The following is a 57,671-nucleotide window of genomic DNA, read 5'->3' on the forward strand; positions in this document are numbered from 1 at the left end:
AGAAGTTCCACAAGCTGTCACTGTAGATATACACGCCAATAACGAAGTACTTGATATACCGCTGATCCCTTTTAAAACTGTTTTTCAAAATCTTATTAGTAATGCAATAAAACATAACAATAAAGAGCACCCGGTTATCGACATTTCACTTATCCCCTCTAATCAATATTACATTATTGAGATAACAGATAATGGCCCTGGAATTGACCCTAAATATTTTTCACTCATATTTAAGTTATTTCAGACATTGCAATCTCGAGATGATGTTGAAGGGAGCGGCATTGGACTCTGTATTGCTAATAAGCTCATTATTAATTATGGGGGAAAAATTGAAGTAGCCTCCGATGGAAAGCTTGGCAGTACATTTACTATTTTTTGGCCTAAAGCTTAGCTATGGAATTATCAATTATAAACGAGCATCACCTAGATATAGCTCTTATAAGGAACGTATGAATATCTTAATTGTTGATGATGACTTAGTTGATCGCAAATTAATTAAAAAAATGCTTATTTCTGATGGCTCTCACCATCATGATATAACCGAGGTAACGTGCGTTTGTGAAGGATTAAAAGCAATTGAAAACAACCACTTTGACATAATTTTACTCGATTATAATATGCCCAAAGAAGACGGCATTGAAATGCTAATTGAAATGCGCAAAAAACCTAAACTCGGTAATACCGCAATTATTATGATTAGCTCCTCAGAAAACTCAACCTTAGCTATTGAGTGTATAGAATCAGGCGCTCAAGACTTTTTACCTAAAGGTGATATAACAGGAAGCAGTTTAAATAAAGCCCTTATATATGCCAAAAAACGTTTTGAAGCAGAACAACGTATGCACAACAGTTATCTTGCTGTAAAGCATATGGCTGAGAGGGATCAGCTTACGGGTTTATCTAACCGGTATCATTTTGAAGAAATACTAAAAGTAATGATAGCCAATAATAAACGTGCTAAAAACTGCGTTGCTTTACTTGCTTTAGATTTAGATAACTTCAAAAATATAAATGATACGCTTGGGCATAGCGTCGGCGACGAAATTTTAATACAAACCGTGCACAGAATTAATAGTTGTCTAAGACAAAACGAAGGATTTGCACGCTTAGGAGGCGATGAATTTGCAGTTATAATAGGTGGAATTTGCAATATTAATCAAATAGGTATGATAGCAAATAGAATTTTAGCTGAAGTTTCTAAACCCTTTTTGCATGAAGGCAGAACTTTAAATTGCAGTGTTAGCATTGGAAGCGCCATATACCCAAATGATGCTACTGAATCTCATGAACTGCTAAAATGTGCTGATATTGCAATGTATCGCTCAAAGCAAAGTGGTAAAAGTAGAATAAGCTTTTACAAAGAGCAATATCAATATGAATTTAGTCGTCGGGTAGATATTCAAAATAGTATAAAAGAGCATATAGAGGAAAAAAACTTTAGGCTATTTTATCAACCTGTTTATTGTTCAAAAACACAAATAATGACAGGTGTCGAAGCCCTTATCCGTTGGCCAGATACAACCGTTAATTATACCCCCGATGAGTTTATTCCTATTGCTGAAGAGTGCCGATTAATAGCCCCTCTTGGAAAATGGATAATTGCGAGCGCTTTAAAGCAGTTATCTTTGTGGCAGAAAGACTATCAAACGCCGTTAACTCTATCTATTAATATTTCACCGATACAGCTGCAAAGAGAAATTTTACAAACGTATCTATTAGAGACGGTCGAAAAATACAATTTAAAAACCAGTAGTATTATTCTGGAAATAACAGAAACAGCTTTTATGGAAAACAGTAAAGAAGTGATTGAGATATTAACTTCTCTGTCTAATAAAGGGTTTAGGATTGCTTTGGACGATTTTGGTATGGGTTATTCATCCATATCTCACCTTATTTCCTACCCTATTGATATAGTAAAATTAGACAAAAGCATGCAATCGTTAGGTGGAGAAAATAATAAGCGATTAAAAATAATCGAGAGCTTATCTTTAATGCTGAAGAAACTAGATTTTTCTGTGGTAGCTGAAGGAATCGAAACTGAAACCCAGCATCAGCTGTGTAAAAAATTAAATATAGACTACTTGCAAGGTTTTCTCTTTTCAAAGCCTATGCCTGTAAACGAAATTAATTTGCTGCTCGATGACTATAGTAAAAAAATAAGCCTTTAATAAATAGGTTATTTTGAGCCTTTTTAAAATTGAAGCTTAAATCAAACATCTGTGTAACCTTAAGCTAAAAACCTTTGGTTTGTGTCACATACTCAAACTAAAGGCTCTTTAATTGGCACAGCCTAGCGGGTTAAAACCTAAAACACATGCAAATCAGCTGTGTTTTTCCAAATGCTGACCGATGACAGCCAATACTTTTTCTTTTAACTCTGCTGCCTGAAAGCTTCCTTTTACAAGGTAACCTTTAACAAAATCGTGTGACATTATAATCTTTTTTTCTTCTTCTCTTTCTGATGAGCTAAACATCATAACCACACACGAGCTGATTTCTATCATCTTCCTCAGTTTAGAAAACTCTTCTAAAAACTGAATACCATTGACTCTTGGCATATTGATGTCCAAAAATATGAGTATTGGAGGAAATCCATCAGGGTACTCTTTTCTGTTAGCTTCATAATTTTCTAGAAATTCTAATGCTTCCTGACCATCTTTTTTTTCAAAAATTGTAAGATCTAATTTAGCCTCTTTAATTAATCTTTTAAGAATATACCGGTCAACTTCATTGTCATCGACAATTAATATAGGAGGTTTAATTTTTGTCATGTTAGCTTATCCATTAGTATTATTATTTTAAACGTCGTACCTTCATCAGAGCTTTCCAGTGATACTTCACCATTTAAATACTCAATATGTTTTTTAACCAGCGCCATCCCTAAACCAGAGCCGGTACTCGTCTGTGCATGAAATCGCTTAAACATATCAAACACTTCACTTTGATGCTTTTGTGGTATTCCCATTCCGTTATCTGTAACAGTAATAAAAAACGTCTCTTGCTCATTAAAAATATCACAGCGGACATAAGGCGAGTCTTTATTTCTATCGTAATACTTCAACCCATTTGAAATCAAATTTTCAATAATTTGAGCAAAACGCGCTTTTTCGGACCTTATAGGTACTGATAGATTAATTGTTGTTTCGAGCGTACAAGGATTATCTTTCATGAGCCAAGACAGTCGTTCTTTCATATCAATAATTAACTGATTAAAGTCAATTAAATCTTTATCTTCATTGCCAATTTCAGCTTTGGCTAACAATAAAATATCAACAACAAGTGTTTCTAACTTTTCCATTTGTTGATAAATAACCAGTGCATTTCGGCTTGCCTCCTCTGTGTCTCCCGCTTTTATATCTTCGATAACAAAATGCGCTAGAGATTTAGCCCCTGACAGCGGTGACTTCAGGTCATGGGAAGCCCGATAAGCAAACTGGGCAAGCTCATCATTTGCTTGCTGCAGGGAAGCTGTTTGGCTGTTTATAATCTCTTTGAGTTCAATACTGTTTTCAATATTTAAAAGATCATTTTTAATTCGCTGTCTGGCCGCGATAACGAGTGCTTTTAATTCACCCGACGTTTTTATATCAAGTTCATCGTCTAGATTAATATTGTTTTCGGGCTTACTTGATAAAAGTAGAGTTAGATTTCGAATAGAGCTCGATATTGTGCGAGAAAGATAACTTATAAAAAGAATATTAAAAAAAGATATGATTATAACAAGTGGAATTAACGTCATTAGTATAAACGATACTGTTTTTCTAATTGGTTCCTCAAACAGCTCCGTATTTTTATTAAAGCCACTTAGCGAAGTATTAAGATTTAGTAAAAAAGCGTCTCTACTAAGTTCCCCCTTTTTATACTGATTAACTGACAATAAGGCTTTATCAGCAATTTCAATATCGTTTTCACAGATTGTTAATGTATGATCTGTGTTAATAACTTTCATAACAGCATAATTTAACGGGTTTATTTGTTCAATACATTCAATCGGTTGCTGCCTAATTAACAATATATCCGACTCAATGGCATTTATATCTATGGGGATATCATTTTCTATTTTTTTAACTGACTTAGTAAGTTGATGTGTATACTTTAAATGAAGAAAGTTAAGTTGATGAAACTTAGCTCCTTTAGCTATTTCAAAAGCTGAGTAGACAGTAATACTTATCTCTGCTGCAGTTAATATTACAATAAGCATCAGTTTTCTTGAGATATTCATATACGACACCTATTTTAGCCACTAACCCAAAAATTTTAAATAACACTATAATAATTATAGTATTTATAACCTTAGGTATAGCAGATTTTATCTTTTTTACTAGCTCCTCTATGAATAACAATTGATATTTAGCTTTATTCACTTTTAATAAAAAGATCCTTTATTAGTTTTTTGCCACTATAAAGCAAACTTGGGTAATATTACGCCTCTAAAAGTGCTGGTGCATTGGCAAATACACCAGCAGCTAAATACAAAACTTTGCTAAGTCATCCCATATTTAAAAAGTGTATTAACATGCAGCATTTTTTGAATGAAAAATATAGGCTCGTGTGTGGTCGTACACTAGGTTAAAAGTAAAAGCGTAAAGGGTTATAAAAAAAGTTACGCCGATATCCATTATTAATGCTTCCCATAAGCCTACGTTTAAAATGCTCGCCATTACGGGAATAGTAAAAACAAGTAACCCGCCTTGAAATAAAATCACGTGAAAAATACGGAATAATACAGAACGTTGCTCTTTTGCACCGGTAGCTACTTTGTCAAAAAACCAATTAAAAACAAAATTCCAACACATCGCAATCGTTGCAATTATAATCATAGTGCCCGATAAAGCCGATATTGCATGCTCTGTAAATACAGCCAAACCAATAATCGACAGCGTTACCGCTAATACTTCAAACAAAACAGCCTGAAATATCCTCTCTAGCGACCCCATTTTTGCATCCATAATTACCCCCTTTTACGCCAAATAATTAAAGAAAATAATAGTGACATAATTTAATTATTTGCAAAGTTAGTAGCCATCACCTTTAGTGATAAGATGAGCAAATAAGTACTCACCTTTAAGTTGAATGATATGTATAGTTTTGAGCAACTAAAAATTTTTGTAACCGTGGTAGAAACAGGATCTTTTTCGGCAACAGCCCGAAAGCTTAACCGTGCACAATCGGGAATTAGCCAAGCTATTTCTAATCTTGAAATAGCGATTAATCAAACATTGTTTACGCGTAATAAAAATATACCCAGCTTAACGATTAGCGGTAAGGCATTGTTACCTGTCGCATACTCTATACTTCATCAGCAAAAATATTTTGACCAAAAAGTGGATGCATTAGCAAAAAATTATGAGCATGAGGTAATTATAGCTATTGATGAAAGCCTAAATAATCATGATATTTTAAAAGTGATTGCCCCACTTGCTGATCAGTTCCCGATTACTAATTTCGAAATAATATCGACAACAACTGACGATGTAGAAAACTTAGTAAAAATAGGAAAAGCACAAGTAGGTATCATTTATAGTGATGGTGAGCTTAAAGTTGATATGGATTTTTTTCTATTAGGTCAAGCTCGATTTTTAACGATTTCATCACCAGAACACCCGCTTGCAAAGCTAAAGGCTGTAACAAGCAATGATTTAAAAGCCCATAGGCAATGTGTTCATCGCAGCCTTAGCCAAAAAGAGTTATGGTTTAGCTACGCAATTAGCTCTAGAATTTGGTACGCAAATACACATCAAACTCTTATCGACTTAGTAGTTCAGGGTATTGGTTGGGCGCTTGTACCCGAGCTTGCTATTAAGAGGTATATAAACCAAGCTGAAGTGGTAACGCTACCCGTTACTCATGAACAAGGCGGTTGGCTTACTCCTGTAGGATGCGTTGTTTCAAGAAGCCAATCAACAGGACCTGTTCTTCAAAGTTTAATAAATAGGTTGCAGCAACACTTTTTAAAGAGTGATAGCGCGGGAATAAAACAGTTTTAAACTGCTTTATTCACTTTTAATAGCAAGCTTCTTCTCTAGCTTTTCTTGCCACTCTACAGCAAGCTCTGGCAAAGTTAATGCTTCTAAAAGTATGTCTTCATAACCTACGTATTTTTTATCAAAAAATGCCTGGAACAGTTTTTTAACTGATATGTCGTGCGAGGCTTTCTTCTCGATAACAACACTATCACCCGTTTTTGCAACGCCTTGCTCTAGTACCCTAAAATAAACGCCAGTGCAGTAATGCTGCGTAAATAGTTTAAGACTGTTTTTATTATTAAGGGCGATAGCTAATTTAAAACAAGGTACACGAGGCTGGCTTACTTCAAGTAATGCAGTACCAATTCGAATATGGTCACCTATGTGTATATTCGCTTCATCAAGGTCAGAAATCGTGAAGTTTTCGCCAAAGGCACCTACTGCCAAATCATCATTCTTGAGGGTTTGTTTCCAATACTCATAATGATTGTGCGAAAAAGCATATACCGCTTTATCTACCCCGCCGTGATTAACTAAATCAGCTTGCTCGTCACCTATAATGTTTAGTTTTTCAATCACTACAGGTTCGTTAGTTGGGGTTTTGAATATTCCCGTTTTCACCTCTTTACCATTATGAATAAGAGTTTTAATTTTAGAGATATTAGTCGAGATGATTTTCATTGCGATACCAACGGATGAGGAAGTAAAGATTAATTATGCAGGTTTTAAAATTATTATAAATAAATTTAAGCAAAAAAATGACCGCTCAAGACTAGGGCGTGTTTATCTTTGTGGATTGAAATTTATTCAATCTAGGGGCGATTAAATCGCGGCGCGAGGTTTGTAACCTAGTGGGCTAAGTAAAAACCGAGCAACAAAGAGTTAATCGTCCCTAGAAAGAACCCAGAGGGCAGCGCATGTTTGGTATTTATGCTGCGTTATCGCCCATTAATGGGGAATAACCACACTACATAGGCTCTGCCTTGCCTAAAAACCAAACAGTCTGCTGTAAATTCAACCGCCAAAGTTCAACACGCCCTAAGCAGTCATTTCACAATATACAGCTTTTATCATTCTGCTTGTTTTAAAAAATACGTTTCGGCCAGTCCGTTATGTATTCCAGCTAAGTCTATTTGTATTTCATCGATAAAGTCATGCAACAGACCATTTTTAAGTACTCGTACGTCTTTATTCTCTAACTCAACAATTGCATCATCAATTGATTTAATAATTTCTGTTGAGTTTGGCAAAGGTAAAACCAATGCTTTTAATTCATTCATACAAAATAAAATAGATCGTGGGAATACTTTGCTGTGCATCACAAATTCTATTACATCAGCACGCTGTACTCTAACGCCCATTTCTTGGCGATACATTTGATAAGCACTTAACGAACGCAATAAACTGATCCACTGAATATTATCAAACGGCTTCACTTCTTCTTCATTAGTAATTAACGTAGCAGAGCGAATATCTAAAATTCGCGATGTCATATCTGCGCGCTCTATAATCGAACCAAAGCGGATAAAAACGTAGCCCTGATCATGATTAATTGTGGCATCTAACGCCCCAAATATTTGATGAGCTGAATCTATAATCTTTTTTAAATAATCAAAACGTCCGCGCTTTGTTATCCCTTCTTTTTGATTATCTTTTACATAATAATAAAGAGAGTTAATTTCTTCCCATACATCTCGAGGTATTACATCGCGGATTGTACGCGCGCTTTCTCGTGCCGAGGTAATAGAGTTTAAAATTGACGAGCTGTTATCACTACCAACAAGTAAATACCTTAATGCTTTTTGTTCAGTAAAATCAGTATGGTTTTCTGAATACGCTTTACGCACACCAATAATATCAATTAATGGCTCCCAGCCGGTACATACGCCTTTGGGTAAGTCCATCATCAGTAAATTGTTAACGTTGATTAAACGAGCTACATTTTCCGCGCGCTCAATGTATCTAGATACCCAATATAAAGTTTCGCCTACTCTTGATAACATATTATTTAGCCTCTTCGTCAACAATCCAAGTATCTTTACTGCCACCACCTTGTGATGAATTAACCACCAAAGAGCCTTTAACCATAGCAACACGCGTTAATCCACCAGTGGTAACTTGCGTATCTTTACCTGATGATAAAATAAACGGTCTTAAATCGGTATGTCGACCATCTGGTTTATTACCATCAAATGTTGGTACTGTTGATAAATCTAATGTTGGTTGAGCTACCCAGTTTCGTGGGTCCGCTTTAATTTGAGCAATACACGCTTCTTGTTCTTTTTTAGTCGATTTAGGACCAATTAATAATCCATATCCGCCAGATTCATTTGCTGGTTTAACAACAAGCTTATCTATATTTTTAATCACATGGTCGCATTCTTTCGGATCTAAACATTTGAACGTTGGGACATTAGCAAGTTTAGCTTCCTCGCCTAAGTAGTACTTAATCATCTCAGGTACATAGGCGTAAACTACTTTGTCATCAGCAACACCTGCGCCTGGTGCATTAACCAAAGCAACATTACCTTTAGACCAAGCACGCATTAATCCAGGAACGCCAAGTTGGGATTCTGGTAAAAAGGCTTCTGGGTCTAAAAATAAATCATCTATACGACGATAAATAACATCAACTCGTTGTAGCCCTGTGATTGTTCTCATGTATACACAGTCATCTTTTTCAACAACTAAATCGCGCCCTTCTACCAGTTCGCAACCCATTTCTTGGGCAAGGTAACAATGCTCAAAATAAGCGGAGTTAAACACCCCAGGAGTAAGTACCACAACTTCTGGTTTATCTTGTGGACGAGGCGACATTGCCGCTAGCATATCAAATAATTGTGAAGGGTAATCATCAACAGGTAAAATCGATACTTGCTCAAATAATTCAGGGAATACACGCTTCATTACAGAGCGATTTTCAAGCATATAAGATACACCAGAAGGAACACGCAGGTTATCCTCAAGCACATACATTGTACCGCTACCATCGCGTACTAAATCTGAGCCACAGATATGCGCCCATATTTTATTTGGCGGGTTTATTCCCACGCATTGCTGGCGAAAGTTAACTGATTTTTCTAGTAGTCCTTTTGGAAAAACACCATCTTTTATTATTTTTTGGTCGTGGTATAAATCATCTATAAAAAGGTTAAGCGCTTCAACACGTTGCTTTAAACCAACCTCTACGCTTTGCCATTCTTTTTTACCAATAGTTCGAGGGATAATATCAAACGGCCAGGCTCTATCAATCATATTGCCTTCGTTGTAAACCGTGAAAGTAATACCCATTTCTTTAATTGCTAAATCAGCAACCGCTCTGGCTTTTACTAATTCTTCTGCTGATAAATTAGCAAAAAATTGTGCTAATTGTGTTCCATGCGATCTAACGTTTCCTTGTGCATCAATTAATTCATCAAAGAAACCATTTGTTTGGTACGCTTTCCAATCAATTTTCATACACTCTTTCACCTTATCCATCATCATATATGACGTAGTTAAACTGCTATTCCATTCGAATCATATCAACCGCTACATCAAGCAATTGACTACCGCCACCAAATACCACTCCTTTTAAAGGAGTTACATCAGAAAAGTCTCGCCCTACGGCTAGAGTAATATGCTGATCGCGTGGTAAAACATTATTTGTTGGATCAAAATCAACCCAACCAAAGTTTGGCACAAATACCGCAAACCATGCATGAGTTGCATCTGCACCTTCTAGCTTTTCTTCGCCTTCTGGCGGCATAGTTTCTATGTACCCACTTACGTATCGACCTGCTAACCCTACGCTGCGTAAGCATGCAAGCGCAAAGTGTGCAAAGTCTTGGCAAACGCCCCTTTTTTGTGCAAAAACAGTGCTCAAAGGCGTACTAATTGTTGTAAAACCAGGATCATAATGAAATTCATGAAAAATTCGTGCCATTAAATCTTTGCATGCAGAAATTATATTTTTGTGTGCATTAAACGAAATTAATGCGTATTCCTTAATTCCTTTATCTATTGGAATAAGTTGTGAAGGTAGTACAAATTCAGACGTTTTTAATAATTCCGCCGTATTTGGTTTAACCAATAAATCACGTACTTTTCGCCAAGCAATATCAACACTCTCTAAATTACTATTAGCGCCGACTAACAGTTCTACCTCGCTGATCATCGTTACTTTAAGTTTTTTATGCTGTATTGCTATTTCAAACGCTGTTACCTGATTATTAAAATAATCAGTAAATGTTTGTAAGTAAGTCGGTGTAGGTTCAATTTCTACACGACTACTGTGGCATATTTGCCCGCGATTCGTTTTTGGCGTTAATCGCGCTTGGTTTTGACACAAACTAACAAAGTCAGAATAGTTGTATGTAGTCGAGTGCTTTATTTTATATTTCACGATTGAGCTTGCTCAATATTAGTCCAGTTCAATTTATTTGCCGTTTGGGTATGAGAAAAATACTGTAGTAATAATACATCACAAAATGTATCTAAGTTCATACGCGTATTATGGTTAAATTCGATTAACTGGTTACGTTGTCCATTTTCACTTTTTTGTAGGTAATCTTTCTCAGTTACATAACAACTTGTTTTAGACAGTAAAATTGCTTTTTCGTGTGCCGCAATTACGCCTTGTCTGCGTTTTGTGGGTAAATGCTTACACAACTTATTAATTTCCTCTAACTGAAATAATAAAGAACGTGGGTATTCAGCATCTAAAAGTAATAACTCAAGCCCTGTACCAATGGTTTGATACATTCTGTATCGGCGCTTATGCGTAACTAAACTAACTTGGCAACTTAGCACGGCTTCAAGTAAGCCAAGCTCTTCGGGCTCGTCTAACTCTTTGGTTAATAAAGCCGCACTTAGTGATGTTATTTGTAAGCTACGCTCTACTCTTCTGCCCATTTCGAGTAAAAACCAGCCGTTACTATTCGGCATACAATCTGTAATCGAGCCATTAAAAGCCATAATTGAGCCTATAACTCTATCTAGGCTGCTTTGCATTGCACGCGTTGGAATATTAATATTTACATTTTTAAATACTTTAATTTGCTCATTAATATCATCAATTATTCGGCGGCTATCATGAGATAGTAATTCTTGAATTTGCACCGACGCATTAGCAATGTACTTTAATGTATTAATAATACTGCCAGCGCATTGCTCGTCTGCAAGGAGTTGAAAGGCAGTTTCTTTAGACAGATTTACATCAATTCCATCTAGTTTTAAATCAGGTTCTATATAGGGATAAACAATATATTGCGACCTAATGGCATTAGAAAGCCGTGCAACTATACTTTTTCGTATTGAATCTGGGTAAACAGAAAATTCGGTGTACTTGTCTATAAAAATACGCAATATACGTATGGTGTTTTCGCAGCGTTCTAAGTATCGACCCAACCAAAAAAGGTGCTCAGCCGTACGGCTCGAAATAACCCCTTCGAGTAGCGTTACATCCATTCTTTTTCTAATTGGCACCGGTGGATTATGCTCGCCTAAATCAACTCTATCGGCTGTATTTATCCATGTATCTTTGATCCAACCAGATATTCTCGGGTTGTTACTTTTTTCGTTCGAAAAACACAGTGCTGAAGGAAGTACTTCTACGCCATTTTCTGTGGTTAATGCATAACACCTAAATACCACTGGCTTGGAGATTAATTGTCCGTCATGCCAAAATGGTGCACTACTAAAAGAAGGTTTTTCTTGGAAAAAGTAATTATCGGGTTCTTTGCTAATAAGTAGCTTTATTTCTTGCTCGTCTAACACTCCATCTAACTTAAGTGTAGGGTCTATAGCAGATAGTAGTTCGAGGTTATTCCAATCAATGGCTTGCGCTTCTTTTACACTTAAGTAATTTGGCTCACCTAACAACAGCGGTTGTTTTAAAGTTTGCTGCGATAACTTTTCTAAGTTGCATTTTATTGAAGGTGACGAGAGCACACCACTACCAAACGGGTTTAAAACCTTAACCGACCCTTGTCGTACCGATTGTAATAAGCCCGGAATACCATGAAGTGAATATTCAGTTTGCTCTAAAGAGTCAATACAACGATCAGAAACCCAGCGTAAAATGACATTAATTTTACCCAAGCCTTGTAACGATTTTAAACAAACGTCACCACCACGTACGGTTAAGTCGGCGCTTTGTACTAATGTGTAGCCAAAGTAGGTAGATAGGAATGCATGCTCGTTGTAGTTAGGGTCATCAATTCCTTGGGTGAGAATTACAATTCGTGGGTCATCCATATAGTGGGTATATTCATTAATACCCTCTTGGAATAAATTTAAAAATTCTTTAATTTGCTGAACATTACATTCGGCAAATTCTTCAGCCATTACACGCCTTGCAATAATACGGCTTTTAATTAATAGCCCTAAGCCTAACGGGCACTGACAATGATCGCTTAATACTTTAAATTCGCCTGTTGGCGTGCGGTAAACATCTAACGCGGTAAAAAAAAGTGTTAATTCGTTACTAGGTAGGCTAAAACCTTCGCGTAAGTAATTAGGGTCTTGAAAAAGCTGCTTTGCAGGAATATGACCATCAACTAATAATGTTTGGTCACCGTAAATATCTTGCTGAATTTTATTTAATAAAAGGGTTCTTTGTTTTATTCCCTCTTCGAGCAATGCCCAATCAGCTTTAGATAACATAAATGGCAATGGGTCGAAGTGCCACTGCTTATTGCTTTCATTTTTAATATTGCCATTTTGTAGCAATTGGCTAATTTCTGTAGCGCGGCTACTAACATCATCTGCTGTTAGGCTAGCTAAACGCTTAAATAATGTATCCCAATGGTCTGGGTTTAAACCACTGTGGTTTGCTAGTTCATCATGTCCATGTGATTTATCAAGGTATAAAGACAACCACTCAGGCAATTCCGGCATCGCGTTATTGTTAATATACAAGCTGAAAGCGCTCCAATTTATAGTAAATAGCCGTGTTCATAATGATGCTTTAAAAATATTTAGTCATTCCACTTTAAATAATTTCAAAGTGGAATGACACAACTATCAATTATTATTTAAAGTTGGGCTGCCTGCGTAAATCCAAGGTATTTGGATAATCAGGATTACTACTTTCTTCATCAGGCACTACGTATTCACTTGCGCTTTGCGCCGACTGAAAACTATGCGTAACCGCCGATGGGCTCCAGCTTGGTTCTGCTGATGCAAGTAAAGACGGTGTATGCCCATGCTCCCAAAATCTTGCGACTCTGCGCCCTTCAGCTTCAAATGCATTAACCGGTAGCGTTTCAGGATTACGCCCACCAGCATGGCTCACATGATATACAAAGCCTCCAACTGAACGTCCTTCCCACGTATCGATTAAATCAAAAACTAATGGTGCATGTACGCCAATAGTTGGGTGAAGCGCTGTAGGTGGTTGCCAAGCTCGGTATCGTATACCCGCGACCATTTCATCTTTTGCTTTACCTTTAACCGGTTTAAGCGGCACTCTTCGACCATTACACGTTACAACATAGCGGTCGCTCATTGTTCCTTGTACTTTTATTTGTACTCTTTCTAATGACGAATCTACATAGCGCGCCGTACCCGACGCACTTGCCTCTTCGCCTAGTACATGCCAAGGCTCGATTGCGGTTCTAAGCTCAAGTGTAACGTTATCAAGTTCTCGCGTGCCACATACCGGAAACCTAAATTCAAAAAATGGATTTAACCAACTTAACTGAAATTGAAAACCTGCTTGTTGTAAATCGCGGCTTACTTCAGCTAAATCGTTTTCTACATATTGTGGTAATAAAAACTTATCGTGTAACTCTGTACCCCAACGTATTAATGGCTTGTGGTAAGGTTTTTTCCAAAACCAAGCAAGTAAAGTACGCAACAGTAGCATTTGCACTAAACTCATTTGTGAATGTGGAGGCATTTCAAAGCCTCTAAATTCTACAATCCCTAAACGACCTGTGGCTGAGTCGGGTGAATAGAGCTTATCTATACAAAATTCTGCTCTGTGTGTATTACCCGTTAAATCCACTAATAAATTACGCAGTAACCTATCAACTAACCAAGGCTCAGGTACCTCACCTTCGGGCATATGCGAAAAGGCAATTTCTAGCTCGTATAAAACTTCATCACGGGCTTCATCCACTCGCGGCGCTTGGCTTGTAGGACCAATAAAAAGCCCCGAAAATAAATACGACAAACCAGGATGATGCTGCCAATAGGTAATAAAACTTCTTAAAATATCGGGTCTGCGTAAAAATGGGCTTTGCTCAGGTGTTTCGCCACCAAGCGTTACGTGGTTACCACCACCAGTACCAGTATGGCGACCATCTGCCATAAACTTATCGGTACCTAGTCGGCATTCTTTTGCTAAACCATATAGCGTTGTAGTTCGACTGACTAATTGATCCCAGGATGTTGAAGGATGAATATTTACTTCAATAACACCTGGATCTGGCGTTACAGCGTATTTTTCTACGCGGCTATCTTTAGGTGGGCTATAGCCTTCAATAACAAGCGGCATTTTAAGTTCTTTAGCCACACTCTCTATACTACTTATTAAACCCATGTAATGTTCAAAATGACTTGTTGGTGGCATAAATATATATAAACGCCCCTCTCTCACTTCCATTACAAGCGCAGTTTTAACCATTTCTTTACCAATAAAGCCCTTTTTAAGCTTTTTCGCTTTGGCAAAATTTTCTGGAATATCAAACGGGTCGCGGTCAATAATATTGCCGCTCCACTCAAGGCTGTCTAAAGGTAGGCGATAACCAAGTGGTGATTCACCCGGTAATAAAAAACAATGACCCCGTTTAAACTCCCACGTACACGACTGCCAACAGTTTTTACTATCGTTCCATTTTAAAGGTAGAACATAGCCAACAGGCTTTTCTATCCCTTTATCCATTTTAGCTAAAAAGCCTTTTCGGCTCATTGCATGGAGAAGTTCTGGTTGATCTGGCTTTATTTCGGTAGGTAATGAGGCTTCTTGCCACATGTGATATAAAATATCTTCATAAGCCGTAGTAAGTGCCTTGGTTTCAAGACCAAGTGAGTCACACAGTTTATCAGCAAACTTTTTAGTATCGGTATGATCAAATTTATAATCTTTATTAGGATCGGCTAATAGTGCAGCATCTTGCCATAAAGGCTCGCCGTCTTTGCGCCAATAGCACGCATATTGCCAACGTGGTAATGGCTCACCCGGATACCATTTACCTTGTCCGTAATGAGTAAAGCCACCTTTTGTGTATACTTTATTCATTTCTACAAATAAATTTTGAGCTAATATTCTTTTTTCTTTACCATCGGCATCAGTGTTCCACTGAGGATGTTCCATATCGTCAATAGAAATAAACGTAGGTTCGCCGCCCATGGTTAAATGTATGTTTTCTTCATTGTAAACATTATCAACGTGCTGACCTAAGCGATTAATTGCAGCCCACTGCGCCTCAGAATACGGCTTAGTAACACGTGGGTCTTCGTGTACACGCGTTACTTTATTATAAAAGCTAAACTCAGATTTACAGTCGTCTATACCGCCGGTTACCGGCGCTGCCGAGCTTGGCTCTGGCGTACATGCCAATGGAATATGACCTTCACCGGCAAATAAACCCGAGGTAGGATCAAGCCCTATCCAACCTGCACCCGGAATATACACCTCGGTCCATGCATGCAAATCGGTAAAGTCTTCTTCTGGACCGCTTGGGCCATCTAGTGATTTTTGATCAGACGTTAGCTGTACTAGGTAGCCCGATACAAATCGAGATGCCAACCCTAAATGACGAAACAATTGTACTAACAACCAAGCAGAATCACGACACGAACCTGTTTTTTTACTTATTGTTTCGTTTGCCGTTTGCACACCGGGTTCTAAACGAATGCCATAACCTACTAATTCATAAATAGCTTGATTAACAGCCACTAAAAAATCAACGCTTCTAAGCGGCTCTTTAGGATTTAAAGATTCAATTAATTCTTTAAATTTTGGACTGGCTTTGCGTTTTTTTAAATAAGGAGTGAGTTCTGATTTTGAAATAGCATCGTAAACAAACGGAAAGTTTTCGGCGTAATCTTCTAAAAAGAAATCAAAAGGATTAATAACCGTTAGTTCGGCGACCAAATCAACTGTAAAACTAAATTCGGTAGTTGGCTTGTTAAACACCACCCTCGCTTGGTAATTACCAAAAGGGTCTTGTTGCCAATTTATATAGTGATCTTCTGGAACTATTTTTAAAGAATAACTTTTAATTTTTGTACGGCTATGTGGCGCTGGACGTAATCGGAATATATGCGGCCCCATATTAACTGACCGGTCGTATTTATACTGAGTATGGTGCGAAATCCCAACTGTAATTGTCATCTATTAATTCCCCTTTAATAATGTATGGCCACAATATAACGCTGAAAATATTATTTGGACTAATTCACTTGTGCAATTTTTATACCAAAAGACTTGCTTAAGTAGTACTGTTCATCCACTCGCGGCTCTTGCACAAAGCAACGTTATGCATAAAGGTTTTGACCTAATTAATAGGAAAAACACACCAATTCAATAAATAGTAAACTTAGTGTAATTTAAACCATCAATTTTAGATTTTTAATGGTGCAGAAAATGCACCAAAATAGTGCTTTAAAATAACTTACAATTAAAGATAATTAATTTAAAATATTGAAATAAAACAAATAAAGTTAATTTTTCAAAATACTTACTCCATTATTTATAACGCTAAACGGTTATAATTAAAAGTATTTATTTAGAGTTTAAAAATCATTCAAAATAATCATTAAATAGTAAGAAATAGTTCACAATAAAGCTGCTGTTAAAGTAAGTAACGGTGCTATACTAGATCGATTTTTAACCGCTTACGTTACAGTAAAACTAACAATCTCGATGAGATAAAACAAGCAACTTTTAATACATAGATGCTTACTTTAAAGATTAGTTTTGCAGTGGTGTGTTTTAATTTCAAACAAAACAGAACACGTCCAATTTGAAAAACCAGCACACCTCACTAACCTGTTAATTTTTCATTATCATCAATGCTAAAGGTAATGCAGCCCTGGCGTATTTTCAGATTTTTTAAATCAACCCAATCTACCTAATAGGATATTTTCTTATGCAAAAGCTAACAGATGTCGGTGAAAACTTAGTTAATGGTATAGCATCTCGTTATAACCTCAGTCACGATGCAGTAATTCACATGTTAGTTAGCGTTAATAACGGCGGTTGCTCAATGGCACAGTTTAATTGCCCAGAACTTGGTGGTTCTGGTCAATGGATGCGCGGCGGAATGACAATGGTTGGCGACATGTTTAACAACGGCTTAAAATCAACCGTTGATAACTTGTGCAACGAACTTGCTAATATATTGAGCAATAACCAAATATTTCCGGTTATTCCTGCAGGAACGCCTGGCAGCAATCAATGGTGGCCAGGTAATCTAGGCAGCCCATTTAGCAGTGGTGCGCAAAATAATATTCGCTACGCTATATTCCCTAATCGCTTAGCCGTTGAATTAAATGGACAAGTGAGCGTATACGACACGTTAGATCATAATATTGGTGGTGTAAGCCAACAGCAAGGCAATAATACCTCTCTTACATTTAACAGTCAGTGGGGGACAATTAATGTAAATACCCTGCCATTAATTTCAGGGCAAACGCCAACGCCTCCAGAACCTCAAAAAGATTTTACGCAGCAAGTAACGCAGCCGAATTTTGCATCGTTAACACCAAACCAAGTTGAAGCACCGGCTAATAATACTGTGGGGCAATACTCGGTAGACGAAACACTTCAAATTATTGAAAAGTTAGCACAACTTCGCGACTCTAATGCGTTGAGTGATGATGAATTTAATATTAAAAAGTCTGAACTTTTAAAAAGGATTTAACCACTATCCTCCAATAGCATAGCGCTAAGTAAAAGTGGTTTATACGGTCTCTTTTTTATTCGGTAACATATGAAAACATTTAAATGTAATTGCACAGACCAACTTATTTTATTTTTTGAAAGCAGCCATTGTCTGGCTTGCGGTAGAACCGTGGGTATTGATGATGAGTTCGACCAAGTTGAACCCTATGAAATTGATGAGCAATCGGGGTTATTTTACAAAGCAGAAGCGCCTGAAGTTTTTTATAAAAAATGTGATAACAACGCTCAGTATCACGTATGCAATGGTATGGTTAATTTAGACACATTTATACCTGTTGCCGATAAAGACGAAGTGCTGTGTTTTTCGTGCCGCTTTAATGAAACGGTGCCCGATTTAAGTATTGTTGAACATATTCCATTATGGAAAAAAATGGAGACAGCAAAACGTCGCGCTTTGTATACATTAAAATCATTATCACTCCCTTTAAATACAACGATTCAAGAACCTGAAAGCGGATTAAGCTTCGATTTTATAGCAGATCGTAACGTAAGTGATCACTTTGTAAGCCCTATTATAGGTCAAGACGTTGTATTTACAGGACACGATTGCGGACATATCACTATAAACCTAGCCGAGGCAGACGACGTAGCGCGCTCTCAAGCTAAAATAGCGATGGGTGAGCGTTACCGTACTTTACTTGGTCATTTTCGCCATGAACTTGGTCATTATTATTTTGATCAACTAATCGCAAATTCACCAAAAAAACATGCTTTATGTAAGCAATATTTTGGTGATGACGAATTAGATTACCAGCAAGCGCTCGATATTCATTACAAGCAAGGTGCGCCAGCTAACTGGCATGAAACCTTTATCAGTGAATACGCTACTATGCACCCTTATGAAGACTGGGCAGAAACATGGGCGCATTACATGCATATTATCGATACGCTAGAAACAGCCAAAAACTTTTCAATTACAGGCTCAACAACGGGTAATGAGTTTGAATTAGATGAAGCAGACGAGCTTCGATTGCCACAAAGTGCCTATTACTTTAATTCACAAACATCGATTGATGCTATTTTAGATACTTGGATGGAATTTTCGATCATTCTAAATTCACTAAATCGCAGCATGGGACTTGCCGATGCCTACCCATTTGTACTTACTCAAGCGGTGCGAACTAAGTTATCTTTCATCCATCATGCCATTCATAACAGGCTCAATTTAATGCCTGATTTGAGCATTGGAAAAGTGTAATAAAATAAGCTCAGTCCAAAAAACATTTTAATAAAGAGCCATTTATTCTTGCTATGACTTTTCATGCATAGGTAGGTGGCTTTTTTATGATGAGAAAAAAGCCGTAAAAATAGTATATCCCCTACTTTCTCGCTGAAGCTTTGTTAGCTTGTCACAGCGAGGTTATTCTTAAGTCGACTTATGATTTTTTCTTGGTAAATACTAACTGTAGAAAACTTTTGTATTGAAACAAATAAGTCAGTTAGTTTTTCGTTTGATATATCAGAGATATTAATCCCTTTATATATAATAGGTGCATTATTTTGTCTGGTTAGATTATTCGACAGTAAAATATTCAATTTTACTGTACGTGCTAACTCTTCTTGATATAGAAAAAATTCTCTTAAATGTGTGCTAACAATATTGGCTGATTTTGATCTGTCTATCATTAAAATTTCGTCAATTAGTCGATTTAACCTGCTGCGAGACTCTATTGCTTCGTCGAGAATATCTAACCAATTAAGTTCGCTATTTGATAGTAAAGCTAAAAAATATACCGTACGTGCTTTATTGTAATTAATAAAACCAGGCCACATAACATCTTCGCTAGATACTTTAAGTGCTTTATCAAACTGCTCAGCGGCAGATTTAAGATACATACTTACTTCTTCAAGTATTGATGGCTCTATGGTATTAATGTTTTTTTGAGCCAGCTCTAAACCATCAATCGACAAAATATCTACAGAGTTCATATTTAGCGACTCTCGTAATAAATGCATGCCTTTTTTGTTGTAATACAAACCTAGGTAATTGTGGTAAATGGTTTTTGTAACTGGATTACGAAGAATTGGACCTCTCACATGAAGTAAGTCTGCATGAATATTAAAATTATCATCAGCTACAAAACTTTGGTAAGACACAACAGCTTTAAATAGCTTTATCGTTTCCGTTATTTGAATTGAATTACCTTTACTCACCGAGTGCAATATTTCACAGCGCCTATCAACTTCTGACAAAATTGTATCCATACGCTTTTTATAAAGCACTTTGTTAGTTTCTGATGCATTAAAAACAGCTGGAAATAAAACAATTAGGTCAATTATATATTGCAGGGTATCGGCAAAAAGAACGGCGGTTTCTGACTCTTTTTTTAGTTTATGCTCAATAGAGTCAAAAATTTCTTTCTCTAGTGTATTTTCATCTTGGGACTTAAACTGGTTAATCAACTCTGGAAGTGAGGTTACGTAATTTTCATTATCTAAAATGTTACCTTCCATTTTGCTAATATTATTTACACTATCAATTGATGTATATGTTCTAACAGTAATAAATAAAGCTAATACGGCTATACAAAAGCTTACTGTTGATATGGTAAAGCTTAGTAAATCTTTACCTTCTTTTAAATCATATACCCATACAGCAAGAAAAGCTGAAAGTAGAACAAGTAATAATATTGTAAAATATAACATTTTTGATGTGCGCATATGTCTTCCAGACTTGGGTCGAGCTAACAATCTAATATTGCTGATTTATAACACGAAAAACGCAGACTTCACACGCAAACTGAGAGTTACATAAGTTATTTATTATCGAGCTATAAAGCCTTTACTGAACGTAAATAATTAAATATCTGTATCACTCTTCCCACTTGCCCAGCGCTTGTTTGTCACTTTGTTTAAACTTAACCCAATTTGATGAGTCTTTAAAGTGCTCTTTTTTCCAAAACGTGGCATGGTTTTTTAAGTAATCCATTATAAATTGTGCGCCTTCGAACGCGGCTTGGCGATGGCGGCAAGTTACGCCTACAAATACAATTTGCTCGCCAAGTGCTAAGTAACCAACGCGATGAATAATGCATATTCTCGCCAGTTGCCAGCGAGTTTGTGCTTGCTCTGCAATAGATTGAAGCAGTTGCTCGGTCATACCAGGGTAGTGCTCAAGCTCAAGTGCAATAACGTTATCGTCACTGCTGAACTCTCTTACCAAACCTGTAAAGGTGACAACAGCGCCATCGCTTTTATCATTACTACAAAGCGTATTGTGCTCGTCACCTACATTAAAATCATCGGTTTGTACTTGAATATGTATGCTCATTAGCCACCTGTAACCGGCGGGAAAAAGGCAAGCTCATCCCCTGCTTTCACTATCTCATCGCTTGATGACATAGTTTGGTTAAGCGCTGCAAGTAGCTCACGCTCCTCCAGCCACGGTTGCCAATGCGGGTATTGGCTCACTAATCTTAATTTAAGCTCTGAAATACTAAGCGGCTGCGTAATTTCAAGGCTTAATTTACTGCACTTTAACCGCTCTTTTAGTTGCCCAAAAAATAATATCTCTACATTTTTGGCGCTAGGTATAGCATCGTTTGGATTAATCTCGCTGCCAACTGCCATTTTTGCCCCCAGCTTTTTGAGTAACGCGCATGCCGCTAATTTCCATTAGTGGGTCGGCTGCTTTACACATATCAAACAAAGTAAGGCTAGCCACAGATACCGCTGTTAACGCTTCCATTTCGACCCCGGTTTTACCGGCAAGTTTGCAGTAGCTGGTTATTTTAATTTGGCTGTTTGCTTCATCAAGTTCAAAATCAACAGCGACTTTAGTAAGTGCAAGCGGATGACAAAGCGGGATTAAATCAGCGCACTTTTTAGCGCCTTGAATACCCGCAATACGTGCCACGCCTAATACATCGCCCTTTTTGTTTTGATTAAGCATTACTTGTTCAAAGGCAAGCTTGCTCATGCTAATAAATGCTTCAGCTGAGGCATCGCGCAGGGTTATGTCTTTGAGCGATACATCAACCATATTAGCTTGGCCGTTTTCGTCAACGTGGCTTAACATACTATTGCTCACGCGATTCACACTTTTTACCAATGGTAATATGCGGTACAAAGTTACACGGTTTATGCATTGAGTTAAGTTGATCTTTTATAATGCCTGTCCACGCTGTTTTACATGCGCCTGTAGAGCCTGGCATACAAAAAATAACGGTGTTGTTAGCAAGTCCTGCAAGTGCACGAGATTGAATAGTTGAGTTACCAATTTCACCGTACGATATATGTCTAAATAGCTCACCAAAGCCGTCTACGCTTTTATCAAACAGCGGCGCAAATGCCTCAGGTGTTGAATCACGTTCGGTAAATCCTGTACCACCAGTCACTAAAATAGCGTGAATGGTGTCGTCGGCTATCCACTGCGATGCAATAGCGCGCATTTGGTAAACATCATCTTTTACAATTTCTTTATCCGCTAAGTGATGACCCGCCTCAGTTAGCGCTTTAATTAAGTAATGACCAGAAGTATCGGTAATCGCATCGCGCGTGTCGCTTACTGTAAGTACGGCAATGTTTAAAGGTATTTGTGTATCGCTTGTGTGGCTCATAATGTTCTTCTCAATAGGTTAATGCTTAGGTCAAAATGCTCATTTACAGCTTTAAATTGCGCCGGTGTATTGGTGTTTATTAATGCATGCGCTTTATTACATAAAAGCGTTTGCACACCAATGCTTTGGGTAAACTGTTTTATTGATTTATGACTGTTTGCGTTTGTGAGTATGTGTTTTAAATGATTTTTTACACTGCTTGTATTACGAATATACAGCGGTAGTGGTTCATTTTCAAAGTGCCAAGCATGTATTTGTGACTGATTTAATTGATTGCTCACACTTTGTACGTTATTTGTCTGAGAAGCCAGCACTATTGTGCTTAACAAACTACTCGTAAGTAGAGGCATATCAACCGCAGTAATAAGTAAATCGTGCTCGGTGACTATTAATGTGGAGTAAATTCCGCCAAGGGGTCCGCTGTTTGGGTATATATCTTTAACGTACTTTTCTGAGGGATAATCGCTCGGCGAGTAATGGCTCAATGACTTGACTGGATTTGTAACGTTGCGGCTTACCAATATATTTTTAGCACCTACCTCTTTTAATAAATCACACGCATTTTGCAAAAGCGTTTTATTTTTTAAAACTAAATCGGCTTTGTCTGTGCCCATTCTTGATGACTTACCACCAGCAAGCACAACGCCTGTAAAATCTCGCTTAACTTTTATATTGGATTTTATATCAGCTTTTATATGAGTATTCACATCAGCTCCCATATTAGCCGCCTAACATGGCTAAGTGAGTTGTCGCACCTGTTAAGCGTTTATCCAGCTCATGGCTTATTTCTTTATTGCCCATAGCGGCTTGAATTGCCTTTACGGTCGCTGCAGTATCGTCCTCGTTTAGTAGTTCGCGTAAATCTATACCTTGCTCGGCAAACAAGCATAAGTGTAATTTACCCAGCGCCGACACCCTTAAGCGATTACAACTTTTACAAAAATCTTTGCTGTAAGGCATTATTAAACCAATACGACCATCGTAATCTGGATGACAAAATTCCTCAGCGGGTCCATTTAGCTTTCCCCTAACTACTTGTAACCAGCCTTGAGCTAAAAGCTGGGCTTTAACCGTTTGCCCACTTAAGTGGTTTTCTTCAAAAAAGGTTGCGCCGTCACCGGTTTCCATTAATTCTATAAAGCGCACCGTAACTTTGTGGTGTTTTACCCACGCTAAAAAATCCTTCAATTGGTTTTTATTAAACTGTTTGGCAAGCACCGCATTTATTTTTATATCTTTTATGCCCAGCTCTACCGCGCGCTCAATCCCTTTTAAAATAAGGGTAAGTTTGTCGTGCCCTGTTATGAGTTTAAACATACTCGGATTTAAACTATCAATGCTGACATTAAGCGCATCAAGCCCTGCTTCTGCAAATTCATCAATTTTCTTTAATAAATTAAACCCGTTGGTAGTAATGGCTACTTTTTCTATGCCGCGCGTGTTTTTACAGAGTTTTATAATATCGGTGACGTCGTTTCGCAAGCACGGTTCGCCACCTGTAATGCGCACTTTTTTAGTACCTAGCTCTGCAAACGCATTTACCAGCGTGCTAATTTCGTTTTTATTTAAAAAATTACGCGGCGTATCGCACTGATACCCGTTTGGTAAACAATAACTACAACTAAAATTACATACATCGGTTATTGAGAGACGCAAATAGTTAAACTGCCGACCAAATTGATCATTAAGCATATGCTTCCTTTTTTCTTTACATTACAACCGCAACATCAATGCTGCTAGAACCTGCTTTGTAATGTTGTTTTATTAATTGGCTTAATTGTGTTTTACACGAACCGCAATTCGTTCCACATTTAAGTTCAGACCCCAATTGCTCGACTGTGTTTGCACCGTTTTTAATGGCGTTTATAATTGGCTGCTCTCTTACTTTAAAGCAGCTACACACTTGTGCACCTTGGGTAAATTCTTCATCGGGGGTTGCATAAAGCAAAGACTGTAACTGTGTAAAAGTCAGTAATGGCTCTGCAAACAAATGGTTTATCCACTCAAGTGATATTTCTTTTTGCTCGTTAGAAATAACACCAACAAACGCTAATTGATCGTTTTGAATACACTGCACATGCATGGCTTTTGCCGTATTCATAGCCGACCACTGCCCTTGTAAACCAGTTAAGGTTTGGCAGTAATACAGTAAATCACTTTTTGGTTCATTAAGCGCCAATTGGTAATTAAAGCAATTACTTGCATTAACTTTGAGCCAAAAATCACTGTCTATAACAAGTTCGTTTTTAGCAAACAGCTGCATATATTGCACAAAGGGTGCTTTAACTATATTAACAGCGCCGTGTTTGCACTCAGCCTGACCAGATAGAGGGTCAACTACCGATTGATACAACCCACTTACTGTTGCTGATGATGCAAATTGCTTGTTCCAGTGAATAGGCATAAAGCATTCACCTTTTCGCACGGCATCGGTTACTTTTGCATGCGCGGTAACCTGCCCAGTTTGGGCAATCGCACTTATTAAATCGTTTTGTTTAATTGCTAATTTACTGGCATCAAGCGGATTAATTTCAATGTACGGGCGTGTAATATGCGATGAAAGCGCAGTGCTTTTACCCGTGCGGCTCATGGTATGCCATTGGTCGCGTATACGCCCTGAGTTCATTACAAACGGGTAATCATTTGATGTTTTTTGCACCGGTAATTGCGGCATTATGGGTATAAAACGCGCCTTTTTATCAATGGTGCTAAATTGGTTATTTGTAAAAACCTGACCATTTTTATAAGGCTGATTTTTAACAACAGGCCACATAATGGGTTTTAAATTATCATACTGATTTTGTGTGAGCCCAACTAAACCAGAGAGGTTTAATAATCGGCTGCCATTATTTTCAAAGTCAGTTAATTGTGCCCATTCTTCAAAAATGCCACTTGGGTCTGTAAAATCAAAACCTTCAAAGCCCATTTTTTTAGCAACATCGCACATAATTTGCCAATCGTTTTTAGCTCCTGCATAAGGCGCTACTAACGGGCGCTGCCTTGATATTCTGCGCTCTGAGTTGGTTACTGTGCCGTTTTTTTCGCCCCATCCGGTTGATGGAAAAGCAACATCGGCAAATTTTAACGTATCACTTTTTGCAATACAGTCAGATACAACTACCAGCTCGCAGGTCTCTAATGCTTTTTTAATAGCGGCGTTATTGGGCAAGCTCACCATTGGGTTTGTAGCCATTATCCACACTGCTTTTATTTTGCCTGCGGCTATTTCATCAAACATATCGATGGCATTGCTGCCTGCTTTTTTAGCGATCGTTGGCGAGAGCCAAAAACGTTGTACAAGTGATTGATGCGCTGCGTTTTCAATATCTAAATGTGCCGCTAACTGATTAGCCAAACCACCTACTTCGCGCCCGCCCATCGCATTGGGTTGCCCAGTAATAGAAAACGGACCGCTACCTGGTTTAAGTAATTTACCTGAGGCTAAATGCGCATTAATAATGGCGTTGCATTTATCTACACCCGAGCTTGACTGATTTATACCCATTGAATAAAAGCTAATCGCACTTGGGCTTTTAGCAAATAGCGCGTAAAACTCAGTTACTTGCTCAATTGCTATATCGCAAAAGTCGCTAACTGCCTCACAGCTCCATTTTGTTGCCTCTTGCAGTGCGCTTTCAAAGCCGTTTGTGTGCTGAGCAATAAATTGCGTATCGAGGTGGTTATGCTTATTTAAATAATTAAGCAAACCGTTATAAAGCGCAGCGTCACTGCCTGGTTTTATATTTAAAAATGAGTCGGCAAGCTCAGCGGTGTCGGTTTTACGCGGATCAATAACCACCACTTTCATATTTGGGTTAAGTTGCTTTGCACGCTCCATTCGCTGATATAAAACCGGGTGAGTCCATGCTGCATTAGAGCCAATTAAAATAAGCAGCTCAGTTTGCTCTAAATCCTCGTAAGTACACGGCACTACGTCTTCACCAAAAGCCCGTTTATAACCTGCCACAGCAGACGACATACACAGGCGCGAATTTGTATCAATATTGCCTGAGCCTATGTAGCCTTTCATTAATTTATTAGCGATGTAGTAATCTTCAGTAAGTAACTGCCCCGATACATAAAAAGCCACCGCATCGGGTCCGTGCTTTTGTATTATGTCGTTAAATTTATTGGCAACGTGGTCGGTTGCTTCATCCCACGTAACGGATTGGTTATTAATAAGAGGCGACGTTAAGCGATTATCACTGCCTGTTGTGTCAAGCAAATGCGTGCCTTTTACACATAAACGACCAAAGTTTGCGGGATGCTCTCGCATGCCTTCAAGCTTGGTTGGCACATTATTAAAAAGTGAAATATCAACACCACACCCTACACCACAGTAAGCACATGTTGTTTGTTTTAAACTCGTTTTATTTATAGTTGGTGACGTGTTTGCGGTTGCCATACTGCTCTCTTTTAGTGTGCTTTAATTTATGCGGGCTGTTTTACAGGCTCATTAAGGGTAACTACGTTAATAGTGTTACTTGCTTTAGCGAGTGCGCTGCTTATTACGTTTTGAACGAGTTTTTCACAACCACCACAGCCTGTACTGGCTTTGGTGCTTTGCTGCACACTTGCCAAATCTATGCAGCCTTTAGCGACTGTTTGTTCAATGGTGTGTTTAGTTACTTTATGACAAGCGCAAATAATGGCGTCATCAGGCAAGTCATCGGCGCTTAGCTCTGCTATGTCGCCAGCAAGGGGCATAATGAGCGCTTCTGGGGCGGTGGTAAGTTCAATGTCGTTTAAATGATATTGCAGTAAATTATCGTAATCGCTGGTATCGCCAACAAGCACGGCGCCAATCAGCTTATTACTTTGTGAATTAGTGACTACTTTTTTATAAATACCATTGGGTTGATCTTCAAAATAATAGCTTATTGCACCTTCGCTGCGTGCATGTGCATCGCCAATAGAGCCTACTTCAACACCCATTAATTTAAGCTTGGTGCTCATATCGGCACCACTGAACTCATCGGCTTTATTGTCTAAGCCATTACTTTGCAAGGAACCTTGCTGGGTCTGTTGTAAAATATGCCCAACTGCAATTTTAGCCATGGCGTAACCGGGTGCCACTAAGCCAAAAATAAAATTATTCCACAGTGCACATTCACCAATTGCGTATATGTTTTTATCGCTCGTTTGGCAGTGGTTATTAATTACAATACCGCCGCGCTCGCCTAACTCTAAATTAAACTCGCGGGCTAAATTATCATAAGGGCGAATACCTGCTGAGAATACAATCATATCGGTTTCAAGGGTTTTGCCGCCTTTAAAACACATTTTGTAACGGCAACTTTCACCTTCTACTATTTCCTCAGTCGCCACTGACGTATGTACAGTAACGCCCAAATCTGTAATTTTGTTTTTTAGTAACCGACCGCCCCCCGCATCAACTTGTACACCCATAAGTTGCGGTGCAAATTCTATTACGTGAGTCTGTAAACCCAATTGCTTTAATGCGTTTGCAGCCTCAAGACCCAGTAAACCGCCACCAATTACCACGCCTACTTTGCTGCCGTGGGCTGAGTTTTTTATTGCGTGTAAATCGTTAATGGTGCGATAAACAAGGCAATGCTCGCGATCTTTACCCGGTATAGGCGGTACAAATGGGAATGAACCTGTAGCAAGCACAAGTTTGTCGTATTCAAACAACTCCCCTTTAGCGGTCGTTACAGTGTGCATATCACGATTTATATCAACCACTTTAGAATGAGTATGAAAGCGTACTTGCCAATCGTCATAGGTTTTATTGCATGTAAGTGCGAGGTCGTCTGCGGTTTTACCTTTAAAAAAAGACGATAGTTGTACGCGGTCATACGCTAAACGGTCTTCACCGCTTAATACCGTAATTTCAAATTGCTCATCAGCCTGATTTTGAGAAACCAGCTGCTGCACAAAATGGTGCCCCACCATTCCGTTTCCTACCACTACAACACGCTGCTTGCTTAGCATTTACTCACCTTAAAATGATATCTACTTTAGTAATTGACTAAAATTGAAATCGAATGATTTGTTATAGGATTGTTATAGCAATATGTAAGCCAAATATATAAGCATTTAAAATCAGCAAGTTGCCTACATTGGTGCAGAAGTAAAAAGCATAAAGCCCCACAAGATGGTGCAATTGCACCATCTTGTGTCGCTATAAATTACAAGAGGATATTAGAAGATAAAGAGGATTAAAATTTAGCGCTCATCCATATCCACAATTTTTGAGTATCGACTTTATTAGCTGCAGTATCGCCCGCTGAGTAATCAGCATATTTAACACCCACTGCGTATTGTTTATTAATAGGTTTAACGTATTGTACGTTTAGTTCAGTACCCAAATCGTCAACCCCATTTGATTGCTCATTAGCATCAAAACTGTGATAAGCCACCAGCCATTTTCCGTCAAACGCTTTACCATTTAAACTTATGTAAGTGTCGTCCAAGCCTTGTGCGGGTGTATTTAAAAACGTATCTGCCCAACCATTAAATTTATGTAACGTGGCAAGTGGTGTTGCAAACCCGTAATCGCTATTGTCAGAGCCAAGTGACTCTATGCCGACTTTTAATGTTACTGTCTTATTGCCCAAACCATTTAAATCAACAGCGCCTTCAAGTGCATAGTAATCGGCATCAAAATCACTCACGTTTGTTGAGGCAGACTGCGTTGCATACTCCGCTTTGTAATAAAACTTTATGTCGTTTAGGGTTTTATTACCGTTAAAAGAAACGCCATAAGTGTCTAAACTGTCGTCTTGTAGTGCATCGTCACTTAATAAGTAACTGTATAAAACCACTTTGCCGAAGTCTGTTTTAAAGCTTGCATTAATTAGATGATCGGACGATTTAATGTCTTTATCGTCAGCAAATATGCGGTTACGCTTATTTAAATAACTGTACTGTAAATCTATGTTATTTAATGCGTAATTAATGGTTGCTGCATCAAAGGTTTGCCTATCTTGGCGCCAACCTACGTGCCCAACAAAACGCTGCCCATCAAGGGCTATTACTTGGCGTCCTACTTTTAGCGATAGACCATCGCGGGCATATTTAACAAAACCTTGGTCTATCTCAGTGCTTTCTGGGTCTGCAATAACAGAGTAATTAGTGTTTTCCCCCACCGTATTGTTGTAATCATCTACGCCCAATAGGCTGCGAGTGTCTTCTACTTCAATAACGGCTGAAAAACCATTAACCTCGTCTGTTTGATGCGTTAAGCGGGTTCTAAGTGTTAAGCCGCTTGCATCTTTTAAGGCATTTTCTTGATCAACGCTTTCAAAACGCAGTCTAAAATCAAGATCAGTTTGCGCAGCAAAGCTTATTGAAGGCGCAGTGAAGCAACCCAGTATAAAAATAATAGGTAAGTTGTTCTTATAGTTAAGCATTTTGGTTCTCTAAGTTTTAATTATTAATACACATACCAAAGCAATAAATAAACACAGCGAAATACATTTCCACACCATAACTGGATCGCGTTTCATTATTGAGCTTTTATTAGCGGTACTTTCTAAATAAGGATTAGGTTTGTTGATATCGTTTATAAACTCAGAAAAAGCTTGGTATCTGAGCTCAGGTTTAGGGGCAAGCGCTTTCATAAGGGCTTGATCTAACCAAAACGGAATATCGGCTCTGTATTTACGAATACTTGTGTAGTGCCAATGGCTGTAATCTTTTGGCGCTACGTGGTTAAGTGGCAGTGGTTTGTAAGGTAATTTTGAGCACAATAACTCGTATGCAATAACGCCAAGTGAAAACAAATCACTTTTAAAATCGGCGTGCATAGTAATAAGTGTTTCGGGTGCGGTGTAGTCGGCAGTGCCTTGCGGGCAATCATCCGCAATTTGTTTGACCGACTCGTCCATAGCTGCAACACTTACTGTGCCGTAATCAATGAGCGTTACTTTTCCGTGCGCATCTATCATTACATTATCGAGTTTTAAATCGCGATGTACCATATCGAGTCGTTGAAACGCCCTTAGTGCATGTACTATTTGTTCAATAATACTGCGCACTTGGGTTATTTCTGGGTGCGGCACATCGTGCTTCCAATCACTGAGTGTTTGCCCGTCCATGTACTCACAAATATGATACAAAAAACGACTCTGCGATTGCGTACTCAATACTTTCATCACGTTTAAATGGTTTATGCGTTGACCTACCCAGCCTTCTCTTATAAAGCCTTGAAGGTAGTGCACATCGTCTTCAAAATTAACCGAAGGTGCTTTTAAAACCACTGGCGGTATATCGGGCGCTTGTTGCACTAAATAAATGTGCGAGCGACTACTGGCATGCAATTTACGAATAACCGTGTAGTCATCAATTTTTTGCCCAACATTAAGCGCAGGTGGAATCTTTCGTCGTGTTAGCGAATGATAAAGCTCATCTAACTTTTGCTCGGCAATATTTTCTACTTTTACCAGTAAGCAACTTACGTTGTCGTCACTCCCTCGCGCTAATGCAAGTTCGGTAATTGCTTTAGCTGCATTTTCTAAATTAGTGCGCTCTAAATTAACGTGTTCATTAATTAATTTAGCTATATCGCTGTTTGGGAGCACATCGTGTACGCCATCGCAGGTTAATATATAAATATCGTCTGCTTTAAGGTCAACTTCGTAAACATCTATTTCTTGATGAAGTTGTGCGCCAAGTGCACGCGTTAGCGTATCGTTTACTTTGTGATCCCGTGTTATCGCCTCAATTTTATTTCCTCGCAAGCGGGTAATACGCGTATCACCTAAGTGAAATATATAACCCGTTGCCGACTTTAAAATAAGTGCTGTAAAAGTGGTCATCCAATCGGCTTGGCGTTGACCAAGGTGATTGTAATTAACCGATTGCGAATAAAGCCACTGATTTAAACTTGCTAACACCTTCGACACTGACTTTTTAACCGCCCAACTTTCGGGGGTATTTAAATACTCATTTATAAAATGAGTAACCGAAAGTTGAGACGCTTGTTTAGCATTTTTTGCTGATGAACACCCATCGGCTAAGCAGGCAATAACGCCTTTAGACTCTTTTTCTTGCGCTTTGGTATTAAGAGCTGCAAACGCATCTTGGTTTTCTGCTTTTAACCCTTTAGCACTGTGCCCGCCAAATGAAACGTTGAGTTCATTTTTTAGCGCTTTAGCGTGGAGTGTTTCATCAAACATGGTCAATAATGCCTTAAGTCACTGAAATAAGTTCAACGGTGCCGTCTTCATTTACTTCGGTAATGTGTCCATCTGGTTCTTTCATAAAAAACAGTGCGCCCAAGCCAAGTAATGCACTACCCGCAATAATGAAAAAGAAGGTTTGATAATCAACAAGTGACAATGCCGTTAAGTAAACTACTGCACCAACATTACCGTATGCGCCTGTCATACCTGCAATTTGCCCTGTTAAACGACGCTTAATTAGCGGTACTGCGGCAAATACAGCGCCTTCACCTGCTTGCACAAAGAACGAACATACCATAGCAGCTACTACAGCAAGCCATAAAGGCCACGATGCATCAACCAAGCCCATTACAAAATAACCAACAGCAAGACCCATCGTAAGTACAATAAGTGTTATACGACGACCTAATTTATCTGAAATCCAACCGCCACCAGGGCGAGATGCTAAGTTCATGAATGCGTAAGCAGAGGCTAAAATACCGGCATACACCATATCAAGCGCAAACACATCCATAAAAAACAGCGGCAACATAGAGACAACCGCAAGCTCAGAACCAAAAGTTGTAAAATATAAAATATTTAAAACAGCCACTTGCTTAAACTCATAACGATGCGACTCAGGTACAGGCTCTTTAAAAATATGACCATTTACGTCAAAGGTTTTATACACTTCGTAAATATAAAGTAGGACTAAAAAAGCATACACAGCAAGTACAAAATTAGCCGAAATTAAGTTAGCACCGGTTGGCGAAAGCTTCCAAGTAAGTAATGCTAATGCGCCGTACATAGGAATTTTCATAATAAGCAGTAATACAAAGTCGCCTTTACTGGTTACTTCCATTGCGCCTACTTTTTTAGGTTTAAAGTATGTACCACCTTTTGGCGTATCGGTTACATTTAAATACCAAATAACACCAAATATAACGCTTAATACACCGGTTAAACCTACTGCATAACGCCAGCCATCTTCGCCACCAAACATAAGTGCAATAATTGGTAATAACATAGCCGCTGCTGCTGATCCAAAATTACCCCAACCGCCATAAATACCTTCCGCTATACCCAACTCATTAGCAGGAAACCATTCACTCACCATACGAATGCCCACAACAAAGCCAGCACCAATAAAGCCTAAAGCAAAACGCGCTATTGCGGCTTGCTCAAATGTAGTTGCCATAGCAAACATAAAACATGGAATACTACAGCTAATAAGGAGTGCCGCATAAACAATACGGGGACCAAATTTATCGGTTAGCATACCCACCACAACACGCGCTGGAATAGTTAACGCTACATTTAAAATTAGTAATGTTTTAACTTGTGCCATGGTGATCCCAAGTGAACCCGCTATGGCACCTAATAAAGGAGCATGGTTAAACCATACAAAAAATGACACAAAAAAGACCATCCAACTTAGATGCAATACTTTCATTTTTCCGCTAAACGATATTAGGTTAAACCCTGAACTCGGTTGCATGTTTATTTCCTCGTAAACGTATTATTGTTTTACTAATGCTCCACTCTTTTATATGAGTAGCAGCCCAATGTTTGTTAAATTTAAGTTAACCCGATATAGCAATTACTGAGCCACTAATTAAAAACCATAAATTTCATATGGTTACATGCCACAGCTGTTTTTATACGTTATAGTTGCACTATATGAGTGAAGGGCTCTGGGTTGTTAGAGTGCAAATAAAAAGCGTTACTACTTGCTCTTGGATTTAACAACTTGGTATTGTTCAAAAAAAGGTTGAGAAGTTTGAAAATGCAAAAAACACCATTAACTTACCAGCAGCAACTGCGCTATTCTCGGCACATTATGCTGCCGCAGCTTGATATAGACGGACAAGAGCAGCTATGGCAATCGCATGCTTTAATTATTGGTGTGGGTGGGCTTGGGTGTGCGGTAGGTCAATACTTAGCGGCATCTGGCGTTGGGACGCTTACCTTAGTTGATAACGATGAAATAGACGTGACCAACCTGCAAAGGCAAATACTGTATAAAGAAAGTGATATTGGTAGTTCAAAATGCAGTGCTGCTAAAAAGCAGCTTAACGCGCTTAATAGTGAAATAGACATAAACACCATTGAGGCATTTTTTGATACAAGTACCTCTACAGAACAATTATTTAATAACATTGATATAGTGATTGATTGCTCAGATAACCTAGCAACGCGCAATGCACTTAATAGCGCCTGTTTTAAAGCTAAAGTTCCGCTAGTGTCAGGCTCTGCAATACGTATGGAAGGACAAGTCGCGTGTTTTACTATGGATGAAAACAGCCATTGTTATGGCTGTTTATCACAATTTTTTAGTGAACAAACACAAAGCTGCTCTGAATCCGGTGTACTTTCCCCTATTGTGGGGCTAATAGGCAGCATTCAGGCTACTGAAGCGCTAAAAATGCTTGCTGGTTTGCCAAGTGGTTTAAGCGAGCACTTATTGCTGGTGGATGGTTTAAGCATGGAGTTTAATCGTTTTAAAATAGCTAAAAACAGTCAATGTGCGGTGTGCAGCATTTAGTTATTCTAGATTACTGATTGTTGTATAAAGCACATCGCCCACTTTAAAGTCGTTTTTGTCCCACACTCGTCTTGATGCCAAACAATACAATGTTTGCCCATCTACATTAAGCGTTAGCTGCCACTTATTATTAATAAGCTCAGCCTGAATTAATACCGACCTTAAAACATTACTGTGCGTTGTTTGCTCAGGCTTTAAAGCACTAAACGACATTTGCTCACTTTCTATAATTAGCTTATTACTGCTGTCTACAAGTGCAGGAAGCACAAAAAGCGGCTGCTCACTTTGCTGTAATTGTAGTTGATATAGCCCGTAGTCTTCATCAAATTTAACCACATCGTAATTAATTAAGCTCAGCGGTGTTTGCCTATCGTTTGCATAAATAGCCTTTGCAACGTGTGCACTTGCACCCTGGTTTATCACCTTACCTTTATCAAGCTGAATAAGGGTATCGCAGCAAAATAGCAGCTCTTTTAATGAGTGACTTACTATTATAAATTTAATATTAAACTTAACTGCAAACTCGCTAAGTTTAGTGAGCGTTTTAAAACGCAATGACCAATCAAGCGCACTAAAAGGCTCATCAAGCATTATAAATTTTTGACCTGCTAACAGCGTACGCGCAAATACTACACGTTGGCGTTCGCCACCCGATAAGCTTTGTACGTCACGGTTTAGTAAGTCTTGTAATTCAAGCGCTTTAACAACGTATTCTAGCGTTAAGCTAGTTTGTTTATTCCCGCAGTGTTTTTGTGTAAACGCTAAATTACCTGCCACATCTAAATGAGGAAACAACGGGCACGATTGCAACTGAAGCGTAATACCGCGTTTATCGCTTGGTAACTCATGCACTGGCTGATTGTTTACATAAACATTTTTTGCCGGCTCTAAACCGCTAATACAACGCAGTAATGTTGACTTACCCGAGCCAGAAGGCCCGTAAACACCCAATACATTAAACGACTCAAGCTCAAGGTTTATATCTAAATCAAAGTTATTGAGTGCTTTAAAAAGGCTTAACTTAATCATGTTATTGCTTAACCCCTACAATGCTTTTATTAAACTTAAATAACAGCACTAAACAGGCAAACGAAATAGCCAGTAAAATAAGTGAAAGCTGATGCGCCGCCGTATAATTTAACGATTCAACATGGTCATAAAGCGCAATAGACACCACCTGTGTTTGCCCCTGAATATTACCGCCAATCATTAATACCAAACCAAACTCACCCAATGTATGCGCAAAGCCTAAAGCAAATGCGCTACCAATACTGGGTTTTAAAAGCGGAATAATTAAATGCACAAAGCGTTTAAACGGGCTTAACCCAAGCGCAATGGCTGCTTCGTTATAGGTTTGATTAATATGCTTAAACCCAGCCACAAGAGGCTGCATTACAAAAGGCAGCGAATAAAAAAGCGAGCCAATAACCACGCCCTGAAAACTAAACGCAAGCTGAGTACCCGTTAGCCAAAACCAAAACTGCCCAAAAGCGTGATCAGGCGAAAACAAAACAAGTAAGTAAAACCCTAATAACGTAGGCGGCAGCACTAAAGGCATTGCAATTAATGCCTCTAAAAATGGTTTAAATTTACCGTTATAGCCAGCGAGCTTGTAAGCCAGTGGAATACAAAAAACAAGAAGGAGCACTGCGGTTATAAAGGCAAGTTTTATAGTTAACCACAGCGCGGTTAAATCACTTTGAAGCATTGTTGTCCTTTATTCTGTAACCTAATTCAATTAACTGCTGCTGCGTAGCTTCTGTCATTAAAAATTGCATGAGTTGCTTAGCGCTAGCACGCTTTTTAGTCGAGCTAATAATAACGCCTTGTTGAATTATATCGGGATATTGATTTGTAGGCAGCACGGTGTAATCTAAATATTTTTGATCTTGCGTGTTACTATAAGCTGCCTTTAGTGATGAAACAGCCACCAGCCCTATTCCTACATTACCACTTTCAACAAACTGAAATGCATGCGTAATATTATTACCGTACACATAATTTACTGGCTTTTTAAAATGGTTATTCGCGTAGTGCTCTGAGGCACGCCCGTATGGTGAAAAACGCGGATTAGCAATGGCTACTTTATCATTTACTTTTTCAGCTTTGGGTTGCCACAAAGCAAGTTCGCCTAACGCGTAAGTGATTAAACTACTTTGCTCGGCATAGCCTTCTTTAATAAGTGATTGCGGTCGAAAATCGTCGGCCGATAAAAACACATCAAATGGTGCGCCATGCACTATTTGCGAATATAAAACACCGCTAGAAGCGGCTGATATTTTCACGTCAACATTAGGTAATGGGGATTTTTTTAGTAGGGTTTGCAATACAGTTTTAAAATTACTCGCTACGGCTACTTGCAGCGTTTCTTTTGCGTTTACGCCGCACGAAAGCATGCATGCGATAAGCAAAAAATAACCCAACCATGTATTGTAAAGCTTTGACATTATAAGTATTGTTTCAAAATAAAATGATTTAAGTAAGCAATATATATGAACGATGTTTGCAATGCACCCGGTTTATTGCCAATTGAAACTGCAATACAAAATATACTTGGCTCAATAACGCCAGTTAAAGACGTTGAAACCATCACTATAATGCAAAGCGTTGATCGCGTTTTAGCAAGCGATGTTAAATCAACTATAAACGTACCAGCGCATGATAACTCCGCAATGGATGGCTATGCGCTATGTATTTCAGATAAAAGCTTAACCTATACACAAGTAGGTAGCGTGTTTGCGGGTCAAGTTTTTGAAGGAACGCTTACCCTAGGGCAATGCGTAAGAATAATGACCGGCGCCGCCATTGCACCCGGCGCTAACGGCGTTGTAATGCAAGAAAACGCCTCGGTAGATGGCGATAAAATTACGTTTACCGCGCAACCAGAGCTAAATGAAAACGTACGTTTTGCTGGCGAAGATATAGCAATCGACGATGTTATTTTAAAAGCAGGCGATAAATTAAAAGCCGTTGATGTGGGGTTACTTGCATCTTTGGGAATTGCCAATATAGACGTGGTAAGAACCTTAAAAATAGCCGTGCTTTCTACAGGCGATGAGCTAATAGAACCTGGTCAGCCGCTTAAGCAAGGCGCTATTTTTGAAAGTAACCGCGCTGTTATTATTAGTGCGCTGCAACAAAAAAATATCGACGTGATTGATTTAGGGATTATCCCTGATGACAAAGAACTCATCACTAATGCATTTTTAAAAGCGAATGAACTTGCCGATGCCGTAATAAGCTCAGGCGGCGTATCGGTTGGTGAAGCCGACTTTACTAAAGAAGTGCTCAACGAAATTGGCGAAATTCACTTTTGGAAAATAGCCATGAAACCAGGCAAACCTTTTGCCTTTGGTAAACTAAGTAACAGTTACTTTTTTGGCTTGCCAGGTAACCCTGTGTCGGCTGCTGTTACGTTTAATCAGTTAGTAGAGCCTGCACTGCAAAAGCTGTCGGGTCTTGGTGAAGTAAACCCTAAAATGCGTTTTAACGCGGTTACTACATCCGTTATTAAAAAGCGCCCTGGCAGAGCCGACTTTCAGCGAGGTACTGCAACAACTAACGAGCAAGGTGACTTGGTGGTTGCCCCGTTTAATAAACAGGGCTCGGGTGTACTTTCGTCGCTTAGTAAAGCTAACTGCTTAATTGTGGTGCCAGCACAAAGCGGCAATATCGAAAAAGGCGCAACAGTAAGTATTGAGTTGCTATAAAGCCTAAAATGCTACAGCTAACTGTATAATTTAGCTGTAGCGCTGCTGCAAACCTTAAAATATTTTTATATTTAATGTTTGAATTAAACAATTTAACTTTTCGCTACGCCCTACAAACTCTTCTTTGCTCAATCTATTAACACACTTTAGCGCATTTTTAGTCGCAAAGTATCTATCATAACTTAGGCTTCTTTCGCATTTAACACTATACGTTGAGGGCCAAGAGCCGCCGGCACCCGTTGCTATGCCAACAACGTTACATGTAGCATCTATATACTGCTCCCATGCTGATATTTGCGCTTTAACTGCATCAAATTGGTAATCATCAGTTAGTTGCGCGTAAATTTCATCCATCATTTTACTGATTTTAGTTTTGTATCTATTACCCTCTAAATTATAAGTATTGCCGGTGTGCATTGCACCGCCTTCAGGCCAACCATCAGCGCTTTGTGCAAATGCGCCAAATGATGAAATAGCAAAAGCAAACCCAATAATAATTTTATTCATTTTAAATCCTTTTAATAGTTACCAGATACCTGAAAAAAACGCTCATAAAAAATGCCGCTAAGCTTAACTGAGCGGCATTATATTATTCAATAAGCTTTTAAAGAGGTCTATTTAAAAACCAAATATTTTTAAATCAAAAAACTTAGTCGCCACTGTATTTATAAATATCACAGCTAGAATGACAGGAATAAACGTTGAAAGTGAAAAGTTAACGTACTTTTCCATCAAGCTTCCCGCATAATTAGGCGAACCTAAGCTTAGCTCTTGCGTTAAGCGTGCTTTTTTCCAGCGGTACATTACAAACAAACACACCATTAAGCCATTAAGCGGTAAAATTGTGTCGTAAAATACATCAACAATAATATCAAAAAAGCTCTTATTAACGCCGCCATAACTGGTGAACGAAGTAAGGCTGTCAATCATACCAAACGACATTGTACATAAAATAGTAAGTACACCGGTTGAAAGTGTAAGGATGCCCAATGCTTTTTTACGGCTAATACCTCTACGGTCACTTAGTGTTGCTGTCGGTACTTCTACTATTGAAACAAGTGAAGTAATCGCTGCAAAAAATACTAATAAGAAGAATGAGAACGCAACAATAGACGCACCGACATAACCAATATCATTTTGCAGTGCTAATAATATTTTAGGTAGGTATACAAAAATCATTGATACAGACGAGTCAGAAAGTGCTGATGGGTCTGTGTTTGGATCAAAGCTAAATATAGCGGGCAACACCATTAGGCCCGCTACAAACGCAACGAGTGAGTCCGTAATAGCGACCATTTTAGCGCTACTTACAATGTCATCTTTTTTAGAAATGTATGACGCGTAAGTCATTAATATACCCATACCCAGCGATAGCGAGAAAAACGCTTGGCTTAATGCGCCATTAAGTACACTTGCACTCATCTTAGAAAAATCAGGAATAATGTAGTATTTAACACCGGCCATTGCGTTATCAAGCGTTAATACATAAGTAACTAAGGCAAGTAGCATGAAAAGTAAGGCAGGCATTAAAAATTTAGCGGCTTTTTCTATGCCTTGTTTAACACCCCCTAATAAAATTAAGTTAACAATAATAACCACAACAGCCATATAGCCAAACACAGTGTAACTATTAATAAAAACACCAAAGTGGCCAGGATCTGCAAGTAAATCTAAATTACCGAGACCTGTTTGCGTTAAGTAACCAAAAATCCAAACCGTAATTACCATATAAAACACAGCAATCATAAATGGTGTAAGCACCGCTAAAAAACCTGCTAGCTTCCATTTTTTATCGTTATTAGATAATAGCTTGTACGAACCAAGTGGATCTTTTTGAGCGTTACGACCCATTGCCATTTCAGCCATCATGACTGGTAAACAAATGAACACGACAAATAAAGCGTAAATTAATAAGAATGCGCCACCACCATTTTTGGTAGCAGAAACCGGAAAACCAACTAAATTACCAATACCAACAGCCGAACCTGCCGCTGCCATTATGAATCCGAGACGGGAACTAAATCGTTCTCTATTTTCGCTCATGCATAAAACCTTTTTATTATTTTGTATATTTCAGCGACTCTACCAGTGTTACACAGAGATTTTCAAGCAATTACAGCTTAAAAATAAAATCGAAGTGTAAACCTGTGTAAATACGCTTTTAATTCACCAATTTTCAACGCTGTGGTAGTATTGCGTTAATCAAATTTAACAATTTTTATGAGATTCCTTATGTTGTACATGATTCACTCAACAGACGTTGAAAACAGCTTAGAGCTTAGAAAAGCAGCACGCCCGGCACATTTAGCACGCCTTAGTGAGCTTGATTCACAAAACCGTTTATTAACTGCGGGTCCGTTTCCGGCAGTCGATAGTGAAGATCCTCAAGAAGCAGGTTTTACCGGTTCATTAGTTGTTGCTGAGTTTGAGTCAATAGAAGCAGCTCGAGAGTGGGCAGCAGCTGACCCTTACGTTGCCGCTCGCATCTATGAAAATACAATTGTTAAACCTTTCAAAAAAGTGTTCCCTGCTTAAAAGTGTATTAAACCCTAAGAGCGTGTGTTGCACTGTAATTCAGGGTTTGTTCACAAGATTTTAATTAAAATTACTGTGATAAAAGCGAATTTAGCGTTTTTACTTGAATTTTAGTAACTTAGTTAATTAAACTAAGTGGGTCTGGTCTAGGAGTTTTCCATTATGCGCGTATTATTAAGCCTCGGTTTTATTGCTTGTGTTAGCTTAGCTAACTTTGCTCAAGCAGCGACGGCCACCCAAGCATCTCATGCTGAGGTGGACAAAAAGAAAGCCGTAATACTTGCAAAGAAAACAATAGGCGGTAAGACCTTAAAAATTACCGAAAAAACAGATTTTTATACCGTACGAATACTCAAATCTGACGGCCACGTCGTTGATTTACATATAAATAAAAAAACCGGCGAAGTGAAAAAGGATTAACAAATGCGAATTTTAGTTATTGAAGACGATTTACATTTAGCAGATAACCTACGTAATGCTTTAGAAAAAGAACGTTACAGCGTGGATTTATGTCACGATGGTGAAGCAGGTCTTTTCCACATTACAGAATACCCGCTTGATATGGCCGTAGTTGATTTAGGTTTACCTAAAATAGACGGTATTGAGCTAATCAATAAAGCACGAGCACAAGGCATTACTATCCCTATTTTAATCTTAACAGCGCGCGATCGCTGGCAGGATAAAGTAGAAGGTTTGGATGCAGGTGCAGATGACTACCTTACTAAACCATTTCATGTTGAAGAACTTATTGCACGTTGTAATGCATTAATTCGTCGCAGTGCTGGTAAAGCAAATCCAGAAATGACTGCGGGTCCAATTAAAATTCATACACGTTCACAACAAGTATGGGTTGATGATAAAGAACTTAGCCTTACAGCTTACGAATATAAAGTACTTGAATACTTAATGGTAAATCCGCAAAAAGTAATTTCTAAATCAGAACTTACTGAGCATATTTACGACCAAGATTTCGACCTTGATTCAAACGTAATTGAAGTATTTGTACTACGTTTGCGTAAAAAGCTTGACCCTGAAGGCGTACTAAACCCAGTAGAAACACTACGTGGGCGTGGTTACAGGCTTAAAAGCCAGTGGTAATACCGCAAATATCGTTAAAAATAAGGCAAGGATTTATCCTTGTCTTTGTTTTATTAGTCGCACTCCCTATCTTATTTTATTCAATTGGCAAAGCGTATTACGCTTCACTTGTTGATGCGACAGAAAAAACCCTCGAGGCACAGCTCTACTCGCTAATATCTGAAGTCGACTTTACTGAGCATGGTATTATTATGCCCAGCACTATTTTAGCGCCTGAGTTAAACAGATTAAATTCAGACACCTACGCAATGATTTACCGCGATGATGACCCTGTTTGGAACTCAGAATCGGCTGTAAATTTAAACTATGTACCTCAACAAATAGAAACCAAAGCCGGTGCCGCCGACTTCAGGCGTGTGGAGTATAATAATACCGCGTACTGGCAACTTAGCCTGACTGTAATTTTAAACAACATAGATCAATCAGAACAAGCTCGCTTTATATTAGTCAAACGTAACGACGCTCTACTTCGTATAATGGATGGCTTTAAGCAAACCCTTGTAGATTGGATGTTTATCATGGGGATTGCAATTGCAGGCCTAATGGCGATTGGTTTCATTTGGAGCGCTCGCCCACTCCAACGACTCGATAAAGAAATAAAAGCGATTGAATCGGGTGATATTCAAGAAATTAAAGGCCTCTACCCTGTAGAGCTGCAAACAATAAAAGCAGACCTAAACTTGCTACTTGAGTCGCAACAGCGCCAAAAAGAGCGCTACAGAGCCTCATTAAGCGACCTTGCTCATGCTCTTAAAACACCGCTTGCAGTACTTAAATCAAGTCCATTGGCAAACGATGCCGATGCACAAGAACAACTCGACCGAATTAATGTGATGATCGAGCACCAATTAAAGCGTGCTGCAACCGGTGCATCAGACACGTGGAAAAAGCAAACACCTATTAAGCCAGTACTCGATTCAATACTCAGTGCTATGGCAAAAGTATACCGTGATAAAGATATTATTTTTACCTGCACCGTAACCGAAAAAGATTACTTTTTAGGTGACCAAACAGATTTAATGGAATTACTCGGTAACTTGATTGATAACGCCTGTAAAGCGTGTCGCTCGCAAGTAGAAATACAAGTAATCCAAAGTAAAACTCTGTGTATTGGAATTAGCGATGATGGCCCTGGTGTGCCAGAGGATAAACGTGAATCTTTACTTACACGTGGTACTCGCCTCGATACATACGAAAGCGGACACGGCGTAGGCATGGCGATTGTATCTGATTTAGTTAAGTCGTATAACGGGACGCTTACCATTACCGATGCTGATAACTTAGCCGGCGCTCAATTTATCTTAGAGTTTAATTACAATGACAAAAAGTAACTATTTATTAAAACTAACTGCCATTGTGCTATTAACTACAAGCCAGTACAGCTTTGCAGATGAGGCATGTACTTTAGCCGCTAAAGCAACAACCGATGAAGCTAAACGTTATATTCAATGCCTAGACACCCAAATTGATAAAACAAAACAAGTGCAAGGTAGTTGGATACAAAAGCGTAAATTTGAGCTAACTAAATTACAAGAAAGTACAGGCAATACACAAGTACTACCGTTATTTATGCGCAGCATTAGTGATAACGAAAAGTACCTAGAGAGCGCCTGTCAATGGCGCTACTTAATAAAACTCCCTAATATGACAACAGCAGCCATTAGCTATAAACTCTGTGAAATTGAGCTTATAAATCAATTTACAGAATCACTAAAACACCCATTTTAACGTAACTTAAGCACACTAAACTAGTTATACCAACCTGCATAAATCTTTGATCAATTTAACGAATTAAATTGCACTATAACGTCGTTAAAAATTTTTTATTTAGAACAACTAGATACAAAAATTTTTGCCTAGTTCTAGCGTAATTTTCTTAACGTTAAATAGACCTCGTATATAAGCAGATTGGTATTACGTTTCACTACTAGTTCCCTTTAGTCTACTTGACAATTTATTCATATCAAAACAAACTACCTACTAGTAGATTGCTAAATAGCTAATAGGTAAATAAATGACTAAACCAGTAATAATTATAGGTGGCGGACTCGCCGGCTTATACAGTGCGTATAAATTACAACTGCTTAATATTGAGTACTTATTACTGGAAGCTAAATCGCAATTAGGCGGCCGAATTTTTGCTGCGCAATCACCAATAAATAACGATGTTAGTTTTGATTTGGGTCCTACGTGGATATTTCCTCACCAACCAAAAATCCAAGCTTTAGTAAAGTCACTCCACTTAAGTATATTTGAGCAATACAACAAAGGTGATGTGTTATATCAAGCACCTAACGCCAAGCAGCCTCAACAAATTGCAGGTGCTGGAGATATGCAGTTATTTAGGCTTAAGCACGGCATGAATACCTTAATAACTGCCTTATACGGGCAACTTAATCCTGATTCAGTGTTATTAGAACACAATGTCACTGAGCTTAAAAAAGGTGATAATAACTGGCAAATTACGGTTAATCACTTAGGTAATATAAAGCAATTTACTACTGAAAAACTAATTTCAGCTATTCCTGCTCGTATGGTTACAACACACTTAACACCTGAACTATGGGCTACTCCAACGCTCATAAACCGTCTTAGTAGTGTACCTACATGGATGGCAGGACAAGCCAAATTTATAGCTACTTTTGAACATGCATTTTGGCGTGATAAAAACTTATCAGGACAATGCTTTAGTCGCGTAGGCCCAATGGTCGAAATTCACGATGCCAGTGCTGAAGATGGCAATTACGCCGCATTATTTGGCTTTATAGGTGTGCCCTACTTATCAAGAAACCAAGTAACTAAAGAGCAATTAATTCAAGCCTGTGCCCAACAGCTTAGCTATTTTTATGGTAAAGATGCTGAAAAGGCAACGGGGTATTTTATTAAAGACTGGGCAGACGATAAGTTTGTAGCTAATAGAGACGATCAAACTCAGCCTTCGCAGCACCCAGAATTTGATTTTTCAGGCTTAGATGAGCAATTAAATAACTTGAACATTCGTTTTGTAGCGAGTGAGTTTGCAAAACAAGAAGCAGGATATTTAGAAGGCGCAATAAACGCGGTGGATGACGCTATTAAATTGTTTGTTAATTAATAGCCCTGTATTTACTGATAACTTAACCATCAAGGGCTTTAATTTTACAGCCCTTGATAGTTATAGATGTTAGTTATTTTTAGCAACGTCTTCGCCACTGCCTAGTAGAGTGGCAACCCACTTACCTTCAGCACTGGCTTCTAAGCCTATTTTTACAATCATCGTTAATGGCACAGATAAAAGCATACCCACAGTACCTAATAACCAACCCCAAAATATTAATGATAAAAATACCACTAATGTTGAAAGGCCCAGCCCTTTGCCCAAAAACTTAGGCTCTACAATATTGCCCATTACCGTATTTATTGTTAAATAACCTGCAGCAACCAATCCCGAAATTAACGGACCTTGAGTAATAAGCGCAAGTAATACAGCCGGTACAGCCGCAATAATTGACCCAATATTAGGAATGTAATTGAACATAAATGCCAATACCCCCCACAGCACAAAGTAGTCAACGTCTAAAATCCATAAGTAAAACGCAGCAATAATACCCGTACCTAAACTTACTAGTGTTTTAATTGCCAGATATGAATTAATAGACTCTAAAAAGCGGTCAATTTGCTTCATTTTGCTATCGGGATCTTCAAGTGCCATGTGTATTTTTTTGCTCAGCATTGGCCCTTCAAACAACATAAAAACAACGGTTAAAATAATTAAAAACATGTTTGCCATTACGCCACCTAAACCGGTGAGCATATTAGTGGCTACATCAACCATTTTACCTGGGTCGAACATATTGATTAACTGTTCTTTATTAATCAGTATGTTGTATTGAGATGCTAAATCTACAAGCCATACAAATTCTTCTTTGAGTTGTGTTTTATACTCAGGAAGTTGCTGCGAAAAATCGTTTATTGATTGCCCTACAAGCCCGCCAAGGCTTACACCTAAGCCAACTATAATAAGCACTACCAACATAACAGCAATGCCTTTAGGAATTCGGTAGCGCGCAAAAAACTTGATAAGCGGATTACAAATAATGGCAATAAACGCCGCCAAAATAAACGGAATAATAATTACACTTGCCGCTTTTATCCCCGCGAGTACGACCACTAAGGAAGCAAAAACTATTAAGCTTTTATTTACTCCAGTTAAACTTGCCAATTTATTAATCCTCTTATTAATGATATGGCTTTAGTGTAAGGCAAAAGGTAATTAAATGAAATAATTACGAAGTGATCATAAAAGCCTGTTTTACGTATAAATTTGCAAAGCTGTTTGCTAGCGAGTATGTTTTTTAATCACTTGCTACTATTTTATTGTAAGGATTAATAATGCATATATTTGTTACTGGCGCGACGGGATTAATTGGTAAGCACTTATGCCCTTTTTTACTTCATCATAATACTGTTACTGTGCTTAGCCGAAATCCGACTAAAGCAAACGTATTATTGGGCCATAAAGTTAAAGCCGTAAGCAATGTTAATGCAGTAGATTTTAACACTGTTGATATTGTTATTAATCTAGCTGGCGAGCCTATTGTAAATAAACGCTGGAGCGACAAACAAAAGCAAATAATACGCGACAGCCGTATTGGTGTTACACAACAAATTAGTGAAGCTATTAAAGCTTGTAGCACTGCCCCACATACTTTTATATCTGGAAGCGCCGTTGGGTTTTATGGTCGACAAAATAGTAACCCTATTGATGAAACTTTTGAAAACCCACACGACGAATTTAGCCACCAGCTTTGTAAAGACTGGGAAAATGCAGCGCTACTCGCGCAATCAGAACACACCAGAGTGTGCCTTTTGCGCACGGGTATTGTTTTAGCTAAAAAAGGTGGAGCATTAAGTAAAATGCTACCCGCTTTTAAATTGTGTTTAGGCGGCCCAATTGGTAATGGCGAGCAAGGAATGTCGTGGATACACATCGACGATATGATTCAGCTAATACTTTTTATTATTAAGCATCCAGAAATATCTGGCCCTGTTAACGCAACTGCGCCAAACCCTGTAAGCAATGCTCAATTTGGTAAAAGCTTAGGCGAGGCGTTATCGCGACCTGCATTTATTCCTATGCCCACTGCAGCACTTAAACTATTAATGGGTGAAATGTCAGACTTACTAACAACGGGACAATTTGTAGTCCCTAAAAAGGCGCTCGTTCATAATTATCGTTTTCATCATCCTGATATTAAATCAGCTTTAGAGAGTTTGGTTTAGCGGGCGTTAATAATTCTTGAGGTAAAATATAAAAATTGAAAAAGCAATCCTTTTAACTGAATTGACCTTTTCTTATTAATACATAATAATTACAACAGTTAGTTAAATATATATTTCATCATTTTATAATAAAGAGAATAAATCATGTTTCATTTGCCTACTGTGATCTTCTTCTCTTTTATCCTTAACTTGTTCATAAGTTTATTTTTTCTCTCAATTTATAAATATAAAAAACAAACATCTTTTTTATTATTTGGTTTAGCCTGTGCCACATTCGCATTAGCCGAAATACTAGCATGTTTGCGCTTATTCATAGATCTTCCTTTAATAACCCACTATTTGGCTAGTGTTTCAATGATTACTAGCCCACTTTTAATTATTGTTGGACTATATAAATACAAAAACGTACAAAATATTAGCTTAATGCCTCTTTACTGCATATTTGGTTTTTCTAGCTTATTGTTATTGGCAATTTATCCTTTCGGTGCAGCAAAAATGCTAACGAGTTTAGTAATTGCCGGATTATTTATTTACACAGCGTATTTAATCAAAAGCATGAGCTTTGTTGCTAAAGCCCAGAAAAAGGCGTTAATTACCTGCTTTTTAGTGCACAGTGGAGTTATGTTTTTAAATGCTATATTTCTATCAATACCGGTACTTAGTTCGAGTATTCAAGATGTAGCAACCCCTTTGCAAATTGTGCTTATTAGTCATTTACTATTAGCCACACTGAGTGCTCTTATACTGCCATTTTTGTTATTTTCTAATAGTGAATACACGCTATCGAACCTTGCCAATACCGACTCTCTTACACAGTTATTTAATCGCAGAGGTTTTTTTAATAACGCCAAAGCAGTCCTTAAACAACCTAATAACAATAATATAGATGTATCTATAATTATTCTAGATATCGACTTTTTTAAGCATGTAAACGATAAGTACGGCCACGACACGGGCGATCAAGCAATTAAATGGATTGCGCAGCACATAAAAGAGCAATTTATTGATGAGGGTATTTGCGCCAGAATAGGCGGTGAAGAATTTGCAATATTACTACCAGACTATTCCCTACGAGCAGCTAAAGAATATGCAGAGCACTTACGTGAAAATATTTCTAAGCATCCGTTTTATTATCAAAACGCGCATATAAAACTATCTGTGAGCGCCGGAGTGAGTCACTCTGTAAATGGTAAAGTGAGTGTAAAAGACTTACTGTCGTTGGCTGATAAACGCCTTTATCTTGCTAAAGAAACCGGCAGAGATAAAGTAGTTAGCTTTGACGAAAAAAACCTCTTAATGCAGTGCTAATTATTTTACAAGCTATTATAAAAAAGGTTCTTCCTATAAAAACGTGGTAACTCTTTGTATTTATAGCCACTTGCTCCTATTTAGTTATATCAATTAGCTCAAGTATTTATGCAGGTTAGTATTAATCCTCTACATAAAAAAAGCCCTTCATTCGAAGGGCTTTGGTATACACAATAGAGTTAATAAACTACTTACAAGACAGTGTAGCTTCGCCTGCTTTATTAGGCACAAACTGAATATTAGCCACAGAAATTGATGCTTTACCATTGCTGCGTAAGCTAAATGGGCTTGTTAGGTTTGCAAAATTAACACCCTTATCAGCAAAACAACCTAAATCGATTGATACTGACTGCCATTTATTCTCAATGCTTTTATCTACAACGTTTGCTAAATCAATGCTTGCACCACATTCGCCCGAGCAAGTCATAGCAAGTGCTATATCGCTCGTTAGTGCTTCGTTTAATTTAATATCAAAGCTAATCACACTATCGGCTTCAACGTAGGCAATGGTATCTTCTGCAAAGCTTGTTACTATTTCAGCACTGGCTTTTTCTGCACCGCTAAAGCTAAATTGGCGAGCGTCTTCTTGTACTATTTTGTCCTCAGTTCGGTATTTAATTGCACCAAATTCATGAGTACTACTCGATACATCTAAAAGCTCATCGCCCGATTTTAACAATAAGCGCCATGGTGCTACAGGTGCACCAACAAGTATATCCATACTCGTAAGCCCTGAGTTATCAAGTTTAGAGTCTTCATCAAGGTCGTCAGCTAACACGTTTTTATCGCCGTACGTTAAACCAAAACCATAAGGGAGTAATGGGTCGTAATTTTCATCGCCTTTATTAACCGCAGTTTGTACCGCTGATTTAGGCCAAGAAAACGATAATTTACCTTTAAAGTTATTTTGAATGGTGCCGTCTGCCGCTTTTAATAAAACATCAGCAATACCTGCGCCTTCAGTACCTGGCAACCATGCAGCTACAAACGCGTCAGATGCGTTAAGTTCGCTGTTAACCCACATAGGTCGACCTGATATAAACACCGATACAACAGGAATGCCTTGCTCTTTTAGCGAGTTTAAAAGTGCTAATGACTTTTTATTTCCGCGCTCAAACTCAAGGTTATCTTTATCGCCGTGCCCTTCTGCGTAAGGTTCTTCACCAAATACAACAATGGCAACATCTGGACGTTGCTCAAACGTGCCATCAGCACTTAAAGTAACACTTCCACCTGCTGCAGATATTTGCTCTTCAAGCCCTTTGTAAATTGACGTTGCTCCAGGGAAATCTGCATTTTTATTATTAGTCCCTTGCCACGTAATACTCCAACCACCCGACTGTTTACCTATATTATCAGCACCATCACCTGCAACAAGTACGCGTTGATTAGCTGCGATAGGTAATAGGTTATTTTTATTTTTAAGTAATACAAGCGATTCGCGCACAGCTTGGCGTGCGACTTCGCGATGCTCTTGCGCGCCAATAAGTTCTGTTTTACCCGAGTAAAGACGCTTAGCCGGGCTTGGTTTATCAAATAACCCAGCGCGTAACTTTACGCGTAAAATACGTGCAACCGCATCATCAATGCGGCTCATACTTATTTTACCTGCATTTACTTGTGCAATTGTATTTTCATATAATGGCTTCCACGCGCCTGTTGGCACCATAAAAATATCAAGACCAGCGTTTACAGCTTCTGGGCAGCTTTCGTTAGTACAGCCTTTAATTTGCCCATGACCGTTCCAATCGCCTACTACGAATCCATCAAAACCCATTCGTGTTTTTAATACATCAGTAAGTAAATATTTATTGCCGTGATTTTTAACGCCATTCCAGCTATTAAAAGATGCCATAACCGATTGGCTACCCGCCGACAAGCCACCTACATAACCTTGGGCATGAATATCAAATAGCGACTGTTCGCTATCTATATTATTTCCCTGATCATCCCCATCAACGGTGCCACCGTCGCCAATAAAGTGCTTAACCGTGCTAATTACACGCTTGTCACTTAAAAAGTCGCCATCGGCTTTACCTTGCAATCCATTTACTATGGCTGCTGAATAATCGTGAACAATCTTTGGATCTTCTGAGTAGCCTTCGTACGTTCTGCCCCATCGGTCGTCTCGTACTACTGCTACAGTGGGTGCAAATACCCAATCTATCCCCGTAGCCATTACTTCTACTGCGGTAATAGACGCTATTTGCTCTATTAAATCTGGGTTATTAGCCGCGCCTAAACCAATGTTATGTGGAAAAAGCGTCGCGCCAATTACGTTATTATGACCATGTACTGCATCGGTGCCCCACATAGTTGGGATACTACTGCCATCAAGTGAGTCATCAACAGAAGCTTGATAAAAGCTCTCTGCTAAGGCTACCCAGTCCATTGGTGTTGCATGTTTGTCGCCATTAGGGAATGCACCACCGCCATTAAGATATGAACCAAAGCCATATTTACGCATGTCTTCAACGGTAATATCACGAATTTCTGGCTGAATCATTTGAGCAACCTTTTGCTCAAGTGTCATGGCTTTTAAATAGTTAACTATTTTAGCTTCAATATCGGCATCTTTTTTAACGGCAATATTAAGTTTTGGCCAAATTTGCGCTGTTTTAGATAACGTTTCATTAGTTTCAACCGATGTTACTGCGTCGTTTGAACAAGCCGATAAAGTACCTACTGATGCAATTAATGTTGCTAAGGCTATTTTATTAAGTGTAAAAGGGGTTTTCATTATAGAGTCTCCTGCGCTTGAACTGGTTTGCTACCGCTTAAACCATAGAACACGATAAATATGTAACATAAAATAGGTAAAACATACGAAAGTTGAACACCCACACTATCAGCAAGTGCACCTTGTAAAAGTGGCACTATTGCACCACCTACAATCGCCAAACACAAAATACCAGAGCCTTGAGCGGTATGCTTACCAAGTCCATTTAACGCTAAACTAAAAATAGTGGGGAACATAATAGAATTAAATAAACCAACCAATAGTATTGACCACATTGCTAATTGACCCGACGTGCTCATGGCAATAACGACTAAAATAATAGCCATGGTCGCGTTAAAGCCAAGTACTTTACCAGCGGGTAATTTTTGCATTACAGCAGCACCAATAAAACGCCCAACCATAGCACCACCAAAATAATAAGTGATGTAATGAGCTGCAACATGCTCTTTTAGCCCTGCAATATGTTCTTGTGCTAAAAAGCTTACTAAAAAGCTACCAATTGCCACTTCTGCGCCAACATACATAAATATGCCCACAGCACCTAATACAAGATGGCGATACTGCCAAGCACTGCCTTCAATTGCCTCTGATTTTTCGGCTTCTGCTTTTTGCTCGCTCATAATGTCTGGTAATTTAAGCCATGCAAAAATACCGGCTAGTAAAATAAGCATTGCAGCTAAAAGGAGGTAAGGAAGTTGAACTGACTCTGCATTTTGTGCAGGTGTTAAAAAGGCTTCTGACGCTGAGTCCAGAATTAACAGAGCACCAAATGATGGTGCAACCGTAGTGCCTAACGCGTTAAAAGCTTGAGTAAGCGTTAAACGAGAAGACGCTGTTTTTGCTGAACCCAACAAACTTACATAAGGATTTGCAGATACTTGTAATAACGTTATGCCACTGGCAAGTACAAATAAAGCGAATAAAAATACAGGATAACTATGTAAAGACGCTGCTGGGTAAAATAAGACACACCCTACTGCCGCAATTAAAAGCCCAACCACGATTCCTTTTTTATAACCAAGCTTTTTAACAATGTGTCCACTAGGGAGTGACATTAAAAAGTAAGCGCCAAAAAAGCAAAACTGCACAAGCATTGCTTGTACATACGTTAAATCGAAAACCGCTTTTAAATGCGGAATCAAAATATCATTTAAGCAGGTAATAAAACCCCACATAAAAAACAGTGAAGTTAAAGATGTAAGTGCAAAACCATAGTTTTTATCTTGGTGGTTTTGCGACTGTGTGTGTGATGTCAGTGGTGCTGAACTAGCCATGTGCTCTCCGCAATTTATTATTATAAATTGATCTTCAGTAAGTAATTAATACAAACCCCGCTAAGGCGCAGTATTTAAGAGTTGACCTGAAGATTAATTAACATTAATCTAAAAATGTAAGCGCTTTCACGGCTAATTAAATACGAACATGTTACATATTTCAACAACTTTTATTTTTAATAATGTTTTGTACCCGCTGAAAGTCAGTAAAAATAAGCGCTAAGCGTGCAATTAAGTTCTCAAAAAGGTTTGTAACCAATGACAAAAATATCATTACCATTTAATTCACCTCTATTAACAAAAGACTTTATTTATGGTGTAGCTACAGCATCATTTCAGATAGAGGGCGGATATGAGCATCGCTTACCGTGTATTTGGGATACCTTTTGTAGTACTGCAGGTAAAATTGCTGACAATTCACATGGTCATATTGCCTGCGATCATTACAATAATTGGCAACAAGACATAGATTTAATAGAGTCTCTAGGTGTTGATGCTTACAGGCTTTCTATTTCATGGCCTCGCGTGATGACTCAAGACGGAAAGTTAAATCCTGTAGGCGTTAAGTTTTATACTGATATTTTAGATGAGCTAAAACGAAAAAATATAAAAGCCTTTGTTACTTTGTACCACTGGGATTTACCGCAACACCTTGAAGATGAAGGCGGCTGGCTCAACAGAAAAACAGCTTATGCATTTGAGCAATACGTAGAACTAATTACTAACGCATTTGGAACACGAGTGTATTCGTACGCTACATTAAACGAACCCTTTTGCAGCGCGTTTTTGGGTTACGAAATTGGCATACATGCCCCAGGCTTAGTCGGCAAGCAGTATGGTAAAAAAGCAGCTCATCACTTATTACTCGCTCATGGTTTGGCCATGAACGTGCTAAATAAAACATCGCCTAATACTCAAAACGGCATTGTGCTTAACTTTACACCCGCATATCCACTTACCGATAATCAACAAGACATAGACAGTGCCAAATACGCTGATGACTACTTAAATCAGTGGTACATGAAACCAATAATGGATGGTAAGTACCCCGATATAATAAACCAATTACCAAGCGATCATTTACCAGACATACACCCTGGTGATATGGAATTAATTTCTCAGCCAATTGATTACTTAGGCATTAACTTTTATACCCGCCAAGTTTATAAGGCGCATCCTACTGACATTTATGAACCCATTGCACCTACGGGTCCGTTGACTGATATGGGATGGGAAGTTTACCCGCAATCGTTCACCGACCTGCTCGTATCGCTTAATAAAACATACACGCTACCGCCTATTTATATAACCGAAAATGGCGCAGCCATGCCCGATACATATAATAATGGTGAAGTTAACGACTTAGATCGTTTAAATTACTATAATGATCACTTAAATGCGGTTCATAATGCGATTGAACAAGGTGTTGTTATAGATGGCTACTTTGCTTGGAGCTTAATGGATAACTTTGAGTGGGCAGAAGGTTATTTAAAACGTTTTGGTATTGTGTATGTAGATTATAAGACGCAGCAACGCACCATTAAAAATAGTGGCTTAGCTTATAAAGAACTCATCTCTAAAAGATAAGAGTATACCCACAACTAAAAACAAGTATAAAGCGGGATAAACAATCATGGTCAGTGTAAAAGAAAAAATAGCGTATGGCTTAGGCGACACCGCCAGTAATATTATTTTTCAAACAGTTATGATGTTTTTAATGCTGTACTACACAGACGTAGTGGGTTTATCGCCTGCTGTTGTAGGTACTATGTTTTTAGCAGTGCGTATTTTTGATGCTGTAACCGACCCATTAATGGGTAACCTTGCAGATAAAACACATACGCGCTGGGGGCACTTTCGCCCCTACTTACTTTGGCTTGCCCTTCCTTTTGCCATTATTAGTATTTTAGCGTTCACTACGCCTGATTTAGAAGGCACCGATAAAATAATTTACGCTTTTACTACTTACACTCTGCTTATGGTTGTCTACACCGCTATTAATATTCCTTATTGTGCATTGGGCGGCGTACTTACAAGCGACGCAAAAGAGCGCGTGACTATTCAGTCTTACCGGTTTGTATTTGGTATGCTAGGCGGCGTAATAGTAGCGGGTTGTACTATGCCAATGGTTGAGTACTTTGGCCAAGGCGATGCAGCAAAGGGTTATCAATACACAATGACTGCAATGAGTATTTTAGGCCTTGTACTGTTTTTACTTTGTTTTTTAGGCACAAAAGAGCGTATACAACAGCCTAAAGAGCAAAACATTCCTTTTGCACAAAGTGTTAAAGCATTAATTAAAAACGATCAATGGCGAACACTTTGCTTAGCTGCATTCTTTTTACTTACCGGGCAAGTATTAAGGCTTACGCTTGCTGTTTACTACGTAAAGTACTATTTAGGTCGAGACGATTTAATCACTTTATTTATGACGCTAGGTGTTGCAGCCAGCATGGTAGGTTGTGCTTTAGCTCAACCACTTGCAAAGCGCTTTTGTAAAATAAAGGCCTATATAAGCTTACAAGTTATTGCCGCCGCTATTTGTGGTTTTAGTTACTTTATTAGTAAAGATCAATTAGTACTCGCATTCACTGCCTTTATTTTATGGAAATTCTTTTTAGATATGGCAACCCCGTTGTTGTGGGCAAAAATGGCCGACACCATAGATTATGGGCATGAAAAAACAGGTGTACGCATTACGGGTTTGGTTTATTCAGGCGTTATATTTTTTATTAAGATGGGCGTGGCTGTAGGCGGCGCAATTGCAGGCTGGTTGTTATCTTTTTACAGTTATCAGGCCGATGCAGTACAAACTCTTGATACCCAACACGGTATTTTACTGTCATTCACTGTACTACCTGCTTTTGGCTCATTATTTGTTGCCTACATAATGAAAAAATATACACTGACTAATCAGGTTGTTGAAAATATTCAATCTAAACTAACAGCTAGTTAAGATATATACTCTAAGGTATTATTTAGCCGAAGTAGTTAAGGATAAGCGAGTGAACAAATAACATGGCAACAATTTATCAAGTCTCAGAGCTTGCGGGCGTATCGTTAGCCACCGTTTCTCGCGTGATGAACAAAAATACCCGTGTAAGCGATAAAACTAAACAAAAAGTGCTTGATGCTATGGCGCAGCTTGGCTACAAGCCTAATTCAATAGCGCAATCTTTAGCCTCTAACTGTACTAACAGTGTCGGTATTTTAGTGTCTGAGTTACATGGTCCTTTCTTTGCCCAAATGATGGCAGGTATTGAGTCGGAGCTTCGTGCTGCGGGTAAACACGTTATTATTACTACCGGACACAGTGAAGAAGACAAAGAACAAGAAGGCATTGAGTTTTTAATTAGCAGACGCTGCGATGCTATTATTTTGCACGTAGAAGCTGTCTCAGACGACTACCTAATAAAACTAAGCCAAGGCTCTACACCCGTTTATTTAATGAGCCGTTACGTAGAGCAACTAAAAGACAACTGCATCAGCCTAGATAATCAATTAGGTGGTTACCTAGCCACTAAATCGATATTAAATCAAGGCCATACACAAATAGCGTATATTGCAGGCCCGCAGTTTAAAGCCGATGCTTTTAACCGCTTAGAAGGTCACAAACAAGCGCTTACAGAGGCTGGTGTAAAATTTGATCCTACGCTTTTTTATATTGGCGACTTTAACGAAACTGGCGGTAGTAAAGGCTTAAAACATTTTATTGATGAAAAACTTAGCTTTACTGCACTGGTATGCGCCAATGACGAAATGGCCTCCGGTGCCATGAAGTATGCACGAGAGCACGGTTATAACTTACCAATTGATTTATCGATTGTTGGATTTGATAACGTTATTTTTGCAAACTACCTATACCCTACACTCACGACCATAGATAATCCGGTCGGGAAAATGGGCGAAATGGCTGCTAAATTAGTACTTAAAGACGTATATCAAAATAAAAACCTCGTTATAAATCGTTTTTTTGAACCTACTTTAATGCAGCGCGATTCATCAGCACCACTTATTAAATAAAAACCAAAGACTAAAAACGAGTACTGATTTTGGTACAAAAAAAGCGGCTAAATGCCGCTTTTTGTATGTGAGTTACTTAACAATCCAAGGCGTTACTTTAATAACGTTCGATATATCGCCAAGCACTGCGCTATCATCTTCCCAGCTATCTTCAACTGCAAAATAACACACTGACTTTTCACACGTTATGCTCTTATCATCAAATTGCATTGGGCTTTTAAATGTAACTGCTACGCCCTTTTGCTCGGGTAATAAAAACCACATTAATTTACTTACAAAAAAGCCCGACAAATCAGTTAATAGCTCATCAAGTTCTTCGTTAATGGTATATAACGACTGCTTTGAAAATGCTAAACCTTCAAGTTCGTTTGCTTCAATTTGTAGCTTTAATTGGCAATCGTGCACAGGATTGAGCGGCTCTACTACAATGACCGCTTTATCGGTATCAAGCTGCTTATCGAACGGCAATAGTAATTGTGCTTTATCGGTAAAGTTAAGTGGATACTCGTTTCTTTCGGTTAAAATAGTACCGCTTTTAATCGCACATGTTTCATTAGTACCAATATCACTAATGTAAAAGTTAACTCGCGCATATTGAAAGTCGCCTTTGTTAACAATTTTTAAGCGGTCGTAAAAACCGTCATACGACATCACAAATTCTCTCGCATTTACATTAAACGCACTAATGCTCAGCAGTACTAACACAATAGCGTTGGTACAATTAAAAATGTATTTATTCATCAAAGTAGGCTCTATTTTGGCTAATCATCGTGTTTAACTCTTCTATATACGCTTCACCGCGCTCAGAGTAAGACATTAAACCTTGTGTAAGTTCAGTCGCTAAAATTGGTTTTTGCTCAAGACGTAAGTTTTCACGTATTGCGCGCAAATCTTTATAAGCAGGATGCGTATTTATGTTTTTAAAGTAAGAGTTTATAGCAGCTCTTACCGATTTAAACGCAGCAACTTCGTGCGCAGCACCGGTACTACGGCGTCTAGGGACCATGCCACAGCCTTTTGAATAACACCACTGACCAAAAAAGTTAAGGCCAATACGTGCAAAACGTGATGTGCCCCATGCAGATTCGTTTGCAGCTTGCATAAGCGCTAATTCTTTAGGAATTATATCAACACGGCGCAATGCAAGACTAAGCGTTAAAGTATCAAGCGTTGTTGGTAAATCGTACGACTCTAAAATTTTGATAATATCTTTGCTTTGCTTAGATTGCAGTGGCTCGTTATCCTCAAGCATTAATCGTGCAATTTGAAGCTTAGCGCGTTGCTGTAATATTTTTTTATTTTCGGCTTCAACGTGCGGACGAATAAAGCTAAAAAATGCATGTTTTTTTTCTTTAACATCACTAAATTCTGAAAACTTTGGCAGTTTTACATTATGTAATGGTTTTTCTTTTTTCTTCACTTTTTTTGGTTGTTCTGACGTTTGCTCGTCTAAATCAACATCATCATTTTGTATAAACGGGTATGCAAGCGCCCAAACAAAAAACACGGTTAGTAAAAGCTTAAAAATCGTTTTTAACATGTATTCTCTCTATCAAACTTAGTTATGCATGGTTAATACACAAGCATACGAAGGCGCATTATACCTAAGCCACTTTATAAACGCGAA

General features: G+C 38.5%; 49 protein-coding genes (1 of these 49 cut by a window edge). 18 read left to right on the plus strand and 31 right to left on the minus strand.

The window, feature by feature from the left end; all coding sequences use genetic code 11:
* Both GQR54_RS10700 and GQR54_RS10705 read left to right on the plus strand, forming a co-directional pair.
* Positions 1 to 391, plus strand: the 3' portion of a protein-coding gene (locus GQR54_RS10700) for a HAMP domain-containing sensor histidine kinase (RefSeq protein ID WP_166377598.1). 800 nt of this gene lie to the left of the window's left edge; only the last 391 of its 1,191 coding nucleotides appear in the window; the start codon falls outside the window, past its left edge; the stop codon is at positions 389 to 391.
* 58 nt (positions 392 to 449) lie between these two features.
* Entirely contained in the window at positions 450 to 2,168 is a 1,719-nt protein-coding gene (locus GQR54_RS10705; protein ID WP_166377636.1) for a GGDEF domain-containing response regulator, read from the plus strand.
* 153 nt (positions 2,169 to 2,321) lie between these two features.
* Here GQR54_RS10705 and GQR54_RS10710 read toward each other — a convergent pair whose 3' ends face one another.
* The 3 genes from GQR54_RS10710 to GQR54_RS10720 all read right to left on the minus strand — a co-directional run bounded on the left by GQR54_RS10710 (position 2,322) and on the right by GQR54_RS10720 (position 4,949).
* Positions 2,322 to 2,771, minus strand: a complete 450-nt coding sequence (locus GQR54_RS10710; RefSeq protein ID WP_166377599.1) for a response regulator — start codon at positions 2,769 to 2,771, stop codon at positions 2,322 to 2,324.
* Positions 2,768 to 4,222 carry a HAMP domain-containing sensor histidine kinase gene (locus GQR54_RS10715; protein WP_166377600.1) on the minus strand — a complete coding sequence of 485 codons (1,455 nt, stop codon included), beginning with the start codon at positions 4,220 to 4,222 and terminating at the stop codon, positions 2,768 to 2,770. Before GQR54_RS10715 ends, GQR54_RS10710 begins: the two co-directional genes overlap by 4 nt.
* Before the next feature lie 289 nt (positions 4,223 to 4,511).
* A complete protein-coding gene (locus tag GQR54_RS10720) occupies positions 4,512 to 4,949 on the minus strand; it encodes a PACE efflux transporter (protein ID WP_197192923.1) in 438 nt (145 codons plus the stop codon).
* A gap of 129 nt (positions 4,950 to 5,078) precedes the next feature.
* Between GQR54_RS10720 and GQR54_RS10725 the strand changes: the two genes are divergently transcribed.
* On the plus strand, positions 5,079 to 5,987 hold the full coding sequence (locus GQR54_RS10725) for a LysR family transcriptional regulator (RefSeq protein ID WP_166377601.1): 909 nt from the start codon (positions 5,079 to 5,081) through the stop codon (positions 5,985 to 5,987).
* A gap of 6 nt (positions 5,988 to 5,993) precedes the next feature.
* Here GQR54_RS10725 and GQR54_RS10730 read toward each other — a convergent pair whose 3' ends face one another.
* The 6 genes from GQR54_RS10730 to GQR54_RS10755 all read right to left on the minus strand — a co-directional run bounded on the left by GQR54_RS10730 (position 5,994) and on the right by GQR54_RS10755 (position 16,290).
* Complete coding sequence (locus GQR54_RS10730; protein ID WP_166377602.1) at positions 5,994 to 6,647, minus strand: MOSC domain-containing protein; 654 nt, start codon at positions 6,645 to 6,647, stop codon at positions 5,994 to 5,996.
* Positions 6,648 to 7,036: 389 nt separating this feature from the next.
* Positions 7,037 to 7,969 carry an alpha-E domain-containing protein gene (locus GQR54_RS10735; protein WP_007585221.1) on the minus strand — a complete coding sequence of 311 codons (933 nt, stop codon included), beginning with the start codon at positions 7,967 to 7,969 and terminating at the stop codon, positions 7,037 to 7,039.
* Between the two features lies 1 nt (position 7,970).
* Positions 7,971 to 9,425, minus strand: coding sequence for a circularly permuted type 2 ATP-grasp protein (locus tag GQR54_RS10740; protein ID WP_166377603.1), 1,455 nt, complete (start codon positions 9,423 to 9,425; stop codon positions 7,971 to 7,973).
* Positions 9,426 to 9,471: 46 nt separating this feature from the next.
* Positions 9,472 to 10,350: a transglutaminase family protein gene (locus tag GQR54_RS10745; RefSeq protein ID WP_166377604.1), complete on the minus strand. Its 879-nt coding sequence runs from the start codon at positions 10,348 to 10,350 to the stop codon at positions 9,472 to 9,474.
* Positions 10,347 to 12,866 carry a circularly permuted type 2 ATP-grasp protein gene (locus GQR54_RS10750; protein ID WP_166377605.1) on the minus strand — a complete coding sequence of 840 codons (2,520 nt, stop codon included), beginning with the start codon at positions 12,864 to 12,866 and terminating at the stop codon, positions 10,347 to 10,349. The genes GQR54_RS10745 and GQR54_RS10750 overlap by 4 nt, the downstream gene beginning before the upstream one ends.
* Before the next feature lie 112 nt (positions 12,867 to 12,978).
* A complete protein-coding gene (locus GQR54_RS10755) occupies positions 12,979 to 16,290 on the minus strand; it encodes a transglutaminase family protein (protein WP_166377606.1) in 3,312 nt (1,103 codons plus the stop codon).
* A gap of 757 nt (positions 16,291 to 17,047) precedes the next feature.
* On the opposite strand from GQR54_RS10755, the gene GQR54_RS10760 reads away from it, so the two are divergent.
* Both GQR54_RS10760 and GQR54_RS10765 read left to right on the plus strand, forming a co-directional pair.
* The gene (locus tag GQR54_RS10760; RefSeq protein WP_007585227.1) at positions 17,048 to 17,821 is read left to right on the plus strand and encodes an SHOCT domain-containing protein; all 774 of its coding nucleotides are present in this window, start codon (positions 17,048 to 17,050) and stop codon (positions 17,819 to 17,821) included.
* Positions 17,822 to 17,890: 69 nt separating this feature from the next.
* A complete protein-coding gene (locus GQR54_RS10765; protein ID WP_166377607.1) occupies positions 17,891 to 19,060 on the plus strand; it encodes a putative zinc-binding metallopeptidase in 1,170 nt (389 codons plus the stop codon).
* A 143-nt stretch (positions 19,061 to 19,203) separates the two neighbouring features.
* Here the strand turns inward: GQR54_RS10765 and GQR54_RS10770 are convergent, their stop codons facing one another.
* The 12 genes from GQR54_RS10770 to GQR54_RS10825 form a co-directional block, all read right to left on the minus strand.
* The gene (locus GQR54_RS10770) at positions 19,204 to 20,523 is read right to left on the minus strand and encodes a hypothetical protein (protein WP_166377608.1); all 1,320 of its coding nucleotides are present in this window, start codon (positions 20,521 to 20,523) and stop codon (positions 19,204 to 19,206) included.
* A gap of 151 nt (positions 20,524 to 20,674) precedes the next feature.
* Positions 20,675 to 21,133 (minus strand): molybdopterin synthase catalytic subunit MoaE, encoded by a 459-nt coding sequence (moaE, locus tag GQR54_RS10775; protein WP_166377609.1) that lies wholly within the window; start codon positions 21,131 to 21,133, stop codon positions 20,675 to 20,677.
* Positions 21,133 to 21,432, minus strand: a complete 300-nt coding sequence (locus GQR54_RS10780; protein WP_166377610.1) for a MoaD/ThiS family protein — start codon at positions 21,430 to 21,432, stop codon at positions 21,133 to 21,135. The genes moaE and GQR54_RS10780 overlap by 1 nt, the downstream gene beginning before the upstream one ends.
* Complete coding sequence (gene moaC / locus GQR54_RS10785; protein WP_166377637.1) at positions 21,410 to 21,880, minus strand: cyclic pyranopterin monophosphate synthase MoaC; 471 nt, start codon at positions 21,878 to 21,880, stop codon at positions 21,410 to 21,412. Before moaC ends, GQR54_RS10780 begins: the two co-directional genes overlap by 23 nt.
* Position 21,881: 1 nt before the next feature.
* On the minus strand, positions 21,882 to 22,421 hold the full coding sequence (gene moaB, locus GQR54_RS10790; protein WP_007585240.1) for a molybdenum cofactor biosynthesis protein B: 540 nt from the start codon (positions 22,419 to 22,421) through the stop codon (positions 21,882 to 21,884).
* Entirely contained in the window at positions 22,418 to 23,140 is a 723-nt protein-coding gene (locus tag GQR54_RS10795) for a molybdenum cofactor guanylyltransferase (protein WP_166377611.1), read from the minus strand. The genes moaB and GQR54_RS10795 overlap by 4 nt, the downstream gene beginning before the upstream one ends.
* 1 nt (position 23,141) lies before the next feature.
* Positions 23,142 to 24,113, minus strand: coding sequence for a GTP 3',8-cyclase MoaA (gene moaA, locus GQR54_RS10800; protein WP_166377612.1), 972 nt, complete (start codon positions 24,111 to 24,113; stop codon positions 23,142 to 23,144).
* Positions 24,114 to 24,129: 16 nt separating this feature from the next.
* Positions 24,130 to 26,826, minus strand: a complete 2,697-nt coding sequence (locus tag GQR54_RS10805) for a nitrate reductase (RefSeq protein WP_166377613.1) — start codon at positions 26,824 to 26,826, stop codon at positions 24,130 to 24,132.
* Positions 26,827 to 26,852: 26 nt separating this feature from the next.
* On the minus strand, positions 26,853 to 28,376 hold the full coding sequence (locus GQR54_RS10810) for an FAD-dependent oxidoreductase (protein WP_166377614.1): 1,524 nt from the start codon (positions 28,374 to 28,376) through the stop codon (positions 26,853 to 26,855).
* Positions 28,377 to 28,603: 227 nt separating this feature from the next.
* Positions 28,604 to 29,797, minus strand: a complete 1,194-nt coding sequence (locus GQR54_RS10815; protein ID WP_166377615.1) for an alginate export family protein — start codon at positions 29,795 to 29,797, stop codon at positions 28,604 to 28,606.
* A 9-nt stretch (positions 29,798 to 29,806) separates the two neighbouring features.
* Positions 29,807 to 31,564, minus strand: coding sequence for a bifunctional protein-serine/threonine kinase/phosphatase (locus GQR54_RS10820; RefSeq protein WP_166377616.1), 1,758 nt, complete (start codon positions 31,562 to 31,564; stop codon positions 29,807 to 29,809).
* Positions 31,565 to 31,577: 13 nt separating this feature from the next.
* On the minus strand, positions 31,578 to 33,047 hold the full coding sequence (locus tag GQR54_RS10825; protein ID WP_166377617.1) for a NarK family nitrate/nitrite MFS transporter: 1,470 nt from the start codon (positions 33,045 to 33,047) through the stop codon (positions 31,578 to 31,580).
* Positions 33,048 to 33,335: 288 nt separating this feature from the next.
* On the opposite strand from GQR54_RS10825, the gene moeB reads away from it, so the two are divergent.
* Positions 33,336 to 34,094, plus strand: a complete 759-nt coding sequence (gene moeB / locus GQR54_RS10830; RefSeq protein ID WP_166377618.1) for a molybdopterin-synthase adenylyltransferase MoeB — start codon at positions 33,336 to 33,338, stop codon at positions 34,092 to 34,094.
* On the opposite strand, the gene GQR54_RS10835 is transcribed toward moeB, so the two are convergent.
* From GQR54_RS10835 to modA, 3 genes are read right to left on the minus strand one after another with little or no spacing between them, the layout of a single operon-like run.
* Entirely contained in the window at positions 34,095 to 35,123 is a 1,029-nt protein-coding gene (locus GQR54_RS10835; RefSeq protein WP_166377619.1) for an ATP-binding cassette domain-containing protein, read from the minus strand. It lies immediately after the preceding gene.
* 1 nt (position 35,124) lies between these two features.
* Positions 35,125 to 35,802, minus strand: a complete 678-nt coding sequence (gene modB, locus GQR54_RS10840) for a molybdate ABC transporter permease subunit (RefSeq protein WP_002959821.1) — start codon at positions 35,800 to 35,802, stop codon at positions 35,125 to 35,127.
* The gene (modA, locus tag GQR54_RS10845; RefSeq protein ID WP_197192926.1) at positions 35,789 to 36,541 is read right to left on the minus strand and encodes a molybdate ABC transporter substrate-binding protein; all 753 of its coding nucleotides are present in this window, start codon (positions 36,539 to 36,541) and stop codon (positions 35,789 to 35,791) included. Before modA ends, modB begins: the two co-directional genes overlap by 14 nt.
* A 45-nt stretch (positions 36,542 to 36,586) precedes the next feature.
* Here modA and glp point away from each other — a divergent pair, with 45 nt between their 5' ends.
* On the plus strand, positions 36,587 to 37,804 hold the full coding sequence (gene glp, locus GQR54_RS10850; protein ID WP_166377620.1) for a gephyrin-like molybdotransferase Glp: 1,218 nt from the start codon (positions 36,587 to 36,589) through the stop codon (positions 37,802 to 37,804).
* Positions 37,805 to 37,858: 54 nt separating this feature from the next.
* Here glp and GQR54_RS10855 read toward each other — a convergent pair whose 3' ends face one another.
* Both GQR54_RS10855 and GQR54_RS10860 read right to left on the minus strand, forming a co-directional pair.
* On the minus strand, positions 37,859 to 38,311 hold the full coding sequence (locus GQR54_RS10855; RefSeq protein WP_166377621.1) for a DUF1311 domain-containing protein: 453 nt from the start codon (positions 38,309 to 38,311) through the stop codon (positions 37,859 to 37,861).
* A 111-nt stretch (positions 38,312 to 38,422) separates the two neighbouring features.
* Complete coding sequence (locus GQR54_RS10860; RefSeq protein ID WP_166377622.1) at positions 38,423 to 39,847, minus strand: sodium-dependent transporter; 1,425 nt, start codon at positions 39,845 to 39,847, stop codon at positions 38,423 to 38,425.
* A 189-nt stretch (positions 39,848 to 40,036) separates the two neighbouring features.
* Between GQR54_RS10860 and GQR54_RS10865 the strand changes: the two genes are divergently transcribed.
* From GQR54_RS10865 to GQR54_RS10890, 6 genes are all read left to right on the plus strand, one after another.
* Complete coding sequence (locus tag GQR54_RS10865; RefSeq protein ID WP_197192927.1) at positions 40,037 to 40,339, plus strand: YciI family protein; 303 nt, start codon at positions 40,037 to 40,039, stop codon at positions 40,337 to 40,339.
* A 162-nt stretch (positions 40,340 to 40,501) separates the two neighbouring features.
* Entirely contained in the window at positions 40,502 to 40,759 is a 258-nt protein-coding gene (locus GQR54_RS10870; protein ID WP_002959808.1) for a PepSY domain-containing protein, read from the plus strand.
* Between the two features lie 3 nt (positions 40,760 to 40,762).
* On the plus strand, positions 40,763 to 41,437 hold the full coding sequence (locus GQR54_RS10875) for a response regulator transcription factor (RefSeq protein ID WP_007375447.1): 675 nt from the start codon (positions 40,763 to 40,765) through the stop codon (positions 41,435 to 41,437).
* Complete coding sequence (locus tag GQR54_RS10880) at positions 41,431 to 42,768, plus strand: ATP-binding protein (RefSeq protein ID WP_010552535.1); 1,338 nt, start codon at positions 41,431 to 41,433, stop codon at positions 42,766 to 42,768. The genes GQR54_RS10875 and GQR54_RS10880 overlap by 7 nt, the downstream gene beginning before the upstream one ends.
* Complete coding sequence (locus GQR54_RS10885; protein ID WP_166377624.1) at positions 42,755 to 43,165, plus strand: hypothetical protein; 411 nt, start codon at positions 42,755 to 42,757, stop codon at positions 43,163 to 43,165. The genes GQR54_RS10880 and GQR54_RS10885 overlap by 14 nt, the downstream gene beginning before the upstream one ends.
* 286 nt (positions 43,166 to 43,451) lie before the next feature.
* Positions 43,452 to 44,531, plus strand: coding sequence for an FAD-dependent oxidoreductase (locus GQR54_RS10890; protein ID WP_166377625.1), 1,080 nt, complete (start codon positions 43,452 to 43,454; stop codon positions 44,529 to 44,531).
* A 69-nt stretch (positions 44,532 to 44,600) separates the two neighbouring features.
* Here GQR54_RS10890 and GQR54_RS10895 read toward each other — a convergent pair whose 3' ends face one another.
* Positions 44,601 to 45,638, minus strand: a complete 1,038-nt coding sequence (locus GQR54_RS10895) for an AI-2E family transporter (RefSeq protein WP_166377626.1) — start codon at positions 45,636 to 45,638, stop codon at positions 44,601 to 44,603.
* Between the two features lie 170 nt (positions 45,639 to 45,808).
* Here GQR54_RS10895 and GQR54_RS10900 point away from each other — a divergent pair, with 170 nt between their 5' ends.
* Positions 45,809 to 46,699 carry a TIGR01777 family oxidoreductase gene (locus GQR54_RS10900; RefSeq protein ID WP_166377627.1) on the plus strand — a complete coding sequence of 297 codons (891 nt, stop codon included), beginning with the start codon at positions 45,809 to 45,811 and terminating at the stop codon, positions 46,697 to 46,699.
* A gap of 354 nt (positions 46,700 to 47,053) precedes the next feature.
* Entirely contained in the window at positions 47,054 to 48,007 is a 954-nt protein-coding gene (locus GQR54_RS10905) for a GGDEF domain-containing protein (RefSeq protein WP_197192928.1), read from the plus strand.
* A gap of 187 nt (positions 48,008 to 48,194) precedes the next feature.
* Here the strand turns inward: GQR54_RS10905 and GQR54_RS10910 are convergent, their stop codons facing one another.
* A complete protein-coding gene (locus GQR54_RS10910) occupies positions 48,195 to 50,747 on the minus strand; it encodes a glycoside hydrolase family 3 N-terminal domain-containing protein (protein WP_166377629.1) in 2,553 nt (850 codons plus the stop codon).
* Positions 50,747 to 52,021, minus strand: coding sequence for a sugar MFS transporter (locus GQR54_RS10915; protein WP_166377630.1), 1,275 nt, complete (start codon positions 52,019 to 52,021; stop codon positions 50,747 to 50,749). The genes GQR54_RS10910 and GQR54_RS10915 overlap by 1 nt, the downstream gene beginning before the upstream one ends.
* A 258-nt stretch (positions 52,022 to 52,279) precedes the next feature.
* Here GQR54_RS10915 and GQR54_RS10920 point away from each other — a divergent pair, with 258 nt between their 5' ends.
* The 3 genes from GQR54_RS10920 to GQR54_RS10930 all read left to right on the plus strand — a co-directional run bounded on the left by GQR54_RS10920 (position 52,280) and on the right by GQR54_RS10930 (position 56,044).
* Positions 52,280 to 53,608 carry a GH1 family beta-glucosidase gene (locus tag GQR54_RS10920; RefSeq protein ID WP_166377631.1) on the plus strand — a complete coding sequence of 443 codons (1,329 nt, stop codon included), beginning with the start codon at positions 52,280 to 52,282 and terminating at the stop codon, positions 53,606 to 53,608.
* 46 nt (positions 53,609 to 53,654) lie between these two features.
* The gene (locus GQR54_RS10925; protein ID WP_165727734.1) at positions 53,655 to 54,977 is read left to right on the plus strand and encodes an MFS transporter; all 1,323 of its coding nucleotides are present in this window, start codon (positions 53,655 to 53,657) and stop codon (positions 54,975 to 54,977) included.
* 62 nt (positions 54,978 to 55,039) lie between these two features.
* Positions 55,040 to 56,044, plus strand: a complete 1,005-nt coding sequence (locus tag GQR54_RS10930) for a LacI family DNA-binding transcriptional regulator (protein WP_165726368.1) — start codon at positions 55,040 to 55,042, stop codon at positions 56,042 to 56,044.
* Between the two features lie 72 nt (positions 56,045 to 56,116).
* Here the strand turns inward: GQR54_RS10930 and GQR54_RS10935 are convergent, their stop codons facing one another.
* Together GQR54_RS10935 and GQR54_RS10940 are read right to left on the minus strand one after the other, a co-directional pair.
* Positions 56,117 to 56,785, minus strand: coding sequence for a DUF2987 domain-containing protein (locus GQR54_RS10935; protein ID WP_101162854.1), 669 nt, complete (start codon positions 56,783 to 56,785; stop codon positions 56,117 to 56,119).
* Entirely contained in the window at positions 56,778 to 57,584 is an 807-nt protein-coding gene (locus GQR54_RS10940; RefSeq protein ID WP_166377632.1) for a glucosaminidase domain-containing protein, read from the minus strand. Before GQR54_RS10940 ends, GQR54_RS10935 begins: the two co-directional genes overlap by 8 nt.
* Between the last annotated feature and the right edge of the window lie 87 nt (positions 57,585 to 57,671).

It is taken from the genome of Pseudoalteromonas sp. Z9A4 (genome assembly GCF_011378845.1).
Taxonomy (GTDB): domain Bacteria; phylum Pseudomonadota; class Gammaproteobacteria; order Enterobacterales; family Alteromonadaceae; genus Pseudoalteromonas; species Pseudoalteromonas arctica.

What these genes read in the sequence shown, in the direction of transcription:
- GQR54_RS10705 (WP_166377636.1), top strand. Translation starts at nt 450, where the DNA reads ATGAATATCTTAATTGTTGATGATGACTTAGTTGATCGCAAATTAATT.
- GQR54_RS10710 (WP_166377599.1), bottom strand. Translation starts at nt 2,771, where the DNA reads ATGACAAAAATTAAACCTCCTATATTAATTGTCGATGACAATGAAGTT.
- GQR54_RS10715 (WP_166377600.1), bottom strand. Translation starts at nt 4,222, where the DNA reads ATGAATATCTCAAGAAAACTGATGCTTATTGTAATATTAACTGCAGCA.
- GQR54_RS10720 (WP_197192923.1), bottom strand. Translation starts at nt 4,949, where the DNA reads ATGGATGCAAAAATGGGGTCGCTAGAGAGGATATTTCAGGCTGTTTTG.
- GQR54_RS10725 (WP_166377601.1), top strand. Translation starts at nt 5,079, where the DNA reads ATGTATAGTTTTGAGCAACTAAAAATTTTTGTAACCGTGGTAGAAACA.
- GQR54_RS10730 (WP_166377602.1), bottom strand. Translation starts at nt 6,647, where the DNA reads ATGAAAATCATCTCGACTAATATCTCTAAAATTAAAACTCTTATTCAT.
- GQR54_RS10735 (WP_007585221.1), bottom strand. Translation starts at nt 7,969, where the DNA reads ATGTTATCAAGAGTAGGCGAAACTTTATATTGGGTATCTAGATACATT.
- GQR54_RS10740 (WP_166377603.1), bottom strand. Translation starts at nt 9,425, where the DNA reads ATGAAAATTGATTGGAAAGCGTACCAAACAAATGGTTTCTTTGATGAA.
- GQR54_RS10755 (WP_166377606.1), bottom strand. Translation starts at nt 16,290, where the DNA reads ATGACAATTACAGTTGGGATTTCGCACCATACTCAGTATAAATACGAC.
- GQR54_RS10760 (WP_007585227.1), top strand. Translation starts at nt 17,048, where the DNA reads ATGCAAAAGCTAACAGATGTCGGTGAAAACTTAGTTAATGGTATAGCA.
- GQR54_RS10765 (WP_166377607.1), top strand. Translation starts at nt 17,891, where the DNA reads ATGAAAACATTTAAATGTAATTGCACAGACCAACTTATTTTATTTTTT.
- GQR54_RS10770 (WP_166377608.1), bottom strand. Translation starts at nt 20,523, where the DNA reads ATGCGCACATCAAAAATGTTATATTTTACAATATTATTACTTGTTCTA.
- moaE (WP_166377609.1), bottom strand. Translation starts at nt 21,133, where the DNA reads ATGAGCATACATATTCAAGTACAAACCGATGATTTTAATGTAGGTGAC.
- GQR54_RS10780 (WP_166377610.1), bottom strand. Translation starts at nt 21,432, where the DNA reads ATGGCAGTTGGCAGCGAGATTAATCCAAACGATGCTATACCTAGCGCC.
- moaC (WP_166377637.1), bottom strand. Translation starts at nt 21,880, where the DNA reads ATGTTAAGCCACGTTGACGAAAACGGCCAAGCTAATATGGTTGATGTA.
- moaB (WP_007585240.1), bottom strand. Translation starts at nt 22,421, where the DNA reads ATGAGCCACACAAGCGATACACAAATACCTTTAAACATTGCCGTACTT.
- GQR54_RS10795 (WP_166377611.1), bottom strand. Translation starts at nt 23,140, where the DNA reads ATGGGAGCTGATGTGAATACTCATATAAAAGCTGATATAAAATCCAAT.
- moaA (WP_166377612.1), bottom strand. Translation starts at nt 24,113, where the DNA reads ATGCTTAATGATCAATTTGGTCGGCAGTTTAACTATTTGCGTCTCTCA.
- GQR54_RS10805 (WP_166377613.1), bottom strand. Translation starts at nt 26,826, where the DNA reads ATGGCAACCGCAAACACGTCACCAACTATAAATAAAACGAGTTTAAAA.
- GQR54_RS10810 (WP_166377614.1), bottom strand. Translation starts at nt 28,376, where the DNA reads ATGCTAAGCAAGCAGCGTGTTGTAGTGGTAGGAAACGGAATGGTGGGG.
- GQR54_RS10815 (WP_166377615.1), bottom strand. Translation starts at nt 29,797, where the DNA reads ATGCTTAACTATAAGAACAACTTACCTATTATTTTTATACTGGGTTGC.
- GQR54_RS10820 (WP_166377616.1), bottom strand. Translation starts at nt 31,564, where the DNA reads ATGTTTGATGAAACACTCCACGCTAAAGCGCTAAAAAATGAACTCAAC.
- GQR54_RS10825 (WP_166377617.1), bottom strand. Translation starts at nt 33,047, where the DNA reads ATGCAACCGAGTTCAGGGTTTAACCTAATATCGTTTAGCGGAAAAATG.
- moeB (WP_166377618.1), top strand. Translation starts at nt 33,336, where the DNA reads ATGCAAAAAACACCATTAACTTACCAGCAGCAACTGCGCTATTCTCGG.
- GQR54_RS10835 (WP_166377619.1), bottom strand. Translation starts at nt 35,123, where the DNA reads ATGATTAAGTTAAGCCTTTTTAAAGCACTCAATAACTTTGATTTAGAT.
- modB (WP_002959821.1), bottom strand. Translation starts at nt 35,802, where the DNA reads ATGCTTCAAAGTGATTTAACCGCGCTGTGGTTAACTATAAAACTTGCC.
- modA (WP_197192926.1), bottom strand. Translation starts at nt 36,541, where the DNA reads ATGTCAAAGCTTTACAATACATGGTTGGGTTATTTTTTGCTTATCGCA.
- glp (WP_166377620.1), top strand. Translation starts at nt 36,587, where the DNA reads ATGAACGATGTTTGCAATGCACCCGGTTTATTGCCAATTGAAACTGCA.
- GQR54_RS10855 (WP_166377621.1), bottom strand. Translation starts at nt 38,311, where the DNA reads ATGAATAAAATTATTATTGGGTTTGCTTTTGCTATTTCATCATTTGGC.
- GQR54_RS10860 (WP_166377622.1), bottom strand. Translation starts at nt 39,847, where the DNA reads ATGAGCGAAAATAGAGAACGATTTAGTTCCCGTCTCGGATTCATAATG.
- GQR54_RS10865 (WP_197192927.1), top strand. Translation starts at nt 40,037, where the DNA reads ATGTTGTACATGATTCACTCAACAGACGTTGAAAACAGCTTAGAGCTT.
- GQR54_RS10870 (WP_002959808.1), top strand. Translation starts at nt 40,502, where the DNA reads ATGCGCGTATTATTAAGCCTCGGTTTTATTGCTTGTGTTAGCTTAGCT.
- GQR54_RS10875 (WP_007375447.1), top strand. Translation starts at nt 40,763, where the DNA reads ATGCGAATTTTAGTTATTGAAGACGATTTACATTTAGCAGATAACCTA.
- GQR54_RS10885 (WP_166377624.1), top strand. Translation starts at nt 42,755, where the DNA reads ATGACAAAAAGTAACTATTTATTAAAACTAACTGCCATTGTGCTATTA.
- GQR54_RS10890 (WP_166377625.1), top strand. Translation starts at nt 43,452, where the DNA reads ATGACTAAACCAGTAATAATTATAGGTGGCGGACTCGCCGGCTTATAC.
- GQR54_RS10900 (WP_166377627.1), top strand. Translation starts at nt 45,809, where the DNA reads ATGCATATATTTGTTACTGGCGCGACGGGATTAATTGGTAAGCACTTA.
- GQR54_RS10905 (WP_197192928.1), top strand. Translation starts at nt 47,054, where the DNA reads ATGATTACTAGCCCACTTTTAATTATTGTTGGACTATATAAATACAAA.
- GQR54_RS10910 (WP_166377629.1), bottom strand. Translation starts at nt 50,747, where the DNA reads ATGAAAACCCCTTTTACACTTAATAAAATAGCCTTAGCAACATTAATT.
- GQR54_RS10915 (WP_166377630.1), bottom strand. Translation starts at nt 52,021, where the DNA reads ATGGCTAGTTCAGCACCACTGACATCACACACACAGTCGCAAAACCAC.
- GQR54_RS10920 (WP_166377631.1), top strand. Translation starts at nt 52,280, where the DNA reads ATGACAAAAATATCATTACCATTTAATTCACCTCTATTAACAAAAGAC.
- GQR54_RS10925 (WP_165727734.1), top strand. Translation starts at nt 53,655, where the DNA reads ATGGTCAGTGTAAAAGAAAAAATAGCGTATGGCTTAGGCGACACCGCC.
- GQR54_RS10930 (WP_165726368.1), top strand. Translation starts at nt 55,040, where the DNA reads ATGGCAACAATTTATCAAGTCTCAGAGCTTGCGGGCGTATCGTTAGCC.
- GQR54_RS10935 (WP_101162854.1), bottom strand. Translation starts at nt 56,785, where the DNA reads ATGAATAAATACATTTTTAATTGTACCAACGCTATTGTGTTAGTACTG.
- GQR54_RS10940 (WP_166377632.1), bottom strand. Translation starts at nt 57,584, where the DNA reads ATGTTAAAAACGATTTTTAAGCTTTTACTAACCGTGTTTTTTGTTTGG.